The sequence below is a fragment of the Parafrankia soli genome (assembly GCF_001854695.1).
GTDB lineage: Bacteria > Actinomycetota > Actinomycetes > Frankiales > Frankiaceae > Parafrankia > Parafrankia soli.
This window is the reverse complement of record NZ_MAXA01000222.1, coordinates 1-57,124: the sequence shown is the minus strand read 5'-3', so window position 1 is coordinate 57,124 and position 57,124 is coordinate 1. Positions and strand designations below refer to the sequence as shown.

The 57,124-nt window shown below is 71.2% G+C and carries 53 protein-coding genes, 1 tRNA gene, 2 pseudogenes and 1 riboswitch (1 of these 57 cut by a window edge); of the genes and pseudogenes, 28 read left to right on the top strand and 28 right to left on the bottom strand.

Features of this window, described 5'->3' with window-relative positions:
* From BBK14_RS20185 to BBK14_RS20145, 9 genes are all read left to right on the top strand, one after another.
* Window positions 1-682, top strand: partial view of an amidohydrolase family protein gene (locus BBK14_RS20185; protein ID WP_241831695.1) — the 3' portion only. 545 nt of this gene lie to the left of the window's left edge; only the last 682 of its 1,227 coding nucleotides appear in the window; the start codon falls outside the window, past its left edge; the stop codon is at window positions 680-682.
* Window positions 683-768: 86 nt separating this feature from the next.
* Window positions 769-1,404, top strand: a complete 636-nt coding sequence (locus tag BBK14_RS20180) for a dTMP kinase (RefSeq protein ID WP_071064844.1) — start codon at window positions 769-771, stop codon at window positions 1,402-1,404.
* Between the two features lie 203 nt (window positions 1,405-1,607).
* Window positions 1,608-2,564, top strand: coding sequence for an acyl-ACP desaturase (locus BBK14_RS20175; RefSeq protein WP_071064815.1), 957 nt, complete (start codon window positions 1,608-1,610; stop codon window positions 2,562-2,564).
* Window positions 2,565-2,733: 169 nt separating this feature from the next.
* Window positions 2,734-3,228, top strand: coding sequence for a hypothetical protein (locus BBK14_RS20170; RefSeq protein ID WP_071064813.1), 495 nt, complete (start codon window positions 2,734-2,736; stop codon window positions 3,226-3,228).
* Between the two features lie 219 nt (window positions 3,229-3,447).
* Entirely contained in the window at window positions 3,448-4,236 is a 789-nt protein-coding gene (locus BBK14_RS20165) for a response regulator transcription factor (protein ID WP_071064811.1), read from the top strand.
* Window positions 4,233-5,714, top strand: coding sequence for a sensor histidine kinase (locus tag BBK14_RS20160; RefSeq protein ID WP_071064809.1), 1,482 nt, complete (start codon window positions 4,233-4,235; stop codon window positions 5,712-5,714). The genes BBK14_RS20165 and BBK14_RS20160 overlap by 4 nt, the downstream gene beginning before the upstream one ends.
* A 281-nt stretch (window positions 5,715-5,995) precedes the next feature.
* Window positions 5,996-7,048, top strand: coding sequence for a hypothetical protein (locus BBK14_RS20155; protein WP_071064807.1), 1,053 nt, complete (start codon window positions 5,996-5,998; stop codon window positions 7,046-7,048).
* Between the two features lie 273 nt (window positions 7,049-7,321).
* Window positions 7,322-8,917 carry a sensor histidine kinase gene (locus tag BBK14_RS20150; protein WP_241831694.1) on the top strand — a complete coding sequence of 532 codons (1,596 nt, stop codon included), beginning with the start codon at window positions 7,322-7,324 and terminating at the stop codon, window positions 8,915-8,917.
* The gene (locus tag BBK14_RS20145; protein ID WP_020463920.1) at window positions 8,914-9,561 is read left to right on the top strand and encodes a response regulator; all 648 of its coding nucleotides are present in this window, start codon (window positions 8,914-8,916) and stop codon (window positions 9,559-9,561) included. The genes BBK14_RS20150 and BBK14_RS20145 overlap by 4 nt, the downstream gene beginning before the upstream one ends.
* 48 nt (window positions 9,562-9,609) lie before the next feature.
* Here the strand turns inward: BBK14_RS20145 and BBK14_RS20140 are convergent, their stop codons facing one another.
* Complete coding sequence (locus BBK14_RS20140) at window positions 9,610-10,104, bottom strand: NUDIX domain-containing protein (RefSeq protein WP_306769239.1); 495 nt, start codon at window positions 10,102-10,104, stop codon at window positions 9,610-9,612.
* 170 nt (window positions 10,105-10,274) lie between these two features.
* On the opposite strand from BBK14_RS20140, the gene BBK14_RS20135 reads away from it, so the two are divergent.
* The 4 genes from BBK14_RS20135 to BBK14_RS20120 all read left to right on the top strand — a co-directional run bounded on the left by BBK14_RS20135 (window position 10,275) and on the right by BBK14_RS20120 (window position 13,758).
* Window positions 10,275-11,462 (top strand): ABC transporter ATP-binding protein, encoded by a 1,188-nt coding sequence (locus BBK14_RS20135; protein WP_241831693.1) that lies wholly within the window; start codon window positions 10,275-10,277, stop codon window positions 11,460-11,462.
* Complete coding sequence (locus BBK14_RS20130; protein WP_071064803.1) at window positions 11,459-12,277, top strand: ABC transporter; 819 nt, start codon at window positions 11,459-11,461, stop codon at window positions 12,275-12,277. Before BBK14_RS20135 ends, BBK14_RS20130 begins: the two co-directional genes overlap by 4 nt.
* 136 nt (window positions 12,278-12,413) lie before the next feature.
* Window positions 12,414-13,073, top strand: coding sequence for a molybdopterin-dependent oxidoreductase (locus BBK14_RS20125; RefSeq protein ID WP_198541358.1), 660 nt, complete (start codon window positions 12,414-12,416; stop codon window positions 13,071-13,073).
* The gene (locus tag BBK14_RS20120; RefSeq protein WP_071064801.1) at window positions 13,060-13,758 is read left to right on the top strand and encodes a cytochrome b/b6 domain-containing protein; all 699 of its coding nucleotides are present in this window, start codon (window positions 13,060-13,062) and stop codon (window positions 13,756-13,758) included. The genes BBK14_RS20125 and BBK14_RS20120 overlap by 14 nt, the downstream gene beginning before the upstream one ends.
* Before the next feature lie 74 nt (window positions 13,759-13,832).
* Here BBK14_RS20120 and BBK14_RS20115 read toward each other — a convergent pair whose 3' ends face one another.
* Window positions 13,833-14,342: a CD225/dispanin family protein gene (locus BBK14_RS20115; protein WP_071064799.1), complete on the bottom strand. Its 510-nt coding sequence runs from the start codon at window positions 14,340-14,342 to the stop codon at window positions 13,833-13,835.
* 537 nt (window positions 14,343-14,879) lie between these two features.
* Here BBK14_RS20115 and BBK14_RS20110 point away from each other — a divergent pair.
* Window positions 14,880-16,160 carry a glycoside hydrolase family 26 protein gene (locus tag BBK14_RS20110; protein WP_071064797.1) on the top strand — a complete coding sequence of 427 codons (1,281 nt, stop codon included), beginning with the start codon at window positions 14,880-14,882 and terminating at the stop codon, window positions 16,158-16,160.
* Between the two features lie 71 nt (window positions 16,161-16,231).
* Here the strand turns inward: BBK14_RS20110 and BBK14_RS20105 are convergent, their stop codons facing one another.
* From BBK14_RS20105 to BBK14_RS20080, 7 genes and pseudogenes are all read right to left on the bottom strand, one after another.
* Window positions 16,232-16,711 (bottom strand): NUDIX hydrolase, encoded by a 480-nt coding sequence (locus BBK14_RS20105; protein WP_020463928.1) that lies wholly within the window; start codon window positions 16,709-16,711, stop codon window positions 16,232-16,234.
* 123 nt (window positions 16,712-16,834) lie between these two features.
* Window positions 16,835-17,557: a TIGR03085 family metal-binding protein gene (locus BBK14_RS20100; RefSeq protein WP_071064795.1), complete on the bottom strand. Its 723-nt coding sequence runs from the start codon at window positions 17,555-17,557 to the stop codon at window positions 16,835-16,837.
* 85 nt (window positions 17,558-17,642) lie between these two features.
* Window positions 17,643-18,083: a response regulator gene (locus BBK14_RS20095; RefSeq protein WP_020463930.1), complete on the bottom strand. Its 441-nt coding sequence runs from the start codon at window positions 18,081-18,083 to the stop codon at window positions 17,643-17,645.
* Window positions 18,080-18,850, bottom strand: a complete 771-nt coding sequence (locus BBK14_RS40370; RefSeq protein ID WP_241831692.1) for a sensor histidine kinase — start codon at window positions 18,848-18,850, stop codon at window positions 18,080-18,082. The genes BBK14_RS20095 and BBK14_RS40370 overlap by 4 nt, the downstream gene beginning before the upstream one ends.
* 238 nt (window positions 18,851-19,088) lie before the next feature.
* Window positions 19,089-19,145, bottom strand: a pseudogene (locus BBK14_RS40365) (CHASE3 domain-containing protein); the annotation flags it as partial.
* Between the two features lie 241 nt (window positions 19,146-19,386).
* Window positions 19,387-20,487, bottom strand: a pseudogene (locus tag BBK14_RS20085) (PP2C family protein-serine/threonine phosphatase); the annotation flags it as partial.
* Between the two features lie 315 nt (window positions 20,488-20,802).
* On the bottom strand, window positions 20,803-21,579 hold the full coding sequence (locus tag BBK14_RS20080) for a hemerythrin domain-containing protein (protein ID WP_071064791.1): 777 nt from the start codon (window positions 21,577-21,579) through the stop codon (window positions 20,803-20,805).
* Window positions 21,580-21,736: 157 nt separating this feature from the next.
* Between BBK14_RS20080 and BBK14_RS20075 the strand changes: the two genes are divergently transcribed.
* Window positions 21,737-22,117, top strand: coding sequence for a hypothetical protein (locus tag BBK14_RS20075; RefSeq protein WP_235014738.1), 381 nt, complete (start codon window positions 21,737-21,739; stop codon window positions 22,115-22,117).
* Between the two features lie 71 nt (window positions 22,118-22,188).
* Here BBK14_RS20075 and BBK14_RS20070 read toward each other — a convergent pair whose 3' ends face one another.
* On the bottom strand, window positions 22,189-23,961 hold the full coding sequence (locus tag BBK14_RS20070; protein WP_071064787.1) for a DUF4139 domain-containing protein: 1,773 nt from the start codon (window positions 23,959-23,961) through the stop codon (window positions 22,189-22,191).
* A gap of 1,454 nt (window positions 23,962-25,415) precedes the next feature.
* Here BBK14_RS20070 and BBK14_RS20065 point away from each other — a divergent pair.
* Complete coding sequence (locus BBK14_RS20065) at window positions 25,416-25,805, top strand: hypothetical protein (protein ID WP_071064785.1); 390 nt, start codon at window positions 25,416-25,418, stop codon at window positions 25,803-25,805.
* Between the two features lie 747 nt (window positions 25,806-26,552).
* Window positions 26,553-26,729, top strand: a riboswitch (cyclic di-AMP (ydaO/yuaA leader).
* Window positions 26,730-26,889: 160 nt separating this feature from the next.
* Window positions 26,890-27,840 (top strand): C40 family peptidase, encoded by a 951-nt coding sequence (locus BBK14_RS20060; RefSeq protein WP_071064783.1) that lies wholly within the window; start codon window positions 26,890-26,892, stop codon window positions 27,838-27,840.
* 966 nt (window positions 27,841-28,806) lie between these two features.
* Here the strand turns inward: BBK14_RS20060 and BBK14_RS20055 are convergent.
* The 3 genes from BBK14_RS20055 to BBK14_RS20045 all read right to left on the bottom strand — a co-directional run bounded on the left by BBK14_RS20055 (window position 28,807) and on the right by BBK14_RS20045 (window position 31,576).
* On the bottom strand, window positions 28,807-29,475 hold the full coding sequence (locus BBK14_RS20055) for a PHB depolymerase family esterase (protein WP_020463938.1): 669 nt from the start codon (window positions 29,473-29,475) through the stop codon (window positions 28,807-28,809).
* Window positions 29,476-29,573: 98 nt separating this feature from the next.
* The gene (locus BBK14_RS20050; RefSeq protein WP_020463939.1) at window positions 29,574-30,326 is read right to left on the bottom strand and encodes a type 1 glutamine amidotransferase; all 753 of its coding nucleotides are present in this window, start codon (window positions 30,324-30,326) and stop codon (window positions 29,574-29,576) included.
* Window positions 30,323-31,576 carry a MurT ligase domain-containing protein gene (locus BBK14_RS20045; RefSeq protein WP_020463940.1) on the bottom strand — a complete coding sequence of 418 codons (1,254 nt, stop codon included), beginning with the start codon at window positions 31,574-31,576 and terminating at the stop codon, window positions 30,323-30,325. The genes BBK14_RS20050 and BBK14_RS20045 overlap by 4 nt, the downstream gene beginning before the upstream one ends.
* 329 nt (window positions 31,577-31,905) lie before the next feature.
* Here BBK14_RS20045 and BBK14_RS20040 point away from each other — a divergent pair, with 329 nt between their 5' ends.
* From BBK14_RS20040 to BBK14_RS20025, 4 genes are all read left to right on the top strand, one after another.
* Window positions 31,906-32,391, top strand: coding sequence for a tRNA adenosine deaminase-associated protein (locus BBK14_RS20040; RefSeq protein ID WP_071064781.1), 486 nt, complete (start codon window positions 31,906-31,908; stop codon window positions 32,389-32,391).
* A 79-nt stretch (window positions 32,392-32,470) separates the two neighbouring features.
* The gene (gene tadA / locus BBK14_RS20035; RefSeq protein ID WP_071064836.1) at window positions 32,471-32,941 is read left to right on the top strand and encodes a tRNA adenosine(34) deaminase TadA; all 471 of its coding nucleotides are present in this window, start codon (window positions 32,471-32,473) and stop codon (window positions 32,939-32,941) included.
* 34 nt (window positions 32,942-32,975) lie between these two features.
* Window positions 32,976-33,062, top strand: a tRNA-Ser gene (locus tag BBK14_RS20030).
* Between the two features lie 341 nt (window positions 33,063-33,403).
* Window positions 33,404-34,048 (top strand): NAD(P)-dependent oxidoreductase, encoded by a 645-nt coding sequence (locus tag BBK14_RS20025; protein ID WP_071064779.1) that lies wholly within the window; start codon window positions 33,404-33,406, stop codon window positions 34,046-34,048.
* 198 nt (window positions 34,049-34,246) lie between these two features.
* Here the strand turns inward: BBK14_RS20025 and BBK14_RS20020 are convergent, their stop codons facing one another.
* On the bottom strand, window positions 34,247-35,545 hold the full coding sequence (locus tag BBK14_RS20020; protein WP_241831697.1) for a pyridoxal phosphate-dependent decarboxylase family protein: 1,299 nt from the start codon (window positions 35,543-35,545) through the stop codon (window positions 34,247-34,249).
* Between the two features lie 822 nt (window positions 35,546-36,367).
* Between BBK14_RS20020 and BBK14_RS20015 the strand changes: the two genes are divergently transcribed.
* Window positions 36,368-37,426: a TIGR03617 family F420-dependent LLM class oxidoreductase gene (locus BBK14_RS20015; protein WP_071064775.1), complete on the top strand. Its 1,059-nt coding sequence runs from the start codon at window positions 36,368-36,370 to the stop codon at window positions 37,424-37,426.
* 62 nt (window positions 37,427-37,488) lie between these two features.
* Here the strand turns inward: BBK14_RS20015 and BBK14_RS20010 are convergent, their stop codons facing one another.
* From BBK14_RS20010 to BBK14_RS19975, 9 genes are all read right to left on the bottom strand, one after another.
* Window positions 37,489-38,676, bottom strand: coding sequence for a cytochrome P450 (locus BBK14_RS20010; RefSeq protein WP_071064773.1), 1,188 nt, complete (start codon window positions 38,674-38,676; stop codon window positions 37,489-37,491).
* 460 nt (window positions 38,677-39,136) lie between these two features.
* Entirely contained in the window at window positions 39,137-39,766 is a 630-nt protein-coding gene (locus tag BBK14_RS20005) for an excalibur calcium-binding domain-containing protein (RefSeq protein WP_071064771.1), read from the bottom strand.
* Window positions 39,767-40,045: 279 nt separating this feature from the next.
* Window positions 40,046-40,996: an SDR family NAD(P)-dependent oxidoreductase gene (locus tag BBK14_RS20000; RefSeq protein ID WP_071064769.1), complete on the bottom strand. Its 951-nt coding sequence runs from the start codon at window positions 40,994-40,996 to the stop codon at window positions 40,046-40,048.
* A gap of 326 nt (window positions 40,997-41,322) precedes the next feature.
* On the bottom strand, window positions 41,323-42,087 hold the full coding sequence (locus BBK14_RS19995; RefSeq protein ID WP_071064767.1) for a MerR family transcriptional regulator: 765 nt from the start codon (window positions 42,085-42,087) through the stop codon (window positions 41,323-41,325).
* A 12-nt stretch (window positions 42,088-42,099) separates the two neighbouring features.
* Window positions 42,100-42,894 (bottom strand): ABC transporter permease, encoded by a 795-nt coding sequence (locus BBK14_RS19990; protein ID WP_071064765.1) that lies wholly within the window; start codon window positions 42,892-42,894, stop codon window positions 42,100-42,102.
* Window positions 42,891-43,847, bottom strand: a complete 957-nt coding sequence (locus tag BBK14_RS19985) for an ABC transporter ATP-binding protein (RefSeq protein WP_071064763.1) — start codon at window positions 43,845-43,847, stop codon at window positions 42,891-42,893. Before BBK14_RS19985 ends, BBK14_RS19990 begins: the two co-directional genes overlap by 4 nt.
* Before the next feature lie 238 nt (window positions 43,848-44,085).
* The gene (locus tag BBK14_RS42915; protein ID WP_476739399.1) at window positions 44,086-44,280 is read right to left on the bottom strand and encodes an excalibur calcium-binding domain-containing protein; all 195 of its coding nucleotides are present in this window, start codon (window positions 44,278-44,280) and stop codon (window positions 44,086-44,088) included.
* 739 nt (window positions 44,281-45,019) lie between these two features.
* Complete coding sequence (locus tag BBK14_RS19980) at window positions 45,020-45,574, bottom strand: GNAT family N-acetyltransferase (RefSeq protein ID WP_071064761.1); 555 nt, start codon at window positions 45,572-45,574, stop codon at window positions 45,020-45,022.
* Window positions 45,571-46,869 carry a helix-turn-helix domain-containing protein gene (locus tag BBK14_RS19975; protein WP_071064759.1) on the bottom strand — a complete coding sequence of 433 codons (1,299 nt, stop codon included), beginning with the start codon at window positions 46,867-46,869 and terminating at the stop codon, window positions 45,571-45,573. The genes BBK14_RS19980 and BBK14_RS19975 overlap by 4 nt, the downstream gene beginning before the upstream one ends.
* Before the next feature lie 349 nt (window positions 46,870-47,218).
* Between BBK14_RS19975 and BBK14_RS19970 the strand changes: the two genes are divergently transcribed.
* On the top strand, window positions 47,219-47,839 hold the full coding sequence (locus BBK14_RS19970; RefSeq protein ID WP_083391106.1) for a hypothetical protein: 621 nt from the start codon (window positions 47,219-47,221) through the stop codon (window positions 47,837-47,839).
* A 2-nt stretch (window positions 47,840-47,841) separates the two neighbouring features.
* Here the strand turns inward: BBK14_RS19970 and BBK14_RS19965 are convergent, their stop codons facing one another.
* On the bottom strand, window positions 47,842-48,267 hold the full coding sequence (locus BBK14_RS19965) for a hypothetical protein (protein ID WP_071064834.1): 426 nt from the start codon (window positions 48,265-48,267) through the stop codon (window positions 47,842-47,844).
* On the opposite strand from BBK14_RS19965, the gene BBK14_RS19960 reads away from it, so the two are divergent.
* The 5 genes from BBK14_RS19960 to BBK14_RS19940 all read left to right on the top strand — a co-directional run bounded on the left by BBK14_RS19960 (window position 48,266) and on the right by BBK14_RS19940 (window position 55,348).
* The gene (locus BBK14_RS19960; RefSeq protein ID WP_071064757.1) at window positions 48,266-48,994 is read left to right on the top strand and encodes an HD domain-containing protein; all 729 of its coding nucleotides are present in this window, start codon (window positions 48,266-48,268) and stop codon (window positions 48,992-48,994) included. The genes BBK14_RS19965 and BBK14_RS19960 overlap by 2 nt on opposite strands.
* Before the next feature lie 494 nt (window positions 48,995-49,488).
* Window positions 49,489-51,540, top strand: coding sequence for a helicase HerA domain-containing protein (locus BBK14_RS19955; protein ID WP_198541354.1), 2,052 nt, complete (start codon window positions 49,489-49,491; stop codon window positions 51,538-51,540).
* On the top strand, window positions 51,540-52,940 hold the full coding sequence (locus BBK14_RS37835) for a hypothetical protein (protein WP_131802361.1): 1,401 nt from the start codon (window positions 51,540-51,542) through the stop codon (window positions 52,938-52,940). The genes BBK14_RS19955 and BBK14_RS37835 overlap by 1 nt, the downstream gene beginning before the upstream one ends.
* A complete protein-coding gene (locus BBK14_RS35610) occupies window positions 52,937-54,106 on the top strand; it encodes a DNA adenine methylase (RefSeq protein ID WP_198541352.1) in 1,170 nt (389 codons plus the stop codon). The genes BBK14_RS37835 and BBK14_RS35610 overlap by 4 nt, the downstream gene beginning before the upstream one ends.
* Before the next feature lie 222 nt (window positions 54,107-54,328).
* Window positions 54,329-55,348: a tyrosine-type recombinase/integrase gene (locus BBK14_RS19940; protein ID WP_071064749.1), complete on the top strand. Its 1,020-nt coding sequence runs from the start codon at window positions 54,329-54,331 to the stop codon at window positions 55,346-55,348.
* Between the two features lie 165 nt (window positions 55,349-55,513).
* Here the strand turns inward: BBK14_RS19940 and BBK14_RS38450 are convergent, their stop codons facing one another.
* From BBK14_RS38450 to BBK14_RS37830, 4 genes are read right to left on the bottom strand one after another with little or no spacing between them, the layout of a single operon-like run.
* Entirely contained in the window at window positions 55,514-55,663 is a 150-nt protein-coding gene (locus BBK14_RS38450) for a hypothetical protein (RefSeq protein ID WP_157904308.1), read from the bottom strand.
* The gene (locus BBK14_RS19935; RefSeq protein ID WP_071064747.1) at window positions 55,663-56,133 is read right to left on the bottom strand and encodes a hypothetical protein; all 471 of its coding nucleotides are present in this window, start codon (window positions 56,131-56,133) and stop codon (window positions 55,663-55,665) included. Before BBK14_RS19935 ends, BBK14_RS38450 begins: the two co-directional genes overlap by 1 nt.
* Before the next feature lie 52 nt (window positions 56,134-56,185).
* Window positions 56,186-56,488 (bottom strand): sigma factor-like helix-turn-helix DNA-binding protein, encoded by a 303-nt coding sequence (locus BBK14_RS19930; RefSeq protein WP_071064745.1) that lies wholly within the window; start codon window positions 56,486-56,488, stop codon window positions 56,186-56,188.
* 31 nt (window positions 56,489-56,519) lie between these two features.
* Window positions 56,520-56,747, bottom strand: coding sequence for a hypothetical protein (locus BBK14_RS37830; protein ID WP_131802359.1), 228 nt, complete (start codon window positions 56,745-56,747; stop codon window positions 56,520-56,522).
* Window positions 56,748-57,124: the final 377 nt, after the last annotated feature.

Sequence of the window (57,124 nt, the reverse complement as noted above, 5' to 3'; positions counted from 1 at the left end):
CGACCGGGAGGTCGCGGCCGCCGTCCGCGACTGGCTCGGCCTGATCCGCCGCGGCGTCCCCATCCGGCTCGCCGACCCGGTGCTGCACGCGTTCCTGATCTGGACGGGCGTGGACGCCGGCCTGCCGGTGCAGATCCACGTCGGGTACGGCGACGCCGAGCTCGACCTGCACCGGTGCAACCCGCTGCTGCTCACCGGCCTGCTGCGGGCCCTCGCGCCGACCGGGGTGCCGGTGATGCTGCTGCACTGCTACCCCTACCACCGGGAGGCGGGGTACCTGGCCCAGGTCTTCCCGACCGTCCACCTGGACGTCGGGCTCGCCGTGCACAACGTCGGGCGCCGCGCCCCGGCGCTGCTGGCCGAGGCGCTCGAGCTCGCCCCGTTCAGCAGGTTCCTGTTCTCCACCGACGCGTTCGGGCTCGCCGAGCTCTACCTGCTCGGCGCGCGGCTGTTCCGGCAGGCCCTGTCCACCGTGCTCGGCGACGGCATCGCGGACGGCGACTGGACCGACGACGACGCCCGGCGCGTCGCCGAGCTCATCGGAGCGGGCAACGCCCGGCGCGTCTACCGCCTCTCGGAGCCGGGGCGCGAGACGACCGCCGTCACGTCGTCGCGTTCCCCCGGCCGGTCGAGCGGTCCCCGGGTCACCGCGCCGGCTCCCGCTACGCTTGAGGATCGATGACCAGCACCGGGACTGACCAGCATGACCAGCACCTCGGCCACCCCTGCGACCTCGGCGTGGCCGGCACCGGGCGGGCGGGCGGCCCGATGATCGTGGCGATCGAGGGGGTCGACGGCGCGGGCAAGAACACGCTGACGTCCCGGCTGGTCGAGGCGGTGACCGCGACCGGGCGCACCGCCGGCACCTTCGCCTTCCCGCGCTATGCCGCGGGCCCGCTGGGCACGGCGGTGCGGGCGATGCTCGACGGCGACGAACGGCTTGCCGGCCTGGCCGGTTCGGCCCGCGCGACCGCGCTGCTGTTCGCGCTCGACCGGGCGAACGCCCTGCCCGAGCTGGCGAGGTGCGTGGCCGCGTACGACGTGCTGATCGTGGACCGCTACCTCGGCTCGAACGCGGCCTACGGAGCAGCCCGGCTGCCCGCCCCCGAGCGCGCCGAGTTCCTCGACTGGATCGCCGAACTCGAGCTGACGCGGCTGGGCCTGCCCCGGCCCGACCTGCAGGTGCTGCTGGACGTCCCGGTGGAGACGGCGCGGGCCGGGGCGCGGGCCCGCGCGGCGGAGGACACCGCCCGGGCGTTGGACACCTTCGAGAGCGACGCGGGCCTGCAGGCGCGCTGCGCCGAGATCTACCTGTCGCTGGCCGCCGACGGCTGGGTCGCGCCCTGGCTGGTCGTCGACCGCGAGTCGGGCGCTCCGAAGATCCTCAGCGCACTGTTCGACTGACGCCGGACCCGGCTGACGCCGGGCGCACCGTTCCGCGTTCCGCAGGACCCCGTTTCGTCCCCGAGTTGTCCCGGGATGGCGAGATGGTCCCTGACCGGTCGGACGGTAGCCAGCCGGAACTGTTTCCAGGGAACAGATCCGTCCCTGGATTCCACACCCTGCGGCCATGGCGGCGAATCAAGGCGCGATGGAAGAGTTCACCTATGGGATCACCTACGGACATCGATTTGTTGCGTGAGCTGGAACCGGTCGCCGAGACCAACGTCAACCGGCATCTCGGGCTCGCCGCCGAGTGGATGCCGCACGAGTACGTGCCGTGGAGCCTGGGCCGCGACTTCGACACGACCCCGTGGGAGCCCGGCCAGTCCTCGCTGTCCGAGGCCGCCCAGATGGCCTTCGAGGTCAACCTGCTCACCGAGGACAACCTGCCCAGCTATCACCGCGAGATAGCCGTCGCGTTCGGCCGCGACGGCGCGTGGGGGACGTGGGTGGGGCGGTGGACCGCCGAGGAGGGCCGGCACGCGATGGCCATGCGTGACTACCTCCTGGTGACCCGGGCGGTCGATCCTGTGACGCTCGAGCGTGACCGGATGCTGCAGATGCAGCGCGGCTACGACTCCGGCGGCAAGACCCCGCTGGAGGCCATGGCCTACGTGTCGTTCCAGGAGCTGGCCACCCGGGTCAGCCACCGCAACACCGGACGGGTCACCGGCGAGCCGATCGCCGAGAAGCTGCTCACCCGGGTGGCGGCGGACGAGAACCTGCACATGATCTTCTACCGGAACCTGGTGGCCGCGGCGCTGGGCCTGGTGCCCGACCGCATGGTCCCGGTCATCCGCGACGAGATCGTGAACTTCCAGATGCCCGGCACCGGCATCCGCGACTTCGGCCGCAAGGCCCGCTACATCGCCCAGGCGGGCATCTACGACCTGCGGATCCATCACGACGACGTCGTCTCGCCCATCCTTCGGCACTGGAAGCTCCTCGAGCTGGAGGGGCTGTCCGGCGAGGCCGCGAAGGCCCGCGACGAGATCGGCGCGTTCATGGCCGGCCTCGACGCACTGGCCACCCGGCAGGAGGAGAAGAAGGCCGCCGCCCAGGCCCGCCGCGCGGCGCGCGAGGGCCGCGAGCAGCAGACCGCGGCGGTACCGGTCGGCTGAGCCGCTGCCGACCATCGGGTGAGCATCGGCTGAGCCGGGGGAACAGCCGATCCGGGGGAACAAGGGGGCGCTGTTCGTAACTGCTGCCCGACATCCGTAGTGTCCGTGGCGTGTCGGCCGGATCATCCGGTCGCATCAGCCCGACAACGGACGGAACGGACGGAGCGCAGTGAGCGAGCATCGCGGATCCGCGCGCCGGATCTCCCCGATCCAGGCGGCGTTCGGAGTGCTGGCGGGAATCGTCCTGCTGGTCGCAATTCTGCTCAGCCAGAAGGGCGGCAGCCCGGAATCCACCGCCGCGGCGCGGTCCTGCCAGGCCGGTGACGGCGGTTCCGGCACGCCGTGCCCCTCCCCGGCCCCGACAACGACACCTACCGGCGGCACCGCCTCCGGCACTCCGAGCCCGCCCGGCTCGGGCTCCGGGATCAAGCAGCAGGGGACCGCGCCGCCCGGCTCGGGTGCCGGCGACGAGACCGTCGCGGCGGGCGGCTCGGGCACCCGGCCGGCCGGCTCGACGTCCACGGCGGGCACCCGCCCGGCCGGGGCGTCGGGATCCGCGCGCTCCCCGCGGCCGCGCCCGGGCGGCGGCCACCGCCAGGAGCCGGTCCTCGACCTCCGGCTCCCCCCGGTCCCCGTGCCCACCTGCGTCGTCGACTGCCGCTGACACCGCGGCGCCCGTCCACCGCCGCTGACGCCCCGGCACCGCACCGCAGCCGCGCCGCACCGCAGCCGCGCCGCACCGGCGTCGGCGTCGGCGTCGGCGTCGGCGCGGTCTCACACGTTCCTCTCACGTCGTGCGGGTTTCCTCGGTGCACGCCGTGCCCCCGCCGGCCCGCCACACCGGGGCGCGTGCCCGGACGCCGGTTGTTCGAGGATGGGTGAGATGAGGGACGCATCGCGGCCGCCGCGGTTCGGCGAGGACGCCGCCAACCCGCCACGGCCTCCTCGGGTCCTGGTCGTCGACGACGAGCCCAACATCGTCGACCTCGTCCGGATGGCGTTGCGCTTCCACGGCTTCGACGTCGTCACGGCGGCCACCGGCCAGGAGGCGCTCACCCGAGCCGCCGCCGACCAGCCCGACCTGCTGATCCTGGACGTCATGCTGCCCGACGCCGACGGGTTCGAGGTGTGCCGGCGGCTACGCGCGGACGGGGCGGAGGTCGCCGTCGTCTACCTCACGGCCCGCGACGCGCACCGGGACAAGATCACCGGCCTCACCTACGGCGGTGACGACTACATCACCAAGCCGTTCGCCGTCGAGGAGCTGATCGCGCGGGTGCGGGCGGTGCTGCGCCGGACCCGCCGTCCCGCACCGGAGCCGTCGCCCGCGTCGGGCCTGCTCACCTACGCCGACGTCGAGCTCGACCCGGACGCCCACCTGGTACGCCGGGCGGACCAGCCGGTCGAGCTCTCCCCCACCGAGTTCTCCCTGCTGCGCTACTTCCTGCACAACCCGAACCGGGTGCTCTCCCGCGCCCAGATCCTGGCCGCGGTGTGGGACCGCGACTTTGACGGCGAACCGACCGTCGTCGACCAGTACGTCAGCTACCTGCGGCGCAAGCTCGGCCAGCACGGGCCGCCGCTCATCCACACCCAGCGCGGCTTCGGCTACGCCCTGCGCGCCCCCGCGCCCGCCGCCGGCCCCGGCGCCGCGCCCGAGCACTCCCGATGACGCTTCGCCTGAAGCTCATGCTCGGCCTGGTGGCGCTGACCGCCACCGGCCTCATCCTGACAATCGTCGCGACGGTCGTCGCCCTGCGCGGCTACCTCGTCGACCGCGTCGACGTCCGGCTGCGGGCCGTCGAGCAGGTCGCCCGGCTGCCGCTGGCCGCGGTGCTGGCCGGGGCGCCCACGGGCAGCCGGCCCGTGCTGGAGCGGGCGATCGCGCCCACCGACTACGTGGTGGAGGCCCGCCGGACCGACGGCGAGATCCTACGGGTGGCGGGTCCGGCGGACCGTTCCCCACCACTGCTCGCCGAGATCGCCACGGGGAAGGCCACCGGGGAGATCACTGGAGAGACCACTGGGACGACCGCGCCGCCGGCCGACGGCACCCCGTTCACCGTGACCCACAGTGGCGAACGGTACCGCGCGGTGCTCGACCACGTCCCCGGCGGCGAGGTGCTGATCGCCCAGCCGCTGGCGACCGTCCGGGACACCCTGCGCCGGCTGGTCGTCGCGGCGGCGGTCGCGGCGCTGGTCGTGCTCGCCGCCATCGCCACGCTGGCCTGGCTGCTGCTCACCCGCGGTCTGCGCCCGCTGCGCGTCGTCGCGAGCACCGCGTCCGCGATCGCCGCCGGCGACCTGTCCCGCCGGGTGCCGGAGGGCCCGCCGCGCTCGGAGACCGGGCAGCTCAGCCGGGCGCTGAACATCATGCTCGGCCAGATCCAGGCCGCCTTCACCGCCCGGGTCGCCTCCCAGAACAACCTGCGCCGCTTCGCCGCCGACGCCTCGCACGAGCTGCGCACGCCGCTGACCTCGATCCGCGGCTACGTCGACCTGCTGCGCGCCGGGATGGTCCCGCCGGCCGAGACCGACGACACCCTGCGGCGGGTGGCCGAGGAGACCGCCCGCATGCAGACCCTCGTCGACGACCTCCTCTACCTCGCGCACCTCGACGAGCTGCGCCCCCGCGACCGGGTGGACGTCGACCTGGTCACGATCGCCGAGGACGCGGCGGCGAACCTGCGGGCCGTCGACCCCGGCCGCCCGGTCACCGTCGAGGTCGAGGCCGGTCCCGAGGCCGGCCGGCACGTCCTCGGCGATCCGGACGCGCTGCGCCAGCTGTTGGGCAACCTGCTGACGAACGCCCGCGTGCACACCCCCGCGGGCACCACGGTGACCGTTCGGGTCACCGGATGGGACGCGGCCACCCCGGCCCAGGACCGCGCGGCCGTCCTGGCGGTCGAGGACGGCGGGCCCGGCATGCCGCCGGAGGTCGCGCGGCACGTCTTCGACCGGTTCTACCGGGCGGCCGGCAGCAGGGCCCGGGGCCGCTCCGGCAGCGGCCTCGGGCTGTCGATCGTCGCGGCCACGGCGGCCGCGCACGGCGGCCGCGCCGAGGTGAGCAGCACCCCCGAGGGGGGCACGACCTTCCGGGTGTACCTGCCCGGGGGCGTTTCCGACCAGACCCCCGCTGACCAGGCCTGACCTGCCGCGGACGGCCCGTCCCGGCCCGCCCGAAAGGGGCGGAAAGGGCGGTCCGGACGAAGTCGCCTGCTGGCCCTGGGCGGCGCACCCGGGTCGACGTGAGGTCTGACACGGCCTCCTGACGTACCAGTGGGTGCACAGGTAATTCTGTTTCTTCTCGCATCCGGCTCACAGGCGGACGGTGTGCGCTCGGCTCAGGACCCAGCCGAGCCCGGCCGACGTGAGCGTGATCAGACGAACACGAGCACCTGGCCTCCAGCACGGATCTTCGAGGAGCCGCCATGCCGCCCGCCACGCCGCCCGCCACCAGCCCGCGCCCATCCACGACCGCCCGGGGCCCGGTCGACCGGCGTCCAGCCGTCGGGGGCCGGGCCGCGCGGCGCGGTGTCCGCCGTTCCCGCACCGAGGCGGCCGTGCTGGCGGTGATCTGCGGCGCGGTGGTGGGCACCCTCGCCGACCGGCTGGCGGCACGGATCGCCGTGTCGCGGGCGAGCCGCCGCCTCGGCGGACGTCTCGGCGAGTTCGGCGCGACGGTCCGCGTGCGCCCGCCGAGCTTCCCGTACCTGCTCAACGCCGCCACCGGACGGCCGTCCACCCTGGAGCTCTCCGCGACCGCCACCTACGGCGAGCTGCGCCGCCTGCGCAGCGGCTGCGACGCCCACGGCAACACCTGGGACGACCCGTCCTTCGCGCTGATGTCGCTGTTCGGCGGCTACGCCGGGGTGTTCGGCGACTCCTGCGGCCCGATCGTCCGACCTGACCGGGCCGGGGGCGGTGCCGGTGGCCGGGCGCGGGGCGGAGTCAGAGGCGGCGACGGGGGCGCGCTCCCGACCGGCCGCACCGACGCGCTCGACGGCCTCGGCGACTCTGAGGGCTTCGGTGACCTCGGCGGCTTCGGCGGGCCGGACGGCTTCGGCGGCCTGGACGGCTTCAGCGGCATCGAGGGCCTCGGTGAGCTCGGGGGCCGTGGCGGCGTCGGGGACAGTTGCCGCGCGCGGCGGCCATCCCCCACCCGGTGGACCGAGATCACCTACGGCGGAGACGAGCGACTGTCCATCGGCACCGAGATCGAGCTGCCGGACCGCTCACTGCCGGTACGGATCATCGGCACCCCCCTCGTCCGGGACGGCCGGCTCGCTCTGCTTCCCGAGGAGATCGTCCTGGGAAACCAGCGACTGCCCGGCGAGCTGATGACACCGGCGCACACCGCGGYCTTCGCCGAGCCGGTCGTGCTCCTGCCCTCCTTCCCCCGGGGCACCCGCCTCGCCGAGGTCGTCGCGACCCCCGAAGGCCTCCGTCTGCGCCTGGAGCAACGCGACCCCGCCCGCCGCTGACCACGGCGGCCGGGTGAGTCCCGGCTGTCACTCAACCGCCGCAGTGACTCGGCACCGTGCGTAAGGACCTGGCCGCCACGACCGCGGTCGATCATGCTGTTCCGTGGAACACCAGAACGCCTGCGCCAACCGGCGCCGTACGTCGGCTCGGGTACGAGCGGATACGTCCGCGGACGGATGACCGCCCTGCCTGAGGTCGCTACCGTCGGAGCGGTGGAGGGAACCCGGCGAGCCGAGGGAGCCCCGCGGGCGGAGCGCCCGTCTCGGACCGGAGTGCGTGACCGGGCGACCCGGCTGATCGCGGCACGCGGCCTGTGGAACCGCCTGGAGGCCATCGCGGGACTCGAGGGCTTCCCCCGTTACCCGGGCAGCGCGCTGATCGCGCGGATTCCCGCCGGACGGGCCCGCCGAGCCGGGACCGCGGTGGCCGGTGACGTCCTGCCCACCGCCGTCATCGGCCTGATCCTGCTGGTCGGGTCGACGAACGCGTCGAAGGACCGGATCCCGCCCGGGCACGCCCTGGACGGGGTCGCCTACCTGCTCCTGGYGCTGGCGGTGGCAGTCTTCCCGTTGCGCAGGTACGCCCCGCGGGTCCTGCTCGCCGCCGAGACCCTGATCATCGGCAGCTACACCGCCATCGGCTATCCGCACGGGCCGGCGACGCTCGCGGTCGCCGCGGCCGCCTTCACCGTGGGCGTGCGGGTGCCCGCGCGGGTGACCGGCCGCACGGCGAAGATGTGCGCGGCGGTGCTGCTGCTCGCCAGCCTGGCGTCGTTCTCCCGCGGCTACCTCGACAGCGGGTGGGACCTCGCCTACACCTGCCTCGCTGTCCTCTGCGTGGCCTTCGTTCCGGCTTTGCTGGGCGCGCTGCTGCGGCTGAGCCGGCTGTCCTCGGCGCGGGCGGAGGAGGAGGCCACCCGGCGGCGGATCGAGCAGGAGCGGCTGCGGATGGCCCGCGAGGTCCACGACGTCGTCGGCCACGGACTCTCGATCATCTCGCTCCAGGCCGCGGTGGCTCTGCACGTGCTCGACCGGCGGCCGGAGCAGGCGCAGGTCGCGCTGGAGGCGATCCGCCGCACCAGCGTCGACGCACTGGACGAGCTGCGGGCGACCCTCGCCCTCACCCGCGCCCGCGACGCCCGGTCCGGAGCCGGGAACGCCCGGGAAGCGGAGAGCACCGTGCTCGCCGGGAACACCGTGCTCTGCGGGAACACCGCGCGTCCAGCGCACCCCGGAGGCGACAGAAGCGCCGAGCGTTTTGGAAGCCGGGCCGGAGGCACGGAGCGCGCCGGGCGCGGCGAGGGCACCGGGCGCGGCGAGGGCGCGGCGGGCGCCGGTCCCGGTGAGGCGCTCCGGACCCCGTTGACCGGGCTGAGCCGGCTGCCGGGGCTRGTCTCCGAGGTCCGGCTGTGCGGCATCGCCGTGGAGCTGGTGACCGACGGTGATCTTGCCGGCCTGCCCGCCGAGGTCGATCTCGCCGCCTACCGGATCGTCCAGGAGTCGCTGACGAACGTGCTGCGGCACGCCGGACCGGCCCGGGCCCGGGTCACCCTCCGCTCCACCGCGGACCATCTGGAGGTCGAGATCGTCGACGAGCCCACCGAGCGCAGCGCCGACCTGCCCGCCGATGGTGACCCGCTCGTCCGCTCGACCGGGCACGGGCTGCGCGGCCTGCGTGAACGCGTGGACGAGCTCGGCGGTTCCCTGACGGCAGGCCCACGTGCGCAGGGAGGATGGAGCGTGCGCACCGACCTGCCCACGCCGGCCGCGCCCGCCGACCCGGCCTCGGACTCGGCCTCAGCCCCGGCCTCGAACTCGAACTCGAACTCGAACCCGGCCGTGTCCCGCCGCTCCGGAGGGGCGCGGTGATCCGGGTCGTGGTCGCCGACGATCAGCCTCTCGTCCGTCTCGGGCTGAAGGTCCTGATCGAGACCGAGGACGACCTCGAGCTCACCGGCGAGGCCGAGGACGGCCAGGCCGCGCTGGCCCTGGTCCGCCGCACCCGCCCGGACGTCGTCCTCCTCGACATCAGGATGCCCGTCCTGGACGGCCTCGCCGCCCTGCGCGCGATCACCGCCGACCCCGCGCTGACCGACACCCGCGTCGTCATGGTCACCACGTTCGAGCTGGACGAGTACGTCTTCGAGGCTCTGCGCAACGGCGCGTCCGGGTTCGTCCTGAAGGACACCGAGCCCGCGGACCTGCTCCGCGCGATCCGGGTCGTCGCCGCCGGCGAGTCGCTGCTCTCCCCCACGATCACCCGCCGCGTGATCGAGACGTTCGCCCGGCGCCCGGCGGCGCCCGCCGCCGTGGACCTGACCAGTCTCACCGTCCGGGAACGCGAGGTGATGGGCCTGGTGGGGCTGGGCCTGTCCAACGACGAGATCGCCGCCCGGCTCGTCATCAGCCCGGCGACGGCACGAACCCACGTGAGCCGGGTGATGGTCAAGCTCTCCGCCCGGGACCGCGCCCAGCTCGCCGTCCTCGCCAACCAGGCAGGTCTGGCCGGCTGATCGCCAGGGACGACACTCGCACCAGCGGCGTACCGTCCCGGCGGTGCGTCAGTTCGGCGGCGCGCCGTCCTCGAGGTAGATCGTCGCGCCACCGGCGCGCGCTGTCAGGCAGGCGGCCACCCGCCGCGCCAGCAGCGGTGTCATGAGGCCGGGCAGCTCGTCCGCCGTCACGAACGACCAGGCGGCGAGCTCGTCGGCCGGCAGTCGGATGCCGGCCGCCTCGTCCGGTGTCAGCACGCCTCCGTCGAACACCACGATCAGACCCTCGGTGCGCTCCGGCCCGGGCGGTACCCAGTCGACGGCCAGTAACCGCCCGAGGGCGCGGTCCAGCCCCAGCTCCTCGGCGAGCTCGCGGCGGGCCGCCGCCAGGGGTGCCTCGTCCGCCTCGACCACACCGCCCGGCAGATCCCATCCGGGCCGGTATGTCGGGCACACCAGCAGGACGCGGCCGGCGCCGTCGACGAACAGCACCCCGGCCGCCATCCGCTTACGGGGCAGGCTGTTCCGCCAGGCCCGGGCAGATGAGGCGCCGGGAGTCTCCACGCCCGCCACCGTAACGCCGACCGAGACCGGCGACGACCGACGACGACCAGGCGCGGCCTCGGCACCGCGAAGTGCGTACGGCCGCGTACGCGGGAATGCGTCCGGTTGCGCAGACAGATGACGATCGTCGCCGGACGACGCGAGATCGCGCTACGGCCACTCTGATCGGCATGACGACAACGACGAGCACCCCCGGCCTGGACGCCCGGACACGGGCCCCGGTGGCCGACCCCCCGCTCACCGAGATCCCGGACGGCCTCCGAGGCACCGGGCTCCCGGGTGGCCCCCCGGCCGCGATCGACGTCCGCGGGCTGACCAAGCGTTACGGGCGGCGGACGGTCGTCCGGAATCTCGACGTCACCGTGCCGACCGGCGTGGTCGCCGGGTTCGTCGGCCCGAACGGGGCGGGCAAGACCACGACGCTGCGGATGCTGCTCGGCCTCGTCCGGCCGAGCGAGGGCAGCGGGACGATCCTCGGCGAGCCGCTGGGCGAACCGGCCCGGTACCTGCCCCGGGTGGGCGCGCTGATCGAGAGTCCGGCGCTGTACCCGACGCTGTCCGGACGCCGCAACCTCGCGTCGCTGGCGGTGCTCGCCGGGCAGGACCCGGCCGGCGTCGACGCGATCCTGGACGAGGTCGGGCTGGCCGGCCGCGGCGACGACGCCTTCCGCACCTATTCGCTCGGGATGAAGCAGCGGCTCGCCATCGGCGCGGCGCTGCTCTCCGACCCGGACCTGCTCATCCTGGACGAGCCGACGAACGGCCTCGACCCCAGCGGCATCCGGCAGATGCGGGCGCTGGTCCGCTCGCTGGCCGACGGCGAGCGGGAGGCGGGCGCGAACGGCCGGCCGCGCACCGTCCTGGTCTCCTCCCACCTCCTCTCGGAGGTCGAGCAGATCTGCGACTGGATCATCGTGGTGGAGCAGGGCCGGCTCGCCTACCAGGGCCCGACGGACGGCCTGATGGCCTCCACGACCAGCCGGGTCGAGCTGCGCCCCGAGCACGCCGACTCCCTCGGGATGCTGGCGGACCTGGTGGCCGGCTTCGGGCTGCCCGTGGACCGGGCGGGCGACCGGCTGCTCGTCGAGCTCGACCACACCGCGCCGGCCGCCGTCCCCGGGCCGGACGGGCCGGACGGGCCGGACGGGCCGGACGGGCCGGACGGGCCGGACGCCGTCCTGGCCGGGCTCAACCGGGCCGCGCTCGCCCGCGGCATCACCCTCGTCGAGATCACCCGACAGCGGACCAGCCTCGAGGACCGCTACCAGGGCCTGGTCGAAAGCACCCGAGAGACCGCCCGGAGCACCGGCACCAGCAGCATGAGCACCAGCACCAGCACCGGAGGGGAAGCCCGATGACCGGCGTCTACACCGTGGCACGCAGCTACCGCGCCGAGCTGATCAAACTGCGCCGGCCGAGCACGGCGCTGGCCATGGCCGTCCTCGGGTTCCTCACCGTCCTGTCGACGGTGCTGGTCATGGCCCTCGCCGACGAGAAGCCGACCCCACCGGACCCCGGCGCCGGGCCGGGCTTCGATCTCTCCCTCACCCAGCTCGCCTCGTCCCAGGGCCTGATTCTGGGCTTCCGCGGCGGCACGACCTTCATCGGACTGCTCATCTTCGTGGTCTTCGCGATCAGCATGACCACCGAGTACGGCCAGGGGACGCTGCGCACCCTGTTCCTGAAGGAGCCCCGCCGGCTGGGCTGGCTGGCCGGACGGCTCGGCGTCATGCTCTCCGCCGTCGCGGTGTCGCTGGTCGCCGCCCTCGGCCTGAGCGTCGCCGCCGCGACGGTCATGGCCGCCGTCCGGGACGTCGACACAAGCGCGTGGTGGACGTCGGCCGCCCTCGGTGAGGTGGCGGGCGCCTACGCGAACGCGCTGCTCGCGGCCGTCTTCTTCGCCCTCGTCGGCACGATGCTGGGAATCCTGCTGCGCTCGACGAGCGCCGCGCTGCTCATCGGCATCGCGTGGATGTTCCCGATCGAGCACATCGTCCAGGAGTCGTGGAGCGGTGCCACCAGGGTCCTGCCCGGGCTCGTCTTCGACGCGGTCGGCCGGGGCGGCCTGCCCGACGCCTCCTACGGGCCGGCGCTACTCACCGCCGTCGCGTACGCGCTGGTGGCGGCCGCGATCGGCGCGGTGAGCCTGCGCCGCCGGGACGTCACGGCCTGACGGGACCCGCCGTGCGCTCCCGTCCGACAGGGGGATTCGTCCATCTCGCCCAGGCGGGTGGCCGGATCTCCCCGTCGCGGCGTTGACTGTGTGCATGGCCGAAGGGACACCGGTGGGACGACGGGTCGTCTTCGTCATGCTCGGCCTCGGGGCGCTGGGCGTCGCCGTCGGCGCGGACGTGCAGCGCGGCACCGACCGGTTCGTCGCCCCACTGCGCGAGAACGACCCGACGGGGCTCACCGACCTGCTCCCCTCCGGCGGGTTCCGCTACTACTCCGTCGTCGCCTCCGTGCCGGAGCGGACATCCGCGGACTACGAACTGCGGGTCCACGGCCTGGTCGACCGGCCCCTCACCCTCACCCTGGACGATCTCTCCCGGATGCCACAGACCGAGCTCGTGCGCGACTTCCAGTGTGTGACGGGCTGGCGGGTCACCAGCGTCCGCTGGACGGGCGTGCGCCTCGCGGACCTGCTGGACGCGGCCGGCACCCGCCCCGGGGCGACCGCGCTGACCTTCCGTTCTTTCGACGGCGCCTACACCGAGAGCCTGACGATCGACCAGGCCCGCAGGCCCGACGTCCTGGTCGCCCTCACCATGCTGGACGGCCCGATCACCCACGATCATGGTGGCCCCGTCCGGCTGTACGTGGCGCCGATGTACGGCTACAAGTCCATCAAGTGGCTCGCCGAGATCGAGGTGGTCGACACCGTCACTCCCGGGTTCTGGGAGCAGCGGGGCTACGACGTCGACGGCTGGATCGGAAAGTCGAACGGCCGCGACGATGAGCCCGTCTGAGGATCCGGCCGGGAACCCTGAGGACCCGGCCGAGGCGACGGCCGCAGACTCCGATGGCCCGGCCGGGGACGGGGCGGCGGCGTTCGTCCGCCGGTTCGGCCCGGCGACCCGCTGGGCGCACTGGAGCACCGCGGCGCTGACGGCGGTGTGCCTGGCGACGGCGGCCGTCCTGTACCTCGGACCGCTGGCGACGCTGGTGGGCCGGCGCCAGCTGGTCTCGGCGGTGCATCTCTACGCCGGGCTCGCCCTGCCGGCACCGATGCTGGCCGCGGCCCTCTCCGCCGCATACCGGCGTGACCTCGCAGAGCTCGACCGCTTCACCCCCGCCGACTGGAAGTGGCTACGGACGAGACCACGCCGCCGGCACACCGACGCGGTCGGCAAGTTCAACGCGGGCCAGAAGCTGTACGCCGCGTTCGTCGCAGGTGCCGTGCTCGTCATGCTCGGCACCGGTGTGATCATGGAGTTCGGCGGCGCCTTCGCCGTCACCCACCGCACCGGTGCCACCTTCGTGCACGATCTGCTGGCCCTCAGCCTGTTCGCCGGGATCTGCGGCCACCTGTGGATGGCCTCCCGCGACCCGGCCGCCCGGCTCGGGATGCGCACCGGCGTGGTCCCCCGCCCCTGGGCCCTGCGCGAACACCCCGCCTGGCACACCGAACCCGACGCACCGCCGACCGAGTGACCCGACTTGGCGGTCCGCGGCCAGGTCTCAGACCGACCAGGCCACGGACCGGCACAGCGCGGGCCGGGAGAGTCCTAACCCAAGTAGGTACCCGAGGCGTTGGAGTCGAGTGCGCCGGAGGCGCCCAGGACGAAGCCCAGGACGACGACGGCCAGGCCGACCCCGAACGAGACGATGCACCAGGTCTTGGCCTTGGCGGACGCCTCCAGGGCCCCGGCGTAGTCACCGATCTGCTGACGACTCTGGACCTTCGTCGCGAAGACGATCGCGGCGATCCCCGCGGGCAGGCAGCACAGCAGGGTGCAGGCGATCGACTGCCACAGGTAGGTCGGGATCGGCTGGCCGTAGGGGGGCGGCGGGCCGAAACCGCCGGGCCCCTTCACCGGCGGCGGATAGCCACCTGGCTGGGGATACCCGCCGAAGTCCTGTGGGGCCCCGTAGCCGCCGGGGGGCGGCCCGTACCCGCCGGGCGGGGGAGGCTGCGCCCCCCAGCCGCCCTGGGGTGGGTTCTGTCCGCCGGCGTTGGGGTCGTAGCCGCCGGGGCCGTAGCCGCCGGGCGGCGGGTACTCGGGTGGCTGGGACACGTCGTCTCCAGAGGGTGGTTCCGACCCCGACGGGCCCGGCCATGACCGGATCCCGCACCGGCGGCCCCGCCGGCACCCACCGGATCCGGAACTGGTGCCGGCGGACGTGCCTGGCAGCACCGTTGCCGATGCGCCTCACAGGCACCGTTACACACGAGGACGCGGACGCTCCGCGCGGCCGACATTGTGCCACACGCGACACCCGCGCCCCCGAAAGAGACACCATCCTCAACACGAACTACATAAGAGCGACAGCATCACTTTTGTTTGTCGCCTAGGCGACAGGAGCGGCCCGAAACAACCATCCGCTACGCAGTGCGACAGTCCGTGCAGGATCCCTCCCCCCGTCTACCTGGCCATGTGAACCCGTGTACTCTGCCGTCATAACTGTCTAGTCACGTCACAGTGACCGGAGGAATTCGCCAGCCAAGGCATGTGGAGGTCGTCCGCTTCGTCACGAAGCAGCGGGTGGGGATCGGGGGGTCCACAACGACACCGCCCGGCACGCCAGATGCCAGGCACGGAGGGATATCCGCGGTGAGACATCGTGCGGAGGGTGAGCCCAACCCCCCGAACACACGGACCGGCGCGCACAAGCGGCGCCGTCCCACCCGCAACCCCGCGTGGATCGCGTCGCTCGGCGTCATGGCCCTCGTCGCCATGGCCGTCGGCTGGACGCTCGCCCCAGACCACGACGGCACCGGCTCAGCCGTGGTCGAGGCCTCGGCCATCGACACCAAGGGCCTGCGCGGTACCCGGACGGGTGCCCCGCCCGGCCACAGACCAACCAGCACGGCAACGCCCTCGGCGGCGGCGAGCCTGAGCCCGTCGCCGGTTCCGGTCGCCACCACCCAGGCACCGCCGACGTCACCGCCCGCACGCGCGCCGCAGGCCGCCGCCGTCCCGCCGGCCGCGCCGGCGGCCCCGGCCGGCGGTGGCGGCGGCCGGGTCCCCGGCGGGATGAGCGGCGTCTACGCGAACTCGATGACCACGGTCCGCAACTGGGAGGGCCTGCGCGGCTCACCGGTGAACGTCGTCCTGACCTTCACCGACCGCGGCAGCTGGGAGACGATCACGCATCCGTGGGTCGGCGGCAGCCCGGAGAAGTTCTCGACCTTCCCCGGCACCTGGGTCATCTCGCAGCCGTTCTTCCCGACCGGCCAGGGCAGCATCGCGGCCTGTGGTTCCGGCGCCTACAACAGCCAGTGGGCCGAGTTCGGCCGGTGGCTGGTCGCCAAGGGCCGGCCGGCGTCCATCGTCCGGCTCGCCTGGGAGTTCAACGGCAACTGGTTCGAGTGGTCGGTGCGCGGCAATCCCACCGCCTACGTGAACTGCTTCCGCCAGGTCGTCAGTGCGATCCGGTCGACCGACCCGCAGGCCCGCATCGACTGGGCGATGAACGCCCACAGCACCAGCCCGTGGGCCGCCTACCCGGGTGACGAGTACGTCGACATCATCGGGATCGACTCCTACGACCAGTGGCCCGCCAGCACCACCCCGGCGAAGTTCGACGAGCAGTGCAACCAGGCGGTGGGCCTGTGCTCGGCGATCCGCTTCGCCCGCCAGCACGGCAAGCAGTTCTCCGTGCCCGAGTGGGGCCTCGTCGCGAAGTCCGACACCGAGGCGGGCCGGGCCGGGCAGGCCGGCGGTGACAACCCCGTGTACATCCAGAAGATGTACGACACCTTCCGGGCCAACGCCGACGTCCTGGCCTACGAGACGTACTTCAACGACTCGAGGGCCGGGAACGTCCACTCCTCGCTGGTCTCCCCCAACGAGAACCCGAACAGCGCGGGCACCTACGCGTCCCTCTGGTAGCCATCCCGCAGGTGTGGCGGTTCAGAAAGTCCATGGACTTTCTGAACCGCCACACCTGTTTCGGCCGGCGCTCAGGTGAGGGAGTAGGGGGTCTCGGGAGGGCCGGCGGTGAGCCAGGAGGTGAGGAAGGGGGCCAGGGCGGGCGGGTAGACCGTGTCGGGGGTGGATCCCAGTTCCGGGAGGGTCCACCAACGCCAGCCGAGAGTGGCCCGGCGCTCCACGTCGCTCCACGCCGCGTCGTCCACGTCGACCCGGTTCGGCAGGCGCGCCACAAAGAAGGACTCCTCCTGCCGGTAGTCCACGCCGAGGAAGGTGAAATAGGCCGTCCGGGTGGCGACGCAGGGCCCGAGGTCGGCGACGGTCACCCCGACCTCCTCCCGGATCTCCCGCACCCCGGCCTGCGCCGGCTCCTCCCCCGGATCGAGGCCACCGCCTGGCACATGCCACCAGGTGGGCCCGTCGGGAAGATCCGGATCGTGCGACCGGATGAGCAGGAAGGCGTCGGCGGGATCGAACAGGATGACCCGGGCGGCACGGCGGAGTACGGGCATTCTCTTAGCCTGCCAGTCCGGCCGGCACCCGAGGTGCGAATGTGGACGTCGTCGCCAGGCCTCGGCCCGTCGCCAGACCGGCCAGCCCCGGCGATCACCGCCACCCGGGGAACGGGACCGGCGTCAGAGGCCGGCGGGCGCCCCGGCCAGCGCCGTGATCGCCTCCGGGTCGCCGCGCAGCTCGACCCGGGCCGCGGCGCGCCGCCCGAAAGCGAACAGTAGGAGCTCCTCGGGGGGTCCGACGATCTCGACCACCGGTTCGCGGCGCCGCAGGGTCAGCCGCCCGGGGGTGTCGGTGCGCTCGGCCACCACCCCGACCTCGCTGTGCCGGAACCCGGCGAGGCCGACCAGCCGGAGCGCGCCCCAGAGCGCCTCCCGGTCGGCGATCACGTCGTCACCCGGCTTCAGCCCGAGCCCGACGCCACCCACCGCACCACCGGAACCGCCCACAGCACCGGCGAGACCACCGGAATCACCTACGGCGGCGAACCCGGGCGCGGCCCGGAGCAGATCCTCGGTGTGGACGTAGAACTCGATCGCGTTGGCGGCGTCGTCGACGACGGCGAACCGGGTCGGATGCCACCACGGCGGGCCCGCCCGGAACATCTCCACCAGCTCGGGGAAGGTGTGCGAGCGCATCGTCGCGCGCTCGGCGCGTTCGGTGACACCGTGCAGCGCACCGACGACCAGGCCGGGTGCCGCCCACGGCACGCGCTCCCGGGTGACCAGGTGCGCGGCGAGGTCGTGCGCCGTCCAGCCCTCGCACAGTGTGGGGCTCGCCGGCCCGAGTTCGCGGAGGAGATCGGCCAGTTTCTCCCGTCGGGCCCTTGCCCGCCCAGCAGCCATGGCGTGACTCTAGGCCATGGATACGGGGGTAACGGCGCTTCAGAGCCGCCGCCGCGTGGACGAGCCGCCCACCCGGCTAACTCGGCTACTGCGCGGGCAGCCGGGCGACGGTGATGAAGAAGTCGTCGATCTGGCGCACAACCGCCACGAACCGCTCGAAGTCCACGGGCTTGGTGATGTAGGCGTTGGCGTGCAGGTCGTAGCTGCGCAGCACGTCCTCCTCCGCCTCCGAGGTGGTCAGCACGACGATGGGGATGCGCCGCAGCCGCTCGTCCGCCTTGACCTCGGCCAGCACCTGCCGCCCGTCCCGGCGGGGCAGGTTCAGGTCGAGCAGGATCAGGTCGGGCCGCGGCGCGCCGGCGTACGGGCCCTCCCCACGCAGGTAGGCCAATGCCTCGACACCGTCGCTGACCACGTTGAGGTTGTTCTTGAGCTTGTGGTCCTCGAACGCCTCGCGGGTCATCAGGACGTCGCCGGGGTCGTCCTCGACCAGCAGGACCTCGACCGGGACAACGGGCTCGGTCACGAACGATCTCCTGACTTCGGCGGGACGGCGGCCACGACGGGACCAGCAACCACGGCAGGACCAGTAGCCGGACCGGGACCGGGACCGGAGGACGGGACAGGACCGGTGACCGAGGCCGGCGGCGCCCCGTCCGCCTCAAGGTCGGCGGGCAGGACCACAGCCGGGCGTTTCGGGAGCGTCCARCGGAAGGTGGTCCCGGACTCCACCGTACCGTCGAGCCAGATCCGGCCGCCGTGGAACTCGACGATCTTGCGGCACAGTGCCAGACCGATGCCGGTGCCCTCGTAGACGTCCCGCGCGTGCAGACGCTGGAAGATCACGAAGATCTTCTCGGCGTACTCCGGCTCGATGCCGATGCCGTTGTCCGCGCAGAACAGCTCCCACTCGACGTCGCGGTCGATCGCCCCGATCCGCACCCGCGGGGCCTCGTCGCCGCGGAACTTCAGCGCGTTGCCGATCAGGTTCTGCAGGAGCTGGGCCAGCAGAACGGGGTCGCCGGGCACCGTCGGGAGATCACTGGCGGTCACCTTGCCACCGGAGCTCTCCAGSGCGAGCGACAGCGTCCCGCGCACCCCCTCGAAGACCTCGTTCAGGCGGACGTTGACGAAGCTGTCGGTGGTGCGGCCGACCCTGGAGAAGGCGAGCAGGTCGTTGATGAGCTGCTGCATGCGCTTCGCGCCGTCGACGGCGAAGTGGATGTACTGGGTCCCGCGCTCGTCGAGCTGGTCGCCGTAGCGCCGGGACAGAAGCTGGCAGAAGCTCGCCACCTTGCGCAACGGCTCCTGCAGGTCGTGCGAGGCGACGTAGGCGAACTGCTCCAGGTCGCGGTTGGACCGGCGCAGGATCTCCGCCTGCGCCTCGGTGGACAGCCGCGCCCTGCGCGCGGCCTCGGCTCACCGATGAGCTGCAGACGCATCGATTCGACGTCCCGCGCCAGGGTGACGATGTCGGGCGGCCGGCCACCCGGCCGACGAGGACGGAGCTCAGCCTCACCTCGGACTGCCGCCCGGTCTCGTACGGGGTCAGGAACGCGGTGTCGCCCTGCAGGAGATACCCGCGCATGCCGGTCTCCTGGTCGACCAGGCTGGACGTCAACCGGACCGTGACTGTCTGCGCGGGCGCCAGGACGTCGCTGCGCACATGGATGGCGTCGTCGAGCCGGACCAGCGACCAGGCGACGATCCCGGCGGCCAGCAGCAGCACCATGGACAACGCGATGTACACCGCGGCGAGCCGTCGGCGCAGCCGCCAGCCGCGCATCCTGCGCAGCACCGCCGGTGCGGGCTGGTCGCTCACGGGACACCTGCCCACGGATGAGCAGCAGCAGCGCCACGCCGTCGGTCAGCGGGCCGCCGTTACGTTCCTCCACGCGGTCGATCAGGTCGTCGAGCAGGCCGTCCGTCGCGAGCAGCAGCGCCCAGCGCTCACCGAGCTCGATGGTCACCTCGTCACTCACCGCCTCGTCGAGGATGCCCAGTGCCGGCACGACCACGTCACCGCGCAGCGCGGCGATCCGCGGGAACAGCAGCGCGGGCGGCGGATGCCCCGCGAGGGTCATCCGCAGGCTGCGCCGGTCCGGCGCGATCGCCAGCGCGCAGACCGTCGCGAAGATCTCGTCCCGTTCCCGCTCGCTGACCAGGACCTGTTACAGGAAGCCCAGGCGGTCGGCGTCCGGAACACCGGCCAGTACCAGGGTGCGCCAGGCGATGCGCAGGCTCACCCCGAGCGCGGCCTCGTCCGGCCCGTGGCCGCAGACGTCGCCGAGCAGGACGTGCACCGTGCCGTCCGACGTCGACACCATGTCGTAGAAGTCGCCGCCGAGCAGGGCCTGCCGATGGCCGGGGCGGTACCGGGCCCGGTGGTCCAGCGTCGGGTCGTCCACCAGCGGCCTGGGGAGCAGGCCCCGCTCCAGGCGCGCCTTCTCCTCAGCCTGCAGCTCCGACTCGCGCAGCGCGAGCGCCGCGGTGTCCGCCCGCTCCCGCTCGATGGCGTACCGCACCGCGCGCAGCAGATCGCGCCCGTCCACCTGGCCCTTGACCAGATAGTCCTGCGCGCCCGCGGCGACGGCCTCGGCTCCGCGGTACTCGTCCACCAGGCCGGTGAGGACGACGACCGGCGCGCCCCGCTCGACGGCGAGCAGCCGGCGCAGGGCCGACAGGCCCTCGCTGTCCGGCAGCCCCAGGTCCAGCAGGACGCACGCGGCCTTCTGGGTGTGGAGGATCGCCTCGGCGACCGTCCGCACCCGGGTGAGCCTGAGCGGGGCGGCCACCTCGTCAAGGAGCTCGGACACCAGGAACGCATCGGTGTCGTCGTCCTCGACCAGCAGGACCGCCCAGCTCACACCTTCGGCGCTCTCCGTGCCGGCTACCGGCGGCCGCACGACAAGGCTCTCGCTTCCGGACACATCTCCTCGGCAGGGACGACAGGTCAACGACAGGTCACGTGCAGATGTCGGATCAGGCAGAACCGACCCATGTCGGGCCGCGCCCGGACTTCGCAGCATGGCATGACGAAAGGGCCGTGCGAACGATGGAACGCCGAATCACACAACGCGAGCGCGCTCGAACGCTCGCGGGTCAGGTAGTTCTCACCATCTGGTGACACCGGGACGGCCCGATCCGGGCGGGCGGCGCGGATCGGTCAGGGAACGCGCCCGACCAGAAGGCGCCCGGTCGGGACGCACCCGGCCAGAACGCGAACAGAGCCGGGAGGCGAACAGTCAGGGGGCGGTCGTGCGGGCGTGGCGGCTCGGCTCCCGCTGCGGCTGGTCCGCGGTCGGGCGGCCCAGCAGGTACCAGCCCCACAGCCCGGCGGGTGCCGGCGCGCGGATCGGCCGGCCCGCCACCGCCCGGGCGTCCATGGTGTCGAGCAGGTGATCCCAGCGCCCGGCGACGCGGGCCGCGAGCCGGCTCGAGCGGCTCGGCCCGTGCCCGAGGTGCGGATGGGGCCGGGTGGGCGCCCGCCGCATGGCCCGCTCGAAGTCGATGCGCAGCCGGCGCCGCCGGGTGTCGGAGAGGACCGACTCCAGCTCGTCGAGCAGCTGGTCCTCGGCACGGGCATGGGCCGCGGCGAGGTCGGTCAGGTCGTCACGGAGCTCGGCGAGGCCGCGGCCCGGGCGGTTCAGATCCCCCTGGACGTACTGCTCCATCCCACGCATCACCGACGCCGCCTCGCGCGCCAGCCCGCGCAGGGCCGCCGTCCGTGCCCGCCCGTGCGGAACCAGCCGGGCCGCCCGCGGGTACACGACACTTTCCATCACGCTCAGGTGGGCGCTGAAGGCCGCGACCGCCACGTCACTGGCGTGCAGGGTCTGTCGAGGGTCCGCGGGGAGCACCTGGGCCCGGCCGGCGAGTTCGAGCAGGTCGCTGGCATCCCGGTGTGCCGCGTGGACCAGACCGGCCAGGGAGCGAGCCTGACTGTCGTGATCCTGGTTGTTGTGGTCCTGGCTGTCGTGATCGCTGTGGTCGCTGTGGTCCGTCTTGTTGGTGTCGGCCATGGCAGACCTCCTGTACCACCAAGCTACGCCGACGCGTATCCGACCGCATCACTCCGCTTACACATCCAGCGGCTGTCGTCCACCCGAATCACACATTTTTCCCAGTCCTTACAGGACCATGCCTACGGTACGGAGGGTTTCGGCTACTGTTCAGCACATGCTCGGCAGCGTCGCCCCCACCCCACTGAGCGAGGCGATCATCGCCGCCCGTTCGCGGCTCGGCCACGCTCGCAGTCTTCTGATCCGCCAGGAGCTACCACCCCTGGGCCACCTGATCATGCGTCATCAGATGCCCGTCCCCGGCGGCGCGGAGGCGCTGTGGGCCATCGTGTCGTCCTGGCCGGATCTCCACTCGATCCGCGGCCGGAGCCTCAACGACGGCGCCCACCCCGCGCTGCTCCACGTCCGGATGGGCAGCCCCGTCGTCATCCCGGCCGCCGCGGTGATCGACTGGGCCGTGATCGGCGACAACGGCCAGATCAAGGAGGGCGGCTGGACGCGCGGGCTCGACGCCTCCACCACCGCTCTCCCCCGGTGACCGCCCGTCGCGCGTGGTGGCCTCGTCCCTGGTGACAGCTCCCCTGGTGACAGCCCGCGGGCGGCGCCGGGTCAGTCGCCCCAGCCGGTGATCTCCACGCCGCGAGGGTGCTCGAGCCGGTAGGACAGCGTGATCTCGCGGCTCGAGCCCGGCTCGAGCTCCAGCTCCCAGGTAAGCAGCCCCAGATCGGTGTGCTCGGTGGCGGCGGGAGCGGTCACGACCTCCCTGACCTGGATGTTCTCGTGCCGGGAGACCGGCACCTGGTCCCGTACGGTCACCCGGGCCCGCATCGGCGCGTGGTTGGTGACGGTGGTGCGGTGGACGACGTCCGTCCGCCGGGTGTTGCCGACCACCCGCCGGCCGGTGACCCGGCTGACCAGCTCGCGTTCCACCCTGATGCGGTCGTCCACCCCGAGCCGAAGCTCCATCTCCCCGCCGGGCGGGACGAGCTCGAGGCGCGTGGTGCCGACGAACTCCGGGCCGTGGAAGACCGACGCCTTACCTGGCGGCAACGTGTGCGACGAGGTGTTCACGACCGCGGCGCGCAACAGCGCCTCGGCGGCGAGCCTGGGCACGGTGACGTGGTCGAGAACGGCGTCGAGCTCGATCACTGCCACGGTGGTGCGGTGCGGGTCCCCGTCCGCGGGTACCGCCACCGGCCGCGGCGGGCGGTAGGTCGACGCGGGGCCGGCCGACTCCAGCGTGGCCTCGGCGGCAGCCATCGGCGGCGGGGCCGATGCCGGTGCCGCCATCGCCGCCGGCATGAAGGTCGTCATGCCGTCGCCGCCACCGCCCCTGCCTTCGCCGGGCGCCTTGGCCCGCCCGCGGGGAAGGACCCGCGGGCGGGCGATGTCCACATACTGCGGGCTCAGCTCGGGCAGGTCGACGCCGCTGGACGGGCGGGCCGTGGACAGCCGCAGGTCCGTCACGGGCCAGTCCTCGCCGGTGCGCTGGCTGATCATCGCGAACCAGGTCAGGGTGACCCGCTCGCCGTCCAGCCGTGCGTCGTAGCCGGATCTCCAGGAGGCGGAACGGACCAGGTAGGAGACCTCCAGGTCCACCAGCGAGGCTGTCCCGTCGACCAGCGCGCCCTCCGCCGGGCCGCCGGCCGGCGCCTCAGCCGAGCTCCCCGCCGGGCCTTCGGTGGCCGTCGGCGGCTCGAGGTCGACGACGATTGCGCGGGTGTCCGGCTCGGGCCGCGCGTGGCGGGCCTCGATGACCCGGCCGAGCACGGTCAGCTCCCGCTCCGTCTCCTCCCGCCGTTCGGCGAGCGCCCGCCGGCGCGCGTGGACGGCCGACATCTGCGCCGCGAACGCGTCGCCGACAGTGACCAGCCGGGCTGCCGCGTCCCCGGGCCCGTCGCCCTCGCGGTCGGTGCCTTCGCGCGCCCAGCCGCGCGCGAGGGCGCCGGCTCCCACCCGGGCGGCCACGTCGAGGAAGGAGCGACGGGCCCGCTCGGTCTCGTCCTCGTCGCCGATCTCGGCCAGGTGCGCGCGCAGCTCGGCCTGGCGGGCGCGCAGGTCGGCGAGGGCACCGGCGTCGGGGGTAGCCCGGGCCTGGGAGACGACCCGCACCCCGAGCACCCGCGCGGAGCCGGTGCCGCTGACCCGCACCGAGTCCTCGTCGAGCTCGAGCGGCAACCCGCTGAGAGTCACCTCGACCCGCTCGGACGGCGAGCCGAGCGTCGCGACATCGAACCGGCCACGGCGGGTCACGCGCGCGGCGGTGGGATAGACGACCACGGCGCTGATCGGCGCGTCGAGAAGCACCGACGGCGGCGCGCCCGTCGGTGCGCCCGCCGGTGCGTCAGGAAGGTCAGGTGTGCCGTCCGCCGTGGACATCATCCGGACACCATACGGTCGGCGACCGTGCTATCCCCGTGGGGCACCGCTGATCCCGATGCCGCCCGATGCCGCTCGGGCCGGGCGGCCGCGGGGCCCGTTACGGTCCGCCCGTCCAGGGAGACCCGAAAGGTGCGTCACCGGCCCCGTCCACCAGGACCGCGGCGCCACGGCAGGCCCGCGGCGGCGGGCGCCGGGCGGCTGGCCCGCGTGCGACCGTGGCCCCGGTGGCCGACGCCGCCCGCTCGACCGGGGTGGAACGCCACACTGAAGATCGTTTTTTGGTGGGCGCGCCGAGCTCCAGGCGACGGCCGAGCCCTCCGCGGCCATGACCTTGCGTCACCGTCAGACCGGAGGCAGGCACCGCGCCGGCTCGACCGCTCGCAGGCGAAGGCCTTCAGGCCCGCGAGCCCGGAGGCCATTCGGCCCATACCCGGCCGAGGAAGCAGCGGCCCGACCGAAGGTCATATCCCGCAGCCGCGGAAATGCCCGGTGGACGTCGATCCGATCACCGGAGGGGACCGGCCGTTCGACGCCCCCACCGGGCCTGGAACAACATCGAGTGCACCACCAGGATTGCTGAACGAACCTCGCCCTCCGTATGACTCCGCGGCCGCTTCCTGACTTCGCGTCGACCCGCTCACGACCGCGGAACCGCGCCGGCGACCGGTCATTGCGACGCCGCACAGCTCTGGTCTCTGGCCGTCCGACGCAGGTCGTCGGATCGGTCTCCCGGCGCGGCGGTAGGGCTCACCAGGAACAGGCAGGAGATCACGCCGAATCAGCCCAGCAGGGAGGACCCGCCAAGCGGCCATCAGCCGATCGGATAGGCATCGATCCGATCAGCGCTGCGCGTAGCCGTTCCGGCTGGAGATCGGGAAGGCRCCAGATTCGCGCCGCCTGATTCGATTGTCCGACGATCTCACCGATGGTGGCCGCAGTGCCCGACAGCCCGTTCCATCCGATCAACGGAAACCGCGCTCCGTATACCGCGTATGCCGCGCCCGGCCGGGGTGCCGGAGCCCGCGACCTAGCCGACACCGAAGCCAGAGATATTACTCACAGTAACCATCATCGTCAGCGAGACCCGCGGCCGGGAGCGGCCGAATCCGCTTCCGACGCCTCTGGCCGCATCCCGTGGCGGTACGGGGTGTTGTGGGTATCGAGTCCGAACGTCGTCTGCCCGCGCGGCAAGTCGGGTTGATCCCGCACAGACAGGGGTATCCGTTGGTCGACACCCGATACGCGACACCCGTCTCCGTCGCCGTCTGTTGGCCGACGGCCGGATCCGGCCGACCGCATGCCGGAAACCCGATGCGTCGACTAACGTAACCAACCGTGTCGGAACTTCGGCGACGGTCGCGAGTGGCGTGGTGGCGCACATCCCACGCATTGCCGGACCGCGCCGCGACGCCCACGGGCCGGCCCGGTGCCGCTGCCAGCCGCCGGAGCCGGGCATGACACACCCACGCCCGCAGCACCACGAGATCTCCGTACTGCCCGACCGCGAGGACCTGATGGCCGAGCTGGCGAGCCGGCTCGAGGCCCTGGACGCCCTGCTGAGCCGGCTCGAGGATGCCGAGCGCCAGGCCGCGGACGCCGGTGAGCACCTCATCCGGACACGGCAGTGGCAGGAGGACACGGTCCGGACCATCCAGGAGGAACGGGCGCGGATGCGCCAGCGCCAGCAGGCCCTGGACGACCTGGCCGAGCACGCCCGCGCGGCCGTCGAGGCCCTGCACGGCAGCCACCGCTCGCTGCCACCCGAGGTGAAGCAGCTCGAGATCGAGCTCCAGGTCCTCAACAGCTCCGGCTTCCTGACCCGGCGCAACGGCCGGGCTCGCTGAGCGGCGGTCCCCGCCGGGCGTCGAACGCTCCTCCTCCTCTCAGCCCCTGGTCCTCCTCTCAGCCCCTGATCAGCCCCTGACCCCTGGCCCCTGGCCCGGCCTGGTGGCGGGTGGTTCGCGTGTCCGCCCATGGGCCCGTCCACCTCGCCGTTTGGTGTCCGCCTCGCCCTTTCGGGGCGCGATCAGGCCGGGTTCGGCCCCCAAAGGGCGAGCGGGATACCAAAGGGCGAGCGGGACGACTGGCCCGATCCGGTAGTTGACGAACTTCCGCGGGCCTGGCCGGCCAGTCCCGGTGGAGCTTCCGAGGGGTGCCTGCCCGCGGGCGGCGCGTCGATCCGTTCACGTCCCAGGAGCACCGCGAAGGGGTCCTGGGGATCGGGCCGCGCGGTCGTCCGCGGCCGCCGGATCGAGGCGGGAAGAGACGGGCCGGGGACGGAGCGAACCGGGCCCGTGAGGGGCTCCGCGGGTAGTCCCAGCCCGGTCGGCCGGTACGGGAAACCCCGCGCAAGCCAGGAAGTTCTGGTCACCTAACGTGTTGGGACGTGATCCTCGTGTGGGCGTCCAAAAACGTGACCGAAGGCTCAGCACCCCTCCTGACCTGGGCAGATGCGGCGCCGCAAGGGGCACTTCTTTGCACACTCGACGTAGTTGAGGGGGACTAGTGTTTACCCGCACCATCCGTGTGGACTAGTCTCGCTTCCGACGTCACGACAACACCGGACCGAACGCCGAATCCTGCCCGCGGTCCTGGTGTCCCCTCCGAGTCGTCACCACGGGCAGGAGCGGGGGACCCACCTCCACCGGCTGGCGCCACGACACGGCGTTGGCCTAGGGGTGAAGTCCATCGCGTGAAGGTCGCGCTATGGACCGGGCAGCCCAGCCCGAACCCGACAGCTCACCTCGCAGGCGTACGGGAAGGAACGCAACGTTGTCTGCGCAAAGTGTGCAGCTTGATGCTGAGAGACGCCGGCAGGAAGGGCGCGGTCGCCACCGTGCGCCGTCCGTCCCCACGGCGTCCAGCCGAGCCAGAGCCAGGGCCCGTACCGTCGCGGCCATCACCACCGGAACCGTAGCGGTCTCCGGGGTGGCGCTCGCCGGGTGCGCCCAGGATGTCAACTCGGACGTCGCGCTGGACGACGGCACGAACACCGCCCCGATGACGCTCGCGACCCAGATCGGGTCCCGGCTGGCGGTCGACGGAGCCATCCAGGCCGCCACCGCTACCGGCGGCGGTTCGGGCACCGTTCTCGACGCCACCACGGACATCTCCGCGCCGACTCTCTCGTCGAAGATCGACGTCGGCCTGCGCGTGACGAACCCCGAGGTCACGGTCAACGCGGACGAGCCCGTCAACATCGGCTTCTCGCTCTACAACGAGGAGACCCAGGCCCCGATCCCGGACCAGCTCATCAAGGTCCAGGTCAAGCTGCCGACCGGGTGGGCGACCTTCCTGCACCTGACGACGGACGACCGCGGCTTCGCGTCGTACACCGCGAAGGTGCTCACCACCACGAACGTCACGGCGATCTTCGACGGCACTGACGCCCTCCAGTCGGCGCACTCGGAGAACGACGCCACGCTGCGCGTCCGCCCGACTCCGCCGCCCGCACAGGCCTCCCGCAGCGCGGACCGTACGGGCGTGAACGTCAACACCCCGGTCGTCAGCGTCAACCTGCCGGCGAGCTCCATCGGCGAGAAGGCCGTCTACCTGGCCTCGTTGCACGCCGGCAAGCCGTACGTCTACGGCGCCGAGGGCCCCAGCTCCTTCGACTGCTCCGGCCTGGTGCAGTACGTGTACCGGCAGCTCGGCAAGAACCTGCCGCGCACCACCGACGCGCAGTACGCCGCCACCACGCGGATCTCCCAGTACAACAAGGCGCCCGGCGACCTGATCTTCTTCGGGAGCCCCGGCAACATCTACCACGTCGGCATCTACGCCGGCGACGGCAAGATGTGGGTCGCGCCCCGCACTGGTGACGTCGTCAAGCTTCAGACGATCTACACGACCTCGTACTCGGTCGGCCGCGTCGCCTGAGAACGGCGGGCCCACGGCCCAGCCAGAAGGCCGTCTGTTCTCGACGTCGATCGTTCCACGCCCACGCACCGCTCGGACGGGGCTGCCCGACCGCAGACGCCCCGTCCCCCGGAACGAGCCGCAGCGCGATCTCCCCCTCCGGTCGCGCGCGGCTCCGCCGCCGGGTCGGGGTTGTCGGGATCAACCTCGGCCCGGCGGGTCTTCCGAGTTCACCAGGTCCCCTGTACCGGGCCGCCGGTGTCACGTCTGCTCAGAACTTCTGTGCTGCGGAATGTCCGGAGTAGCTCTGCCGCGGGCAGATTTCGACACCTTCCGTGATGCTTCCGCCACGTGGCGCCATCGATGAGCTGGCCGGCAGCCATGAACGGTAGGCCGTTGCGGCATCATTCTACTTCGTCATAAGTAGCGTAGATGTAGCTTTAGCCGGCCAGACTGCCACTATCAGGCAGCAACACCCCCATTCGAACCAACCCAGCACCAGCACCAGCCCACACGAAAGTCAACCGCACCCCACCGATCCGAGATCCTTCCGGTGGGACGGACGTCAGATCCCCCCCCATCTGACGTCCGTCCGGCCGGAAGGCCCCGGACTCCGCTGGCCGTCTGTCCGATCCCCCCCCCATCGGGCCGGCGGCCAGCGGACCCCCTCAAGCCTTCCGGCCGCCCACTGGTCCGTCGGGGCCGTTACCCCCCCTCCCGGCGACGTCGACGGACCGCTCGGGCCCCGGCCGCCCCACCCCGCGCGGGGTGGGGCGGCCGGGGCTCCGGGAAAACTCGCAGGACCCCTCCGCGCGGCGAACGCACACCTCCGCGCCGGACCCTCGGCCCACACGGCCGCGGCAGGCGCAAGCCCCGAAATGGCCAGCAAGCCGTCCCCGGCGGGGCTGGCGGCCGGCCAATCTGTTAAATGACTAGTTCTTTGCTACTAGCGCGAACTGTCTGGTCAGCGCACCGAACCAAGCTGGGTCAGACCTTCCGGCGAAGGTCGCGGGAGAAGTCCCACAACGTGCTGCTGACCTTTTTGTCCCAGTCCGTCTCGGCAACCCGCCCGTGCTGGGTGACGTTGTCGCAGGTGGGGCCGGGCTCTGCTTCGAACTGTCCCACGACGCCCACCGCCGCGTAGACGGGGGGGCCGGGCGAGCAGGCGGCGAGCAGGGCGAGCCGCGCACCCTCCCCGATACCCCAGACGTATATCCGGTTCAGGTCGATGTCGGTGCGTTCCTCGTCCATGTAGCGGACGACGTCGCGCAGGTACTGCTGGTCCGCTCCATTCGGGTCGTCGAGTCGCCAGGTACCGGCGACCGCCTCCGGGAAGGCGAGCGCGAAGTCACGGCGGTTCGCCAGCGACGACGCGTCACTGTCATGTTCCAGTGAACTCGCATCCGTATTGTCATCGTGCAGGATGATTACCAGGGGCAACGGGTCATTCGGTTTGGAGGGTGCCTGAACGAGCAGTTCCCGGTCGGCTGACGGATAGCCATCCGGGATTGTGACCCGTTCGACCTTGGGACGGCCATTGGCCGCGACGAGCCACCAGATGGCCACAAGTGCCACCCCGGCGATGATCACGTTTCTCTTGTTCTTGCCCCACCAGCCGGCAAGGGGATTCGACGCCACGATCCAACCGAACCACACCCGGCCCCCGGAAATCGCCGGATTCAGCCCAGCGCGTCAACGCGGACCCGGGCGGGACGACGTCGGGTGGCACTTCCCAGCCGTCCGCGGGCGCCCGCTCAGCCGCCGGCGAGCGCCCGCGCCCGCGCCCGGCGCAGCATGTCCGCCTCGACCGGCGCGTCCAGCGGCGCCAGCCGGCCGTGCACCCAGGTCAGCAGCAGATCGGCCAGGGCCGGGTTCTGGGCCAGCACCGGCCCGTGCAGGTAGGTGCCGATGACCTTTCCGTCCACGATGCCGTCGGTGCGCGCGGGTGTGCCGTCGCCGACGCCGAGGCGCACCGTGCCGAGCGGGATGCCCCGGGACCCGGGAAGCGGGCGGGTGCGCCCGCCGTGGTTCTCGTACCCGTACAGCGTCGGCAGGCCGAGCCGCTGGTCGGGCTCCACCACGATGTCGCCCACGGCGCGCGGTGGCGGCGGGACGTCCGGCGGGTCGAACGAGCGGCGGGTCTCCATGTCCACCAGGTGGACGCCCTCGTGGACCCGGCCGTTGCCGGCCGGGAAGCTCGCCCCGATCACCTGGTAGCCGGCGCAGACCGCGAGCACCGCCGCGCCGCCCGACACCGCGCGGGTCAGGGAACGGTTGCGGCGCATGCCGTCCGCGGCCAGCACCTGCGGCTCGTCCTCGCCGCCGCCGAGCAGGTAGATGTCGCAGTCGGCCGGGACCACCTCGCCGGCCGGCACCTCGACGATCTCCGCCCGCAGCCCCCGCCAGCGCAGCCGCTGGGCGAGCACGATCGCGTTGCCGCCGTCGCCGTACGTGCCGAGCAGCTCCGGGTAGATCAGGGCGATCCGGGTCGCCGACTCGCGGCTCACCGGGTCGTCCGCACGAGCAGATCACGGAAGGCGGTGTAGTTCGCGACGACGTCCAGCGCCTTGTCGTTCGCCGCGGTCGCGGCGTCCTCGGCGTCGGCGTGCACGGTGTGGGGCACCTCGGCGTAGGCGAGCCGCACGCTCATGTCCTCCTTGCGGCCTCCGGTGACGAGCACCTGGCGGCCGGCGAGCCGCTCGAACGGGACGTCCCAGATCCAGGACGGGTCGCGCCCGTCCGCCGTCTGCGAGTTGAAGTCGATCAGCACCGGACGTGGCGGGGCGGAGTTGAGCAGCTCCATCATCTCCACCCAGCCGGCCGGGTTCTTCGCGAGCAGGAGGCGGGCCAGCTTCCCGTCGGGGCCCAGCGGCACCTCCTGGTAGCGGCCCTGCACGTCACCGATGCCACGCATCGCGGCGAGCGCGTCCTCGACGTCGACGCCGAACTCGCGCGCCGCGGCCGCGGCCATCGCCGCGTTCGCGAGGTTCACCCGCCCCGGCAGGTCGATGTGCGCCGGAATGCGCCGCCCGAACCACATCAGCTCGCCCAGCCCGGCGACGGAGACGATCGGCTCCGGTCGGGCCAGGCCGCACTCGCACCACCAGCCGGTGGCGTTGCGGTGCAGCAGCCGGGCGCACTGCGGGCACACCATCGCGTCGGCGGTCCAGTTCTGCCCCGCCGACACCCAGATCTGGCGGGACCAGGTCATCGCGGACCAGGCCACAAGAGGGTCGTCCACGTTCGCCACGACGACGGTGTCGCGCAGGTCAGCGCCCAGCTCGCGCCAGAGCGCCGCGATGCGTCGCGTCTCGTTGGACCGGTCGAGCTGGTCGCGCGAGATGTTGAGCAGCAGCACCACCCGCGGCTCGATCGCCCGCGCCACCTTGGGGAGCCAGATCTCGTCGACCTCGAGGGCGGCGGCCGCGTCGTAGGGCGGCTTGGACAGCGCCGCCAGCACGCCGGGCGCCATGTTCGCGCCCCCGCTGTTCGACTTGACCGGGCCGAGCGTCCCCAGCGCGCGGGCCAGCAGCCGGGTGGTGGTCGTCTTGCCGTTCGTGGCCGAGACGCACGCCGTGAGCCGGTTGGAGCCGACCTCGGCCAGTGCGTCCGGCGCGATCCGAAGGGCGAGCTTGCCGCCGATCATCTCGCCCGAGCCCCGGCCGAGGCGGCGGGACGCCTCAGCGGCCAGTCGCTCGACGGCGAGCGCGGCCTGGGTACGGGCGGAGAACCGGCGGCGTGGCAGGGGGGTCATCATCGCTCCTCCAGACTGCCATGCCCGCACCCGCCGCCGGTGCCCACCCCGCACTGTGCGCCGTTCGCGCGGTTCGCGGTATGCACGCCGCCTCGCGGCCGTCCCGCGAACCGCGGCGGTGGGCCGCCAAGTGGGTAGACCCAGCCCTGACCCGAGCCCCCGGCCGAGTGTCCGGGAGCACTCATGAGCGGGCAACCACCGCCCCAGGTGGATGAGTAGGACACCCAGAGGTGAGAATCACAGAAGTGATGGGGCATCACCCCGGGTCGGCGGACGCACAGATCACGTGAGGACACGTGAGGACCCGGCGGGAAGGGACGTGAGGACAGACAGTGACCACCAAGGGGATAGCGATCGCCCGTGACGGCGAGCGATGGACGGCTCACGACCTCGACATCGCCGACATGGAGGATCTCGACGCGCTCGTCGACGCCATGCACGACCTCTCCTCGGGCACGGTCATCGCGTTCGTCGAGGAGGACGACGAGTACCTGGCCATCGTGCGCATCGGCGCGCAGGACCCCGATCCGAAGGTCTTCCTCTCGGACCGCCGGGTCCTGCTGAGCTCCGACCTCGCCGAGCGGCTCTTCGCCGACGCGCTCCCGTCCATGGTGGCGCTCGAGGACGACTCGGAGGACGACGCCCCGGTGGGCCAGGCGTCCCCCGTCGGCGACCTCGACCTGCTGGCGGATCTCGGGACGACCGACGATGCGCTGCTGGAGCTGATCGCCGAGGAGGGCATGCTGCCCGCCGACGTGATCAGCGCGGTCAGCGAGCGGGCCGGCGCCGGGGAGATCTTCGACGAGGTCCGTGGCTGACACCCGCTCACCGGTGGCGGACACCGGCCCGTCGGTGGCGGACACCCGCGCACCGGTGACGGACGGCTACCGCGAGGCGATGGGCCTTGCCCTGGCCGAGGCCGATCTCGCCCGGGCCGCCGGGGACGTCCCGGTCGGCGCGGTCGTCGTGGCGGCGGACGGGGCGGTGCTCGGCCGCGGCCACAACGCGCGCGAGGCCGCCGGCGACCCGACCGCCCACGCCGAGGTCGTCGCGCTGCGCCAGGCCGCGGCCCGCCTCGGTTCCTGGCGCCTGACCGGGGCGACCCTCGTGGTCACCCTGGAGCCGTGCACCATGTGCGCCGGGGCCCTCGTCCTCGCCCGGGTGGACCGGCTCGTCTACGGCGCCGTGGACGACAAGGCCGGCGCCGTGGGCTCCCTGTGGGACGTCGTCCGCGACCGGCGGTTGAACCACCGCCCCGAGGTCGTCGCGGGCGTCCGCGGGCAGGAGTGCTCGGAGCAGCTCGCCGCCTTCTTCGCCGACCGGCGGACGCAACGCCGCGACACACGCCGTCCGCGCACCCCCGACTAACCGGACCAGGACGACGTCGCGTAAGCTAGCCCGCGGTGGAGTCGCCTAGTGGCCGAGGGCGCACGCCTCGAAAGCGTGTGAGGGGGCAACCCCTCCGTGGGTTCAAATCCCACCTCCACCGCCCAGAAAGCCCGGCCCGGAACACCGGCGGCGACACCGCCGTCTGACGGCCCGGCACGACCACCGGCCATGGCCGTCACCTGCCCGTTCCACCAGGGCCGGTGACGGCCATCCGCCGTGAGTTCACGGCCATCGACCTTCACTTCTCGACCGCGATGTCGGCACTTCTCGACCGCGGTGTGCGGCCTTCTGTTCCCGATCGCAAACGAAGCCGAGTTGCATTGACTCCGGAGCGTGTCATAGTCGATACGCAAGGTAACGATCCGTGACCATGCCACCGTCGTTCCGCCAGCGGATCGATATCTCCACGGTCACTGCGTCACCCGAATCCGGAGGTCAGGAATGGCAAGGATCGTTGTTCTCGGTGCCGGTGGTCAGGTAGGGCGGTCCATCGTTGCCGAAGCCGTCAGGCGCGGCCACGAGGTCACGGCGGTCGACCAGGACCAGAACGCGCTGAAAGGGGTTCCCCGCCAGGCCACCGCCGTCACCGGGGACGTCACCGGGCGCGACATGGTCCAGCAGCAGGCGCAGAACGCGGACGTGGTCGTGGTCGCCCTCGCCGGGTGCACCCGGCCCGAACACGCGAACACCGCGCGCGCGGTCGTCGAGGTGGCGAACAAGCTGGGTGCCAAGGCGCCCGCGGTCATCCACATCGGCAACGGCGGGCTGCTGGAGAACGCCGACGGCGAGCGCATCGTCGACACCCAGGAGTTCCCCGCCGCCGAGCGCAAGGAGGCCCTCGACCAGGCCGACGCGCTCGACGTCCTCCGGGCCGCCAAGCACAACCTCAAGTGGACCTGCGTCGTCCCGCCGCCGCGCAACTTCGGCCCGGGTCGCCGGCGTGAGGCCTACCGCACGGCCGGCGACCGCCCGGTGACCGACGCCCAGGGCAACATCGGGATCTCGTACGAGGATTTCGCGTTCGCCGTCCTGGACGAGGTGGAGAAGCCGCGGTTCCGCAACAAGCGGTACACGGTGGGGTACTGACCTCCCGCTGGCGACACCATTCGCCGCGGGATGACAGTCTGACAGTCTGAAAGCCGGGCCTCCGGCGGAACGCCGGCCGGAGGCCCGGCCGCATCGCTTGTGAAGCCCATGCTTGCGAAGAGCCCATGGGCGATCGCTTGTAAAGGCCATGCGCGCGTTCAGGCGTTCAGGCGTTCAGGCGTTCAGGCGTTCAGGCGTTCAGGCCATGGTGGCGAGAATCAGGTCGATGTCCTCCGATGTGGTCGCCGGATTGACGATCGCGAACCGGGTCACCGTCTCCTGCCGGTGCACGGTCGGGGTCACGAACGCGAGCCCTTCGGCAAGCAGGCGTTCCGTCCACCGGTGATAGCTCTCGGCCGGCCAGCCCAGCCGGCGGAACACGACGACCGAGAGCTCCGGCTCGCGCACGAGCTCCACGAACGGCAGGGCCCGGATGTGGTCGGCCGCCGTCCGCGCCGTCGCCAGGCAGCGCTCGACCGCGGAACCGTACGCATGTGTCCCGTAGGTGGCAAGCGAGAACCAGAACGGCAGGCCGCGGGCCCGCCGGGAGAGCCCGACCTCGTAGTCCGAGGGGTTCCAGGCCCCCGGCGTGTCGAGTACCTCCAGATAGCCTGCCTGCTGCGCGTGGGCGGCGCGGGCCGCGGCCGGGTCGCGGTACACCAGCGCGCAGGCGTCGAACGGCGCGAACAGCCACTTGTGCGGGTCGACGATGAAGGAGTCGGTCTCCTCGATGCCGTCGAACAGGTGCCGCACGGACGCGGCGGCGGCGCCCGCGAGGCCGTAGGCGCCGTCGACGTGGACCCACACGTCGTGCCGGCGGCAGGCGTCGACGACACCGCGGATGTCGTCGACGATCCCGAACTGGGTGCTGCCGGCCGTGGCCACCACGGCGAACACCCCGCCGTCGCCGGCGAGCTCGTCGAGCGCGGTGGCCACGGCCCCGCCGGTCAGCCGCCCGTCGTCGCCGGTCGGGACGACCACCAGGTCGACGTCCATGACCTCGGCCGCCTGGCGCAGCGAGGAGTGCGCCTCGGAGCCGCACAGGAACCGCCAGCGCGGTGGCTGAGGGAGCCCTCGGGCCGCCCGGCGCGCCCGGGCGGCGTGCCGCGCGGCGACGAGCGCCGAGACGTTGCCGACCGTCCCGCCCTGGACGAACACCCCGCCGGCTCCCGGCGGGAAGCCGACGAGGTCGGACAGCCAGCGCAGCGCCTCGTTCTCCGCGTGGACGGCACCGCCGCCCTCCAGCCAGCTCCCGCCGTAGATCGACGAGGCGCCGACCACCAGGTCGAACAGGATCGCCGCCCGGGTCGGCGCCGCCGGGATGAAGGCGAGGTTGCGCGGGTGGTCCGCCGATATACAGGCACGCGACAGCACCTCGTCGAACACCCGCAGCGCGGCGAGACCACCGATGCCCTCCGGGGTGATCGTGCGCCCGGCCCGCGCGGACAGCTCGGCCGGTGGGCTCGGACCGTCCAGCGGGACGGGATCCAGACTCATCCGAGTGCGGGCGTAATCCACCACCGCCTGGACGAGCTCCGGGCGCTGCGCGCCGAAGATCGGCACATCGAATGGGTGCACCCGGCGCAGTCTAGGTCCCCGCCGGAGCGCTGCCGAAAGGATCACGCCGGCGCGTGCACCGGGGTAATCCACCGATCACCGGCGAATACCGGGAGACACCCGGCGAGTGAATGCCGGAAAACAATCAGAAAACAACCGGGCCCTGCGTGAYAGCGACAGGGAGCCGTGCCCGTCGTGCCGTCGGCCCGCTCCCGTCGGCCCGGGCCACGCGGACAGACAGGGTCGCCTAGCTGCTGCGCTGGCGCCGCACGAGGAAACCGCCACCGACGAGAGCAACCAGCATGACGATCATTCCGATGCGCTTCATGAGACACCTCCACGATGAGGACCGGCGACCACCGGGGGTACCGGCGATCACCGCGTTCAAGGGCACAACATACCGGCTGACCGAGGCTCGGTCGCACCGCCGTGCGGAAATGAAGGATCGTTGTCCGGATCCGGTCTTTACCGGGCCCGCGCCCACCTGTTACACACCGCAGGAAGGCCACGACATCGGGACGCGACGGTGCCCGGCCGCGGCGGTGGAGACCCGGGCGACGCCACCTCGCGCCGGGCATTCTTCTCATTCGCGTTTCGCTGTCGCCATATACGTCATGAAGCCCACGCCCAACCCATGCCGATCACTTGGTGCTAAACGTTGACGCGTCGACCCCGGCGCCGACCGGCCGTCCGCTGTTAGCTTTCAGGACATACGAGCCCCGCGGGAGGCGGCCCGCGGGGCGACGTCGAGGAGGCGGCAACGTGAAGGTCGACAGCACCCTTGGCGCGCTGGACATCGCTGCCGGCCAGGCCCGCGCCGCGCAGGCCGCCGGCTACGACGCCATCTGGACCGGGGAGGTGAACCAGGACCCGTTCCTCCCGCTGACCCTCGCCGCCGACGCGACGTCCACGATCGAGCTGGGCACCTCGATCACTGTCGCGCTGTCCCGCTCGCCGATGTCGCTGGCGTACACCGCGCACGACCTGCACGGGTTCTCCGGCGGCCGGCTCCGGCTCGGCCTCGGCTCGCAGGTGAAGGCGCACATCACCCGCCGTTTCTCGATGCCGTGGGGCCGGCCCGCGCCACAGCTGCGCGAGTTCGTCCTGGCGCTGCGCGCGATCTGGTCGTCCTGGTCGGAGGGCACCCCGCTCGCCTTCGAGGGCGAGTACTACCGGCACACGTTGATGCCGCCGGCGTTCGTCCCGAAGCCGCACCCTTTCGGGCCACCCCAGGTGCTCCTCGCCGGCGTCGGGGACGTCATGACCCGGGTCGCGGGCGAGGTCGCCGACGGATTCCTGTGCCACTGGTTCACCAGCCCGCGCTGGATCCGCGAGCACACCGTTCCCGCGCTGCTGGCGGGCCGGCAGCGCGCGGGCCGCACGCTGGACGGCTTCGACATCGTCGCCGGCGGGTTCGTCGCCACCGGCACCGACCAGGAGATCACCGAAGGGCTGGCAAGGATGCGCGCCCAGATCTCCTTCTACGGGTCGACCCCGGCCTACCGCCCCGTGCTGGAACTGCATGGATGGGGCGATCTCGGCAGCGAGCTGACCGCGCTGTCCAAGCAGAACCGGTGGACCGAGATGGCCGCCCTGATCGACGACGACGTCGTCGAGACCTTCGGCATCGTCGCGGCGCCCGCGGACGTCCCCGCCCGCATCGCCGAGCGCCTCGGCGGCCTGGCGACCCGCACGACGTTCACGCCGCCGCCGTCGTTCGGCCCCGAGCAGACCAGGGAGATTCTGGCCGCCATCCAGGCGATCCCGACCGCGGCCCCGACCACCGGCGCGGCGGGCCGGCACGGGACCGGACCCGCGTAACCAGACCCGGTCCCGGACTCCCCGCGCGGCGCGCGCCGCGCGCCGCGCGGGGAGATGCTCACTCAGACCTTGATGGGCAGCTTCTCGTAGCCGCGCACGGTGCTGGTGTGCAGGCGCACCGCGTTGTCGCGGTCGACCTCGTAGTTCGGGAAGCGGCGCAGGGTCTCCTCCAGCGCGATCCGGCCCTCCATGCGGGCGAGCGCCGCGCCGAGGCAGAAGTGCGGGCCGCGGCCGAACGCCAGGTGGCTGTCGAAGTTGCGCTTGATGTCGTAGCGGTCCGCGTCCGGGTACTTGCGCTCGTCGCGGTTGGCGGACGAGGTGAGCAGCAGGATCCTGGACTTTGCCGGGATCGTGGTGCCGTGCAGCTCGACCTCACGGGTGTTCACCCGGCCCTGCACGGGGGACGGCGACTCGTAGCGCAGCGTCTCCTCGACGGCGTTGCCCAGCAGCGACGGGTCGGCGGCCAGCTCGGCACGCTGGTCCGGGTGGGCCTCGAGCAGGTCACCGGCCCAGCCGAGCAGGCGGGCGACGGTCTCGGTACCGGCAGCGACGAGCAGGTTGGTGAAGTCGGCGGCCTCGGAGGTGGTGAGCCGGCGGGCGCCCTCGTCGGTGGTGATCTCGGCCTCGGCGAGGCCGGTCATCATGTCGTCGCGCGGGGCCGTGCGCCGCGCGTCGATCTGCTCGGAGAAGTAGGTGTGCAGCTTGATCTGCGCGGCGAAGGAGACGTCGTTGATCATCCCCTTGCCCTCCTCGATGTGGAAGGTCTGGTCGATCGTCTGCCGGATCTCCTCCCGGTCGGCCTCGTCGACGCCGATGAGCTTGGAGATGACCAGAGAGGGGAGCTGGGCGGCKAAGTCCTGGATGTAGTCGAACCCGCCGCCGCCGATCTGGGGATCCAGCAGCTCTGCACAGATCTCGCGGATGCTCCCCTCGAGCCCGCCGACCCGTCGCGGCGTGAACGCCCGCGAGACCAGGACGCGCAGCAGCGTGTGCGTGGGCGGGTCCATGAAGATGATCTGACCGGTGTTGAACGGCTCCGGCCCCATGAGCTCGAGGACCGTGCCGTGCGCGGAGCTGTACGTCTCGGGCTCGACGTGGGCCGCGTCGACGTCCGCGTGCCGGGAGAGCGCGTAGAAGTCGTGCTTCTCGTTGCGGTAGACCGGTGCCTCGTCCCGCAGCCGGCGCCACAGTGGATGCGGATCGACGTCGATGATCTTGTCGAACGGGTCCCAGTACAGGTCTTCCGTCACGGTTGAGCCCTTCTCTGTGCCAGGCCCGCGCTGCGAGCCACCGAGGACAGCCAGTTCACGTCGCCATGCCCGCGCCCGGCCGGTCACCGGAGGCATCACGGCCGCGACTCCCTGACCAGGCCGATGTCTGCACCGGGCAAGACACGTCACCGCCAGTTCGTCAACGCTTATGAGCAGATTGGCGTGGGACGCACTCCACGAGCAAGGGACTTACCCCGACAGTCCGGGTCGAGCCGGGCCCCGTGCCGCGGGTGGAACCGCCGCAGATCGCCCTCGCCTCGAAGAAGCGGCCAGCCAGGATGAACTCGGAGCCCTCCGCTGGTCGATCCGGCCGGGTCGGTTGCGGGCCGTCGACCCGTGCCCGGCGGCCGTCGGGGCGATCTCCGCCGGTGAGTCACCCCGCCGACCGCAAGCTGCACACCCCTATGGGGTACCTGTCAAGCCACCCGCGGAGCGCGGTTCAGAGATCGGGCAGCCAGCAGCTCAGGTATTCCAGGATGGGCAGCCCGCCTCGCTGTGCCCCCGCGTCCTCGTCGCACAGCGCCGACGGCCTGTCCTGCTCGCACGCGGTCCCGTCCCCGTCGTCGTCCAGCGCGGACCGGTACCCCGGCTGGCCCCTGTGCAGCGGCGCGGCGCCGGCGGCGCGGGCGTCCGCGCAGGACTGGTAGGACGTGGTCGCCGGGCGGGGGGGCCGCGCCTGGTCCGGAGTGGCCGACGGCGTGGGCGTGGGCGCCGCCGTCTGCTCGGCGGTCGGCGTCGTCTCCGCGGGGGACGGGGGCGCGGGCGGCGGCGCGGCGGCCACCCGGGCCGGCGCCGCCGACGGGCGGGGCACCGCTGACGGAGCCGGCGGCGCCACCGGGGGCGCGGGCGACGGCCCCGGGGTGGTCGGTATCGCGACCGGCGCAGGCTCGGCGAGCGCGCCGACCGCGCCGGAGCGGGCCGCACCCGATCCCGGCGCCGGTGCGAGGGCGGCCGCTACCAGCAGTAGCAGAAGGACCCCGCCTACGCCGCCGCCGACCCGCCGGTGCCCGCGAACCCAGGCGTGTATCCCATGGCCCCACTCCACCGGCCGCTGGCGCAACATCCGCATGCTCCTCCTCCGCTGGTCCGATCCTCATCGGACGAGCGGGGCGAAAGCCACTGCGCGAAGCAAAGTCGCTACTTTTCGGCACCACCGCACGGGTGGCCCTCCCGACACTTCACTTTCGGGGCGCAACGGGCGGGTCGCCGGTCTGTTCGCCGCGACGGCCGTGGCGGACGCCGGCGCCGCGCGACTGGATGCCGGCGCCGGATCAGTTCCGGTTGAGAGTTGGCCGCACTGGCCGCCAGCACCGCCGGTGCGGTGGCCGCCTCCGGCTGAAACACGGCGTCACAGGCCGGCGAGCATGCCGCCGTCGACGATAACCGAGGTGCCCGTCAGGAAACTCATGTCCGGCGAGGCCAGGGCGAGGGCGGCGGCGGCCATCTCCTCCGGGCGGGCCATCCGGCGCAGCGCGTCGACGTTGTCCGCGCCGTACTGGGCCTTGCCGGCTGCCCACTGCTCGTCGGTGATGTTCGGGGGGCGGCGGCGGTCGACCAGCCCCGTGTCGGTGGTGCCCGGGGAGAGCGCGGCAACCCGGATGTTGTCCTGTCCGTAGTCCAGGGCCGCGGTGCGTACCAGGCCGGTGACGCCTCCCTTGCTCGCGCTGTAGGCGCCCAGTCCGGGCCTGCTGGCGAACTCGTTCGCGGAGCCGGTGACGAGGATGACGCCGCCGCCGGACTCCCGCATCGGTGGCACCTCGTACTTGATGGCGAGGAAGACCCCGCGGGTGTTGGTGTGGGCGGTGTCGTCCCACTCCTCGACGGTCATCTCGTGCAGCGGCTTCACGATCTGGGTTCCGGCGTTGTTGAGCGCGACGTCCAGCCGGCCGTACTGGTCGGCGACACCGGCCACGAACGACTCGACCTGGGCGGGATCGCGGACGTCGGCCCGCGTGTAGGTGGCCTCTCCGCCGGCGGCGCGGATCTCCGCCTCCACACGGCGGCCGAGCTCCTCCCGCCTGCCGCAGAAGCCGACTTTCGCTCCCTCCCGGGCGAAGGCGATGGCCGCCGCCCGTCCGATGCCCGAGGTCGCTCCCGTGACGAGGACGACCTTCCCCGCGAACCGACGCGCCGGCGCCGGATTGGGCGCCGGCGCGGGGGTCGGGGCGGGGGCGGGCGCCGCGGCGGCCACACCGACGGGTACGGCCGTCGCCGCGGCCACCGTGGTGACGAGTCCCGCCGCCCCGGCAAGCAGACTCCGGCGGCCCGGGGGTCTGGCCCCGCGGTGGTCCTTGGTCATCGTCGCTCCTCCACGGTAGGGGTGACATCCACGGCCAGGGACGACCGCGGACAACCGCAGTACATCTGCCATGGCGCGGCGTGACATCGGACCACGGTCCCTCCGCCGGCGGACGACGGTACGACCACCGTCCCCACCCGGGTCCCATCCGCCGCGGAACCGGACGGGTGACGAGCAGCGCGGGCGGGCGAGCGGGGAAACAGTTCCTCGACGGCTGGCCACCGGTTCCGCCAGTTCCGTCGGCACCGCGGGCGCCTCCGGCTGACAATGCGTCTGCCTGAACCCGCGACCGTCGGAGACTCTCGGCGGAACTGCCGATGGCAGCGCTATGCCGGACGGATCCGTTCGAACTTGGTCCAGCCGCGCCAGCCGCGCTCCTCGAGCAGTTCCAGGAGCCGACGGGCGATCGGCACCGAGTCGAGGAAGACCGAGTCGAGGAGCTGCGCGAGCTCGTCGGGCATCACCTCGTCGTAGTTCTCCCATCCCTCGGCATCGGCCTCGATGAGGGCTACGAGCTGGTCGGCTACGGCCGCCACTCGCGGGTCGTCCGCCTCCCAGTCGATCACCGCGGGGAGATCGCGGTAGAGCTGGAGCGTCGCCGGGTCGTCGAGCTGCTGCTGCTTCACTTTCATGTAGAACGGCATGTGCTCCGGGAGTTGGGCGGCCACCAGGATCCAGGCGTCCCGCTCGCCCTCGATCATCAGGTCCGGCAGTCCGAGCTCACGCAGCCGGTCGAGGTACGCCACCGCCTCCGGCGGCAGGGCCAGGCTGTCTCCGGCTGCCAGTTGCGCGATCCGCTCGCGGTGCCGTTGCCGCTGCCTGATCTCCGCGCGCAGGCGCCGGTCGATGTCGGCGACGGCGGCGTTGAACTCCTCCTCGCCCGCGGCCAACAGCTCGCGGACGCGCGCGAGCGGAACGCCGGCGCCGGCGAGCGTACGGATCCTGATGAGCTCGACGACGGCGTGGGCGTCGTAGCGCCGGTAGCCGGAGTGGTCGCGTTCCGGTTCCGGCAGGAGACCCTTGGCGTGGTAGTGCCGCACCGCGCGCACGGTGACGCCGGCGTACGACGCCAGCTGGCTGATCGTGAGCACCGCGCCAGTCTCTTATCTCGCGGGCACGCGGAGGAAAAGCCGGCGCGACCAGAGGTAGCCGAGCAGCGCGATCAGGGCGCACCAGCCGATCGCGAGCCACAGGTCGGAGTCCGTCGCCGCGCCCGTGACGAGTGCGCGCAGGGTGTCGATCATCGGGGTGAACGGCTGGTGCTCCGCGAACTGGCGCAGCCCGGCCGGCATCGCGTCGGTCGGTACGAAGGCGCTGCTGATGAACGGCAGGATCACCAGGAACAGCGGGGTGTTGCTGGCCGTCTCGACGCTGTCCGCCGCCAGGCCCATGCCGACGGTCAGCCAGGTGAGTGAGAACGCGATGAGGATCAGCAGCCCGATCGCGCCGAGCCAGCCGAGCGGACCGGCGTCGGAGCGGAACCCGAGCAGGAACGCGAACGCCGTCACGATCACCACGGCGAATCCGGTCCTGATGACAGCCCCCAGCACGTGGCCGGTGAGCACCGACACCCGGGCGATGTCCATGGTGCGGAACCGGGCGATGATCCCGGTGGTCATGTCGGTCGCGGTCGAGATCGCGGTGCCGAGCGCGACGCTGGCGACGGTCATGATCAGGATGCCTGGCGTGATGAACACGAGGTAGTCACCGCGGTCTCCACCGCCCTCCTGGCCTGGCAGGCCGGCGCCCAGGGTCCCGCCGAACACGTACACGAACACCAGCAGGAACACGATCGGCTGTGCGACCAGCATGATCGACAATGAGGGATAGCGGCGGATGTGCAGCAGGTTGCGCCGCAGCATCGTCGCCGAGTCACGGACGGTGTAGGTGGTGCTCATGCGGGGATCTCCTCGGCTGCGGGCGCCTCGGTCGCATGGCCGGTGAGCGCGAGGAACACGTCGTCGAGGTCGGGGGACTCGACTGTCAGGCCGGCGACGCCGTCGTCGTCGAGGCCGTCGAGCACGCGGCGCAGCCCGGCGATGCTGCCGTCGCCCGGCACCCGAAGGGTGAGCGCCTCGGCGTCGGTGGTGGCCTCCGGATGCGCCGCCGCGGCCGCGGCCAGCCCCGCGGCGTCGGTGAACTGCACCGACACATGCCCGCCGGGCACCCGCCGCTTCAGCTCCGCCGCCGTGCCCTCGGCGACCAGCCGGCCACTGTCGAGGACCCCGATCCGGTCGGCCAGCTGGTCGGCCTCCTCGAGGTACTGCGTCGTCAGCAGCACCGTCACGCCGTCGGCGACCTGCTCGCGCACGATCGCCCACAGGTCGCGACGGCTGCGCGGGTCGAGACCGGCCGTCGGCTCGTCGAGGAAGATCAGTCGGGGCCGGGCGATGAGCGTCATCGCCAGATCCAGTCGCCGCTTCATGCCGCCCGAGTAGGTCTGCGCCCGCCGGTCGGCCGCGTCGACGAGATCGAAGCGCTCCAGCATCACGGTCACGGCGGCGGTCGCGGTCACCCGGTCCAGGTGCGCCAGGTCGGCCATCAGTCGCAGGTTCTCGCGGCCGGTGAGCAGCTCGTCGATCGCGGAGAACTGCCCGGTGACACCGATCGCCGCGCGCACCCCGGCAGGCTCGCGTCGTACGTCGAAGCCGGCGACGCGGATCTCGCCGTCACCGGGGGTCAGCAGGGCGGAGAGGATGTTGACGACGGTCGTCTTGCCGGCGCCGTTGGGTCCGAGGAGCGCGTAGACGGTGCCCTCCGGGACGGTCAGGTCGACTCCGTCCAGCACGGTGTGGTCTCCGTAGGACTTGGTGAGTCCGGAAACCTCGATCGCGGGGTTGGTGGCGGTCACGCCGCCATGCTGGAGCCCTGACGCAGGGTCAAGGTCAAGCCAGTGCCCGCAGGAGACCTTTCTGGGCGCTCCTTCCGCCCACCAGACGACAGTTGTCGGCCGCCTGCGCGACACTTGCTGCCGACGTCCGAATCTCGGGAAACCGTGTTGTGGCTTCGCTTGCGACAGCCGACGTCACGAACACGTTCACGACGTGTACGCCCAGCTCGTCGAACACGCCTGGCGTCGTCAGCCAGTCTCATTCGCACGCGACGCCGTCGTGGTCACGGTCGAGCTTGCTGCTGTAGCCCGGCTGGCCCTGGTACAGCGGGGCAGCGCCAGCCGCGCGCGCCTCGGCGCAGGACCCGAAGGAAACGGCCGCCGGCGCGGGTGCCGCTGGCGGCGGAGCCTGCGCGGGCTGCGGTGCGGGCTGCCTGCGGTGCGGGCTGCGCAGCCGCCGGAGGCGGAGGCGGGGCCTGCTGCTGCACCGCCTGCGTCGGCGCGGGAGCGGGAGGCGGCGCCGGCCGGCGCACTCAAGCTGGTCGTCGGGGATGTGTCACCGGGACCCGGTCGGCACCTGCGAAGCTCAGGCAGGGAGTGGATCTCTGAGAGAGCATCTCCACTGGTGCTGAAGTGCTCTTACCCACACTCGTATGGCGGAGGATGAGAGATTCGAACCCTGCCGACGCCGTGCCAGACGAGTTCGAATGAGACTGCATCGTCCGCACTACCAGCGCATATCACTCTCCGTGGTGTCAGATTCTGTCACTTCAGATCAGCGCTCACTCGGGAGTCCGTGCCCACAACGTGCCCACCGCGATCAACCACGCCGGCTCGTTCGCAGGTCGCCCGCTGCCCACGCCGTCGAGGACACGGCGCCCTCGCTCCCCCGGGCCACGTGGCGAGGACACCGGCTCGCCCCCGCGCCGGGCGAAGGGGTGGACAGGGGTGGACGGCGTCCACCCCTGGGATTCGCCAGTGCCCGACCAAGACATCGAGAACCTCTGTGCCACAGCGGTTCTGGCGCGGCGATCGGGAGCTGTTCTCGCCGCAAGGGGTGTCCGCCACCCCTTGGCGTCCACCCCTTGACCGCGACGCCCGCCGGCCGTATCGGTTATCGATCATCACAGGTTGAACACCCGAGTGCCTGCGAGGAATGACAGCCTGCCGGGCCCGTAGCCGTCCGGTGGGCGTCAGCCCCGGGCGGCTTCCCAGGTCTTCCGGTCGATGGCATAGATGTCGTACTCGGCGCCCTGGAGGACCTCGGAGCGGTCACGCCGCAGGCCCAGTTTCCCCGCAACCCGTATCGATCCGACGTTGCCAGCCGTCATGATCGAAATCAGGTCGTCCTTGCCCACCACGTCGAACGCGAACTCGACCGCCGCCGCGCCTGCTTCGGTGGCCAGGCCCTGGCCCCACCGGTCCCGACGGATCGTCCACGCGACCTCACAGCCCGGCCAGCCGAGCGCTTCGTACAGTCCGGCCCGGCCGAGTAGCTGCCCGCTCGCCCGGTCCTCGACCGCCCACATGCCGTACCCGCGCAGCGCCCAGTGCCCGATCTGGAAAGCGGTCTGCGACCAGGCACCGGCCTCCGTGCTCGGCTGGGGCGTGTGGTCGGCCATCCCGTCCGCCGCCACGATCTCCAGGTAGACGGGGACGTCGTCCGCCCGCCAACCGCGCAGCACCAGCCGCGGCGTGAGGACGGTCGGTACGCCGCGGGCGTCTGGCTGGCCGAGGGTGAGGGTCATCCGCTGCTCCCTGCCGGTAGTGCCCGTCTGTGGGCCTGGAGCCGCTCGCCGAGTTCGGCGACGGCCCGTTGGCCTTCCCAGCGTGCTCCCAGCTCCTGCCAGATCTGCCCTGATCGCTGGATAACGGTCCGGGTCGGCCGCCCCTCCAGCACCGACAGCGCCGCCGACGCGGCGTCCGCGGCCTGCTCCGGGTCCGGCCGCGCCCGTCGCAGGAACGCCTGTGCCAGCGCGTTGTACGTCCCGCCGATGTCCTCGTAGCCGCCGCCGGTGGCCTTCAGGATGGTCAGGGAACGGCGGGCGTGCGGCTCGGCGAGTTCGCCGTCCCCGAGCCGCCCGGACACCACCGCGACGAACGTGTGCACCAGCTCCTCACCGAACGGCTCGGTGCCGACCATCGGTTCACCGAGCCAGACCGCGTCCTGCATGTCGCGCAGCGACTGCCGGGCCTGCTCGTGCTGGCCGGCCGCCGCCCGCGCGCGGGCCTCGTAGGCCGCGAGCCGGGCGCGCAAGTACGGGTGGGCACCGTGCCGGGCCTGCGCCGCGATGTCGGCCGCCGCGGTGTGCCGCCCGGTGTAGTAGGCGATCGACGTTTGCAGCGTCGCCACCGAACCGCTCAGCAGCGGATCGGCGACGTCACGGGCGTACAGCTCGGCGAGGGAGGCGAACCGGCGCGCCGCGGCGTCGTCACCGACGTTGAACGCCAACCGCCCGGCGTAGAACGCATACTGCCCCGCAACCAGGGTGAGCCGGCCCCGGACCCGGCCGGACAGGCGACCGTCGAGGAGCCGCTCGACGTCACGCCACCCACCGACGATCAATGGGGTGAGCACCGCGTGCGGGGTGCTCGTGTACGCGGTGCCGATCTGGTCGAGCCGCTCATCGAGCTCGTCGAGGGTGAGCGGGTCCGGGTCGCCGCCCGCGATCCGGCGCGACACCTCACCCGCAAGCCCCGCGGCAACTGCCAGGGCGCCGAGTTCTACTACTTCTCGCCGGTCCGTCTCGGCTCCCTTCGTTGCTCGCCCGCCCGGCAACTCCGTGTCGAGATCCTGTCGGAGTCCCTCCAGCCGCACCTCCTTCCACATGCTGATCAACTCACCGCCGGCGTTCAATACCCGGTCCAACGCCTTGATCAGATTCGCGGACGGCACCTGCTTCCCGGCTACCGCCTCGGAGATCTGCGGCCGTTTGAACTTGGTCGCCACAGCGAGGCTGGTGCGGTTGTGCCCCTGCCGTTCCATCAACTCCCCGAGCCGGCGGGTGAACCGGCCGCGCGCTGAGTCCTCGCCAGAGTGCATCGAAGCCCCCACCGTCGGCTGCCCGTAACCACAGCGGTTACGGGCGTAACAGGAGTTGCGGTCTGTCGCTGTCCTGGCGCGGAGTGTGTCATGTGACGTGTTCGGGGGAAACACACCCGCCCACGGCTAGGAGTGGTCGGGGGACCTCCGGACGGGTGCTGGCTCTCGCGCATGACCACTGGTGAGGCCACGCCCAGGCGGGGAGGCGGCCGCGTCAAAGCCCGTCTCTCCGCCGTTTCAAGGGCCCGCCTCCGCGGGTCGCCGAAGGCACCCCGTCCGCGACGTGCGCCATAGCCGGCCCTCGTTGCGACGGGATAGCACCCACCCACGACCGAGCCGGGAGGCTCTCATGAACCACGGTTCCACCCTCACCGTCGACCCGCGCCCGGATCGCGCCACCGCGACCATGGCCACGGCGCAGGTCGACGCCTACCCCACCGGCCGACGCGCCGCGGAGATCCTCGACCTGGTCGAGGAGCACCCGCTGTTCGACCGGCTGCGGGCCTCGACGCTCGCCTACCCGGAGTGCTGGGCGACGTTCACTGGCTACCCCGTCATCAATGAGTGGGACCTCGACGAGGACGGCCCCCACCTGTTCGAGGAGGCTCTCCGCACGATGGCGATGAAGGCCGCCGTCTACGACGCCACCGGCGACGAGCGGGCCGCCGAACTCGACGTCGCCGCGCCGGTCGACGAGATGGTGCACGCCCTCACCGCGCAGTTCACGCTCCTGAGCCGCATCCAGACCGACCTGGGCGTGACCTTCATCCACAGCACCGACAACGAGCGGTTCCAGTACGACGCCGACGGCCTCACCGACATGATCTACCGGGCCGCTGGGTGGGGCGAGCCCCGGCGCCGCTACTGGATCGGCAAGGCCGAAACCGCGCGCCGCCTGAGCGTCCTGCTTGGGCTCTACGAGTCGATCGGCATCAACCGCGGCGGGCGCTCCCACCTTCTCAACTTCTGACCTCAGCCCGCCGCCGCCAGCGCCACCCGCAGCGCGTCCACGATCACCGCCGCCGGGAACCGCCCGGCCGCTGCCCGCTCGGCCTGGGCGAGCACCACATCAACCTGCCCCGGCCCCGTGTGCCGGACCAGCGCCGTCATCCACTCGGCGAGCCCCTCCGCCTGGTCCGGCATCGGGCCCGGGGCAGGCCCCCGGTCCGCCTCCTCGGGCCAGCGTTGCCCTGCGGAGGCGTACCGGCCCGACGCAACCCCGATCTTGTGCGGGTGGACGCAGACCGGCACACCGGTGTCCGAGTCCCGCCGGTAGCCCCGGGACGTGTCGTACCGACTGTCCGGGCCGGGCCCGTCCGCGATATCGAACCGGCCCCGGTCATGCACCAGCGCGGGGCAGACCACGCACAGCGCATCCTCATCCCAGGGACGATCCATGTCGCGCTCACCGGACGCCACCGCCCCATCATCACCAGCAGTCACCCCGCCCCGCGGGCCGACCCGGCGATCCGTCCTCACCACACCCCGGCCCCCGGTCATCATCGCGGCACTCGACATCGCCCGCCGCTGGTGCGCCGGCCACCACATCGACGGCACGCCCGCGCTCGGCCACGCCGTCCGCGTCGCGCTCACCCTCGGCCGCCACCTGCCGGACGTGTCGCCCAGCCTGACGGCTGCAGTCCTCCTGCATGACGTCCCCGACTACGCCGACGCTCAGACGCTCGGTGTCGAGATCGGCGACCGGTGCGGCACGGACGTCCTGATCGCCCTGTGGCTCATCCACAACGAGCACACAGCCATGGACCTCTACCGACACGATCCGGACGCCGCAATCCGCCGTCTGGAGAACCTGCCCGCCGACATCTCCGCTGCGCTCGCTGCCGACAAGGTCGTCAGCCTGTCCTGCGTACTCGGCTGMGCCCACCGCGCCCAGGACATCCGCGGCTACTGGACGACCCGCCGCGGTTTCCTCACCCTGGTCCCGTACTTCCGTGCCTTCGCGGTCGCCACCGCCCCACGACTACCCCCGAGCTTGGCCGACGACCTCGACGGACTCGTACGAGGCGCTCACCGCGCCGCGATACTCGCAGCGCCCGTAGCTACCGCCGGTCGGGCTACAGGCCACGGGACAAGCCTGCCATCGACCCTGCCTCCGAGCTGTTGACGCCCTGGTCAGCGCCCCTCCTTGTGCGTCTCGCAGCGCACAGCGACACGTTGGAGATGTCCCGACAACGCCCACCCGCTTCCGAAATGAGCTGATCATCCGTACTCGCTCTGGCAGTATTGAGGAGCATCGGGAAGCAACCTCAACCGCGGGAGGATGCCGTGACGCCGTGGACGATCGCACCGGCTCCTGGGACGCGAGACGGCGCCCCCTCAGGTGGGGCTCGACCAGCGACGAGACAGGAGCCGGGCCTTCAGGGCATCCCTGAGGTAAGCCCGAGGGCACTCGCGGAATCAACCGTCGAACCGAGAAGACTGAAGTCCTACGAGTTCTCGATCCCCATCGAAAACCCACGAGACGCAAACGAATTTGCGCGGGGCATTGACCCGCCGGAGAGGCCGGGTAGAGGAGTCGGGTAAAGGCGCGTTGGGTTCCACCACCGGTGTACTGTGCGAGTCTCGGACGTTAGGAAGATGGATTTCACGGGGGCCAGCGTGACCGAACTCATTCCCGGCGTCGGCGCCGGCTCGCTGCTAAACTCGCTGCTACTCGCAGACGACCGGTCGATGCGCATCGGCGCGGTGTATCGCCTCGACTATGGCGAGGCGATCGTGCTGACGCACGATCGATGGAAGTTCGAGGCTGGCGGCATCCCTCAGTTCTCGTTCCTACTCGCGACGGCACAGGACATCAACGCGCCTCAGGTGGACGACGACGAAGTGCTTCTGCTACGAGTGGAGGGCACGTCTCCACTCTCGATGGAGACCGACCTACACGCTGTCCGCGAGGAGTCCTTGCGGACAGCGCTATCGAGCAATCAGGACCCATCCCCGTCCGTCGTACTCGACGTCGAAATGGACCCTTTCACCAAGAACCGAGTGTCATTCACCGGACTACGTTGCAAGATTCTCGGCACATTCTACGAGGATCACATCGACGGCCAAAAGGTCCTCGACTTTGGTGCCGACGTCGATAACTTCTATGCGACGTCCACCTACCGAGTATTGAAGCCCGTCGGCGAGGGATTGTCGACAATTGCCTCATACCTGAAGCCTACCGATCGCCCAGTCGAGCGGGTCCGGATTGGTGCAGTCCGGTATTCGGCGACACGTCGGCGCGCGAAGGCATCGAAGCAAGCAGCCTCCGGCGTTGAAGTCAATATCAGGGATTTTATCGGCCACAAGACTGCACTACTGGGTATGACCCGGATGGGCAAGTCGAACACCGCAAAAATCATAATTGCTCGCACATTCGCCGTTTCAGAGCGGCAGCGTGCCAGCGGCGGGAAGCCGATCGGCCAACTCATCTTCGACCCGCAGGGCGAGTACGCGAACCCGAACACACAAGACGGCACGGAGATTGCCGCTATCGGCGAGAAGCACGTCCGCATCTTTAAGTTCGGAGCGGACGGCTCACAGCCACACGTGAAGCCGCTTAGCATAAACTTCTTCTCGGAGAACCAGATCGATGCCGTCCAGAATCTGATTTCCGACCAGCTCAGCACCGATGAATCCGGCTACGTGAAAGACTTCGCCGGCGCTTCTTACCGCGATGTGCCGGGCGACCATTCCGCCACCACGCACGCGCAGCGTGCCCGGCTCGCCCTGTACGGTGCACTCCTACGGGCAAATTTCGACGAACCGGCGAATTTCCGAGTTCGCGTGAGCATCAAGGGCACTTTCCAGCAGAAAATTGTCAATGGGCTGGGCAAGAACCCTTTCATCCCGGCAGGCAGGTCATCTAACATCGTTGCGATTGCAGCCGCCAATGTGGAGGCCGTGGTCGAGCAGATTGTCGAGCTGCGTGAAGCCGGCGACTCCGACGCTGTCGAATTCACGAAAAACGTCCGATGGAAGAGCGTGGAGCCGATCTTCACGGCCAAGAGCGCAAACCGAAGCGTTCGCGGCTGGAAAAATCTCAACCCGCTACGCCCGTTCCACAGCCCCCTTACGATGAGCGACCCAGCCATCGAAATCTACGAGGAGCTGCTGGAAGGGCGCATCGTAATCGTGGACCTCCACGTAGGCGCAGCTCCGATCACGAAGGCGCTCAGCGAATCAATCACTGCGCGATTGCTGGAGCAACAGACGTCGGTCTTCGTATCGGGACAGGATCCGCCGGCCATCCAGGTAATGCTGGAGGAGGCGCATAACCTCTTCTCGTCCGACCGCTACAAGGACGACCGGGACATCTGGGTCAAGCTCGCGAAAGAGGCAAGCAAGCTGAATCTCGGCATGACCTACGCAACGCAGGAAGTATCGGGTGTTGCGCACCAGGTCAAGGCCAACACCGCCAACTGGGTGGTTGCACATTTGAACAATACGACTGAGGTTCGAGAACTCGCCAAATTCTACGACTTCGGCTCCTACTCAGACGCGATCATTGCCTCAGAAGACCGCGGCTATGTTCGACTCAAGACGCTGTCGTCCCCGTATATCGTTCCAGTTCAAATTGACCGCTACGACCTTGAGCTCGTAAATGAGGCCCGGCGGGCGGCGGGCGATTCTGCGCTGCTCCCCAACGGCCATGGGTCGGTTCTCTTCTAATGCCATACGAGACCGTCGGCGGGACGCACGAGCTCGCCTCCCGACTCGGCCATTCGGCTGCCGCCGTCCGCGCCATAGCAGATCAGCGTACCTTCTACGTGCCTGCTGAGGCGCTGCGTGGCGTCGAGGAGATCCGAGAGCGTGTCCGGCACCGTACAGATTTCAAGGTTCCACCTGACGACCTGCGCCTCACAGCCGCACTAGCCATCGACGGGTCGCGCGACATCGAGCAGGTGCGCGATGGTCTGCCGTCCGTAGTTTACGGCTATACTCAGGTCGCCGCTGCCTTCGTGGATCTGAGGGCCCTTGAGACACAGAAAGCCGAACGCTTCGTTGACCCGGTCGAGATACAGCGGGCCGTCAACACGGCACTCGTGACGCTTGATCTTCCTATCTCCGGCGCCTACACCCGAGCGGGTGTCGACATCGCCACGTCATGGCGTGAGGCACTCGACGAGTTGTTCCGCACAAAGAAGATCGAAGTTAACCGTCTGAATCAGACACTGCTTGAGCTACTATTTCTGCTACACGGCAAGCCGGGCGAGYCCGCATCCACTCTTCCAGTAAATTGTCCGACCGAGAACTGTCTCAAGGATATACCCGTACCGACCATTGGCCTAAAATGTGGCGCTTGCGGTGTGCAGTTGTTCCCTACCGACGTTCTTCGCATCCACGAAGAAGTGGGCGAAGAGACCCGCAATGAGTCCGCCCTCGGCAGGCTCATGTCTGTCGTGGAACTGCTCGTCCTCGTCGGCCTAGCCACGCTGCTCTGGGAGCAGTCACGGCGAGAGCTGCTCCCCGCCACGTTGTTCATCGTCGACGGTCCGCTTGCGATGTACGGACCTCCAGCGAAACTTCGCAGCTGGGCTCTCGACTACTTCCAGGCGATGGCAGCGTCCACCCCGGGCAATGGGCCGTTCGTGTGTGGCATYGAGAAGACCGGCACGATGGTCGACTACGCCCGGCAGTTAGCGCATCACGATGTGCTCGCGCCAGGGGACCTACTGGTCTGCGACGAGAACGTGATCGCCCGTGTCATCAACGCCGGCAACGCCCGTGCGTATGGCAAGGAAACCTACTGGGGTCGCAAGTTCGTCTACCGCGCGCTGGATGGGCGTGTAGTTGTCCCGACCGTACTGCCCCCGGCTGGCGCGCCGTACGACACCCAGGGCGGGCGTCCGGAGCCCGAAGACTACCCAACGCTCCCAGCCATCCTTGACGTCATCGACCGAACGGGTTCGTCGATGTACGTTGACGGCATCATCCCGGTAGCGGCGGCACACGGGAAGGCCGCATTCCCCATAGGGGTCGGCACAGATGTCCTGCGGCTCGTAGCCAGCCGACGGCTCGGCCTCGACCACACCCCGAAGCCTTCCGGTCCGGTAGCGTCGAAGCCGTGACAGTGGCTGTACGCGAGCAGCATTCGTGCACGGCCGCACTGCTCGCGGTCGGCAGCACTCCACGCAAGATAGCGCCGGCCCCTGAGGACGTGACCCACGCGCTGGCCGTTGCTCGGTACCAAAGTCCGCTCCGCTACCCCGGCGCTAAGAGCGGTCTGGCGAATGTGATCGGTGAACTTATCAGAGCAGCACACCAGTCCTCCACAATGCGCGAGGTAGACCTGCTCGTTGAGCCGTTCGCCGGAGGCGCTTCCACCACTCTGCGGTTGGTCGGAGCCGGCGTCGTTAAACGCGCAATACTCGCAGACGCAGACCCGATGGTCGCCGCATTCTGGCAGGTAGCGGCTGCACGAACGCAGGAACTCGTCGAACGTATCGCCGATGAGCACAGAAAGTACGTCACTGCCGGAAGTAGCATGGCACTCGCGCGCTGGGACTACTGGCGTGCGTGGACTCCCGTTCCGGGAACGACACGGGCGACCCAGGACCTCGAACTCGCCACCAAGTGCTTGTTCCTCAACCGGACAACCTTCTCGGGAATTCTCCACGGCCAAGCAGGTCCCATTGGCGGCCGCGCCCAGACTTCGGCCTATGGCATCGGATGCCGATTCAATCTCGCCGGCCTGGTTCAGCGGCTTGAGTACGTCGGTCACCTCTACGAGACAAATCGACTTGTCGATGTCTGGAGATCCGATTGGAAGGATACTCTCCACGGAGTCGCTTCGCATTACAAGACGCTCCTCCCAAATCGGATTGTTGCATACTTGGATCCGCCGTACCTATCAAAATCTGGCAAACTTTATCCGCGGTCGTTCGACGTACGGACGGCCGGGTCMAGCAAGGATCTCAACTGGCAAGCTGGGCTTCAACATCACCATCTCGCGGAATACCTGCGGCGCGAAATGCAGTACCGCTGGATCTTGTCCTACGACTATGATCCACGGCTTCTGGCCGACGATGCGCTGTACGCTGCGAACGCCATGCGACCTTCCGGCTCCAGGGCGAGCCTGACCGGGGTCAAGGCATGGCGCATCTCCAAGCGGTTGGTAGCGCTCAACTACACCGCGTCGTCTCGCAGGGGGCGGGGATCAGCAGAGGAGCTCCTGCTCACCACGCTTCCCCCGGCGACCGTGCCGTTCAACGAGCGGCTACGGGCAATCAGCTGATGTTGTAGGCGGTTACGAGCTCGGTGTACCGGTATGGAACCCCGCGACCGCTCGATGGCCGCCACCGCGGTATTGGCTGATCATCCAAGTAGCGGGGCAGTGCACCGCGGTGACCGCACCACACCCCCAGGTCCGCCACCGGCGTGCTGCAGCGATCAACAAGCTGAGTCGCGTTAACCTTACTTATCAAGAGTCAGGGTTGACGGGGAGAGGTTTGGGATCATGGAGCTGTCAAGGGTCGACACACACCCGATCGGCGCGGACGGGCGGCCGGTCGTGGCCGGTGTGCGGATGGTCGACCGGCAGGTCAGCGATCAGACTCGGGTCATGCTCGCCGCAGCGATCCGCCCGAACACTGCCCGCGCCTACACCTACGCCTGGACGCGGTTCACCGGCTGGTGTGACGAGCAGGGCCGCGGCGCGCTGCCCGCCACCGCGGAGACCCTCGCCGAGTACGTGGCCACCCTGATCGGCAACGCCGCCGCCCCGGCGAGCATCGACCAGGCGCTCGCCGTGGTGCAGCGCCGCCACCGCGACCAGGGCCTGACCAGCCCGGACACGGCCGCCGCCCGGCTCCTGCTGCGCGCCTACCGGCGCACCCGCGCCGAGCAGGGGAAGACGGTGCGGCGCTCCGCCCCGGTGACGGTCGAGCCGCTGCGCGCGATGGTCGACGCCGCCGGCCCGGTCGACAGCCCCGCCGGGCTGCGTGACCGGCTCCTGCTCGTCCTCGGGTTCTCCCTCATGGCTCGCCGGTCCGAACTCGTCGGCCTGGACCTGGCCGACGTCGTCGAAGTCCCCGAAGGACTGGAGGTCGCGGTGCGCACGTCGAAGACGGACCGGGACAGCGCCGGGGCGGTCGTGCCCGTGCCCTTCGGGTCGGACCCGTCGCTGTGTCCGGTGCGGCTGTACCGGGCGTGGGCGGCCATGCTCGCCGAGCACGGGGTGACCGGTGGGCCGTTGCTGCGTCGGGTGGACCGGCACGGCAACATCGGCGGCCGGCTCACCGGCGACGGGGTCCGCCGCATCCTCCAGACGCTCGGCGTCCGGGCGGGCCTGCCGGCCGGGCAGATTCCGACTCCGCACGGCCTGCGCGCCGGTGGGGCCACCTCGGCAGCACGGGCCGGTGCCCCGGTGTCCGCGATCACCCGCCAGGGCCGCTGGGCTGAGGGGTCCCCGGTGGTCCACGCCTACATCCGGACCGTCGACCAGTGGCGGGAGCACCCGCTGCGCGGCGTGCTCTGACTCCGCATGCTGATGCCCCCGGCCGTCTGGCACGGGGGCATCAGCATGTCCGGGGTAACACCCGGGTATGGGGTGGTCCGGTTCCGGTTGTCTGCGGGCCGTTGAGGGGCTCGGCTATGCCGGCTGGTCGGGTCGTAGCCGGCCTGCGAGCAGGGCACTGCTCGGTCAGAGACGGCGGGGTGAAGACGGCCCGGCTCCGTCCGTCTCAGCGTCGTCGGCGGCGTCCCGGGTGGCCTGGTCCTGGGACAGGATCGCCGCGGTGTCGGCGTGCATCCCCTCGACGAGCTGCGTTGCTGAACTCGGCGCGCGCCGCATCAGACACCCGCCCCGGCCTTGTCGAGGCGGGCCGGCAGCCGCAGGTCACGCAGCGCCCCGGCCACGAAGTCCATGCCTGCGGTGAGCTGGAAATCGGTGGGTCCCGGGGCGAGCCGGTAGGGAGCCTCCGAGGCGGTGCGCAGCATCCGGGACGACGCGGTGATCTCGGCGATGGCGGCGAGGATCTCGGCCTGTGCTGCTTCGGCCTTCTGCCGTGCGGTGAGGTAGCGGCCTTGCAGATGCCCGACCCACGCGCTGCTCTCCGCGTTCGCGGTCTCCTGTGCGCGCACGATCGCGTCCCCGGCGGCGCGCTCGGCCTGGTCGAGCTTCGCTTCGAAGACGGCACGCTCCGGGCCGGACGGCAGGCCGCAGTGGTCGAGCTCGCGCTGTGCGTCGAGCGCGGCGCCGTGCGCCTTCTCGGCGGCGAGCATCGGTGGGGTGACGAAGTCGAGCCCTCCGTGAATGTCCACGGCGCGTGGCCCCCCTGAGGTACGGGCACGGTCAGCTGGTATCGGTCGATCATCAGAACTCCAGATCTGGCAGCGACGGAAATTCGATGTCCGGCAGGGGCGGCAGCGACGCCAGCGCGGTATCGACGTGGGCGAAATGGTCGGCGAGCATCGCGTCGAGCCGCGCCGTATCGTCATCATCCACATCGATACCGCGGCGGCGGGCATCGTCGAGCTCGGCGGCAAGGGGTCTAAACGCAGTCAGCCGCTGATGCACGGTGCCGATGGAAAGGTGTAGCCGGGCAGCGATCTGCCGGATGCTGTGGCCCTGCTCACGCAGCACGAAGCACCGCGCGGCCTGTTCATACCTATCCACCCTGCTCCGCCCACCGTGTCATCACCGTCTATTATCCTTCACGCATTTGCAGGGTCTGGTGAATCCGTTCGAGTGGCCAAAAAATACCCCGGTGTTCTGCATGCGCCTCCCTTCGTTCAGACAGAGGAGCGGCGGTGTCTTCGATGATCCGCTCCTTTTCGCGTAGCCGGGCACAGATCTCTGGAAGCTCTCCCGGATCTTGAACAGGAAAGTCAAGATGTGCGATGCTGTCCCATTCATCGGGGAATGCGCCGGTCATGCTCGTGTTGTCCTCTCGCCGCGTGGGTGCGTACGTGCGGAAACATGTTCGCCGGAGCAACTCGACACCGCTGCGTAGCTTCGGGGCGTGTCTCCCAGTCGTCTCGGCGACGTCCGTTCCGGCTTCCGGATGGCCGCAGCCCACCCCCGGCGTCCCTCGCCCGGGTCACGGTGATCGACCCTAGGGCGGCGGAAGCCCGGCGGGACCCCGCCAGCGACGCCCTCGGCGCTGGCGGGGAGGGCGGCCCTAGGCCCTAGACGCCCTGCACGCAGGGCATTCTCAGACCTAGTGCAGCGCCGCGCAAGTCCTGCTGGGGTTGGTCAGGCTGCTTTGAGGGGTTCGCCGGTGTAGGTCCAGCGGTAGGGCTTGGCGGTCCG

Bases quoted from the DNA above. Each gene is read 5' to 3' on its own strand.
- BBK14_RS20075 (WP_235014738.1), top strand. From the start codon at position 21,737: ATGCTCGGCAGCGTCGCCCCCACCCCACTGAGCGAGGCGATCATCGCC.
- BBK14_RS20080 (WP_071064791.1), bottom strand. From the start codon at position 21,579: ATGGCCGACACCAACAAGACGGACCACAGCGACCACAGCGATCACGAC.
- BBK14_RS20160 (WP_071064809.1), top strand. From the start codon at position 4,233: ATGACGCTTCGCCTGAAGCTCATGCTCGGCCTGGTGGCGCTGACCGCC.
- BBK14_RS20025 (WP_071064779.1), top strand. From the start codon at position 33,404: ATGGCAAGGATCGTTGTTCTCGGTGCCGGTGGTCAGGTAGGGCGGTCC.
- BBK14_RS20005 (WP_071064771.1), bottom strand. From the start codon at position 39,766: ATGCGGATGTTGCGCCAGCGGCCGGTGGAGTGGGGCCATGGGATACAC.
- BBK14_RS20120 (WP_071064801.1), top strand. From the start codon at position 13,060: ATGAGCCCGTCTGAGGATCCGGCCGGGAACCCTGAGGACCCGGCCGAG.
- BBK14_RS20020 (WP_241831697.1), bottom strand. From the start codon at position 35,545: ATGAGTCTGGATCCCGTCCCGCTGGACGGTCCGAGCCCACCGGCCGAG.
- BBK14_RS20125 (WP_198541358.1), top strand. From the start codon at position 12,414: ATGCTCGGCCTCGGGGCGCTGGGCGTCGCCGTCGGCGCGGACGTGCAG.
- BBK14_RS37830 (WP_131802359.1), bottom strand. From the start codon at position 56,747: ATGACCGGCGCATTCCCCGATGAATGGGACAGCATCGCACATCTTGAC.
- BBK14_RS20070 (WP_071064787.1), bottom strand. From the start codon at position 23,961: ATGATGTCCACGGCGGACGGCACACCTGACCTTCCTGACGCACCGGCG.
- BBK14_RS19940 (WP_071064749.1), top strand. From the start codon at position 54,329: ATGGAGCTGTCAAGGGTCGACACACACCCGATCGGCGCGGACGGGCGG.
- BBK14_RS19965 (WP_071064834.1), bottom strand. From the start codon at position 48,267: ATGGATCGTCCCTGGGATGAGGATGCGCTGTGCGTGGTCTGCCCCGCG.
- BBK14_RS20000 (WP_071064769.1), bottom strand. From the start codon at position 40,996: ATGACCAAGGACCACCGCGGGGCCAGACCCCCGGGCCGCCGGAGTCTG.
- BBK14_RS19970 (WP_083391106.1), top strand. From the start codon at position 47,219: ATGAACCACGGTTCCACCCTCACCGTCGACCCGCGCCCGGATCGCGCC.
- BBK14_RS20045 (WP_020463940.1), bottom strand. From the start codon at position 31,576: ATGATGACCCCCCTGCCACGCCGCCGGTTCTCCGCCCGTACCCAGGCC.
- tadA (WP_071064836.1), top strand. From the start codon at position 32,471: ATGGGCCTTGCCCTGGCCGAGGCCGATCTCGCCCGGGCCGCCGGGGAC.
- BBK14_RS20100 (WP_071064795.1), bottom strand. From the start codon at position 17,557: ATGGCTGCTGGGCGGGCAAGGGCCCGACGGGAGAAACTGGCCGATCTC.
- BBK14_RS19975 (WP_071064759.1), bottom strand. From the start codon at position 46,869: ATGCACTCTGGCGAGGACTCAGCGCGCGGCCGGTTCACCCGCCGGCTC.
- BBK14_RS20175 (WP_071064815.1), top strand. From the start codon at position 1,608: ATGGGATCACCTACGGACATCGATTTGTTGCGTGAGCTGGAACCGGTC.
- BBK14_RS20130 (WP_071064803.1), top strand. From the start codon at position 11,459: ATGACCGGCGTCTACACCGTGGCACGCAGCTACCGCGCCGAGCTGATC.
- BBK14_RS20065 (WP_071064785.1), top strand. From the start codon at position 25,416: ATGACACACCCACGCCCGCAGCACCACGAGATCTCCGTACTGCCCGAC.
- BBK14_RS19980 (WP_071064761.1), bottom strand. From the start codon at position 45,574: ATGACCCTCACCCTCGGCCAGCCAGACGCCCGCGGCGTACCGACCGTC.
- BBK14_RS20180 (WP_071064844.1), top strand. From the start codon at position 769: ATGATCGTGGCGATCGAGGGGGTCGACGGCGCGGGCAAGAACACGCTG.
- BBK14_RS20105 (WP_020463928.1), bottom strand. From the start codon at position 16,711: ATGCCCGTACTCCGCCGTGCCGCCCGGGTCATCCTGTTCGATCCCGCC.
- BBK14_RS20165 (WP_071064811.1), top strand. From the start codon at position 3,448: ATGAGGGACGCATCGCGGCCGCCGCGGTTCGGCGAGGACGCCGCCAAC.
- BBK14_RS19990 (WP_071064765.1), bottom strand. From the start codon at position 42,894: ATGAGCACCACCTACACCGTCCGTGACTCGGCGACGATGCTGCGGCGC.
- BBK14_RS20135 (WP_241831693.1), top strand. From the start codon at position 10,275: ATGACGACAACGACGAGCACCCCCGGCCTGGACGCCCGGACACGGGCC.
- BBK14_RS38450 (WP_157904308.1), bottom strand. From the start codon at position 55,663: ATGCGGCGCGCGCCGAGTTCAGCAACGCAGCTCGTCGAGGGGATGCAC.